The following is a 57,671-nucleotide window of genomic DNA, read 5'->3' on the forward strand; positions in this document are numbered from 1 at the left end:
GGTCACCAACACTAGATATTATAGAGCCACTTTTGGACACTTTTTTTGAGTTGCATTCTCTGAAAACAGTTGTTATTTTTTGTTTAGAAATAATCGTTCTTTTTCGGTTGCTTCGTTAAATTCACAGATATCATATTATATTACGCTTTCTATTTTCCGATATTCACCTTTTTTTCTAAATATTTTTGGTACTTAAAAGCTTAAATCTTTAAAGATTATGGTACACTGATACTAAGAAATTTGTTGGAAACGAAGGTGAGAAGTTGGTTCACAAGATACATACAATCGAGCATCACAAAATTATTTCTGATTTCCGTCTCTTGTCAGGGCTGACCGTCTCCATTGAAGACTGTGCCCATCTGACGAAAGAGTTCCAAAAATATGGTGTAGAGGATTATTATATTAGTGATTACGAGGGAAACAGTTATTTGACCCGTTACGTTGATTACTTTATAGACGGGATTCCTTGTTGGAAATATAAGAAGAACTACTTGGTTCCGTTGATATTTCGTGATATGCCCGACACGCAAAAAATGTTCCGCGATAGCTATCGTTGGGAAGCTTTTTTTATTCTCTTAGATTGGTACTTGGAATACAATCCTGAAAAAGTGATTGTTGCTTGCAGTAAGAAAAGAAAAAAATTTGAAGTGATCGATACGGCCTTTTTAATCTTCCGTTTATGGGAAATTTGTGACGGCGCGGCATTTCCAATCGCCAACATCACAAATCTATCCGAATTTGAAAAGTGGAATCAAATCTTTCATTTGATTGATACAGGAAAATCCTTTAAGCGCACAAAGGAATTCGATGCAACAAAAGTTGAAGATTTAACGCAACTAGAAGCAGTCATTTCGATTATTAAATTAAAATATCAAACGCTTTTACAAAAGCAAGGCTACCAGTTTTAAAGTGGTGGCCTTTTTTCACGAGAATCTCTGACTAGGCAGTGATGACAAGTGGGCTTTTTTTTAGAAGAGATGGTAAAATAAAGATAAGAATCAGAATTCGTTTGTAGGTGATTAGAATGAAATATTTTATATCAGATACACACTATTTTCACGAGAATCTTTTAGGGGACAACGATTTTGCGCCACGTTTATTCGATTCGGTGGAAGAGATGAATCAGCAAATGATCGATGCGTGGAATGCTGTCGTAAATGAAAAGGATACGGTTTATCATTTGGGAGATGTAGCGATGCATCCGCAATATGAAAGAGGCTTTAGAGATATTTTAAACCAATTGGTTCAATTAAAAGGCAAGATTGTTTTTATCAAGGGAAACCATGATTCTCGCACCTTTTTCCGATATTTAGCTTCCCATGATCCGAAGCTTCCCAATGGAGAAGACAAGTTTGAATTTCATGATGTAGGTGCGATCGTTAAATTTAATCATCATCAGTATTATTTGACTCATTACCCAATGCTTTTAGGGAAGACCTTGAATATTCGAAACCTGCACGGGCACATCCATAACTACAGTATGCCGATTGCAGAAGATATCAATGTGGGTGTCGATGCACCGGAACGTGGATTTCTCAAGACCTCTTTACCTTTTGGTACACCGATTTCTGAAAATTTGATTGATGAGATCGCCGATTATAAAGAAGCAGAGATAAAAAAATTGAAGTAGAAAAAGAAAGGGACAGATTGTCTCTTTCTTTTTTGTATGCTCATTGATCTTATGGCAAAGATTAATGAGCTGTTTCCATAGAAGTTCCTCTATGATAAAGTGGAAGTAAGCGATAACAGAGATGTTTATAAGGAGGCGAAAAAGTGAAAATAAATGAAGTAGTCAAAACAATTCTTTTATATGTGGTGATGATTGGAGCGGTGCTTGCCTTGCGTCACTATGTATTTACACCTGTTGAGGCGATTGGAGATTCCATGAAGCCAACATTGAATGATGGTGAGCGGATGTTTGGTTTAAAGCATGCCAAGATCGAACGTTTTGATGTCGTGACGTTTCCAGCACCGGATGATCCGGGAAGAGAGTACGTTAAGCGGGTGATCGGTTTGCCAGGAGATACGGTTGCTTACAAAAATGATCAGCTTTACATCAATGGGAAGAAGTACGATGAGCCCTATTTGGATGAGTACAAAGGGAAATTAACTGATGGGCAGCTCTTTGTTTTAGGAGATAATCGTCGGATCTCCAAGGATGGCCGAATCATTGGGATGATTAATCAAAAGGACATTCTAACCAATGTTAAATTTGTCTTTTGGCCCATTAACCGAATGGGTACTGTAGAATAAATGAACGCCCTCTTCAATTTTTGAAGAGGGTGTTTTCTGTTACTTACGTGCTTAAATGCTTTGGTAAGCCTGCTTTGTTACAGCGGAATCAGTATTAGTATAATAGTAATCTCTTTTTTTCGTTGTGATTTTTAAGATGGGTTTCGATTGATGATCGATAAAAAGGGTTGCGGATTTTCCGCCGACCTTAAAGCTGCCAATGGCGTAGTTCTCCGTTGCAAGCCCATTGACTTTCATTCCTGTGGGAGGGAGCTGCTCAATTAGGGACACTTTTTCTATATCCTGGAACGAAATTTTTTGTTCACGATAGTACGGACCGTCTAGTAGGACGCTTTCTTGTTTTACTTCATAGGTTAACGGATCAGGATGATAGTCTAGAACATATAAAGGGACCACTACGATCAGCATAGCAGCAATCAATAGAATCGGAATCAATCCGATAAAAATTTTTCCCCCTACACGTGCCAAGTTGATCGTAATATTCAACCCGATGCGATCAGGAATCATTAGCCGTCTGTCATCTGGGTTGTAATAAATGCCATAGCGCCAGTAATAATCATCGCCAGTATAGCGAAAACTGGGTGTTTGTGTCAGCAATTGATCCTGCTTGTTTCGTAACCGGAACAGCCACCAGAAGGTAAGTGCGCAAAAAAGAAAAATCAGTAAAAATTCACTGATCATTAAAACCTCAAAGAAGCGATTACTGAGATTCACCGTCAATAACGGAAGATAGATGACCAGATTTACAAAGAAACTTGTCGTCACCATAAAGGCTGACCAATAGAATTTTGTCAGATCATTGTATTGACGATTAATCGTTTGATCATCTGTTAATGCTCGTACCGGCAATCGACCAATAGCCCACCAACCGACAACAAATAAAGCTAAGGTAAGGCCACAGGTGATGAATAATATCCAAGTTAGACTTTCCATTCCTTGATTATGAAGGACAAACGTCAAAAGAAGCAAGAGTCCAAATGAGACCACAAACCACCAAGGAGAGACAAGTTTTCGATTTTTTTCGATGACTAGTGCTGTGTTTACTTGAATCGGTTGTTCTGTCAGTTGCCAGTTGTTCTCTATAATTAATTGATGCCCCTTGCGGATGTAGCGAATTTGCAGCAAGTAACCAGCAGCGATCGTGATATATAGTAGAACGAAGAATAGCATCATGAAGATCGAATCTTTCATAGGAATAAGCAGACTCAAATCTAAAACAGTCAGTAAGCCAGCTAATTGAAATTGGCGCTTCCGATATTTTTTTCTAAAAGAAAGAACCTTTGGATCGTCAATTTTATCTGCGGGAAATGTATTTTCCACGATGACATAGTTATGCGGTTTAGCCGCTATTGAATTGGTAAAAGCCATGATAAAGTTGCAAAAAATTAATATACCTAAAATAAGAGGGGATAACATCAGGCATCATCCTTTCTGAAGCTCGTTAAAATTCTGTGAACTTTCTCTTGAACCGCTTTTTCGTTAGGCTCAGTTAAGTAAAGTTCTGCCAATAGTAAAGTCAAATTTTCTTCGCTTGTTGCCTTAGAAGTGACAGGCAACGGAGCGACTAAGGTTCCTTTGCGGCGATCAGTGATCAGATAGCCTTCTTCTCGCAGCTGTTGATAACCCTTAGAGACAGTCATCGTATTCACACCAAGCTCATCCGCAAATTGCCGGACGGTCGGCAGCTGCTCATTCGGCTTTAGTTCGCCGCGAGCAATACCGATAATGATCTGTTTTCGTAATTGTAAGTAAATGGGCTCTTCAGAATGGGGATCAATTTCTAAAATCATTTTCTCGTCCTCCTTTGTATTGTTTATATTAATACAAATGATACAAAAAGACAATAAAAATTGAGCCTCAAAGAATTATCTATCGAAAATTTAAGATTTATGTTGTATAATTCGTCATACTGAAAAGTTGCGACCTTCAAATCGTAGAGTTTTCGGAATCTATATTGAAATGATGGTGATACTGTGTCTAACAGCAACACACGAGTCGTCGTAGGAATGAGCGGCGGCGTCGATTCATCAGTTACTGCTTTGTTGTTAAAAGAACAAGGCTATGATGTAGTCGGCATTTTTATGAAAAATTGGGACGACACTGATGAAAACGGTGTTTGTACCGCGACAGAAGATTATAAGGACGTGGCGAAAGTCGCTGCCCAAATCGGGATTCCTTATTATTCTGTCAACTTCGAAAAGGAATATTGGGATCGTGTCTTTGAATATTTCTTGGCGGAATACCGTGCAGGCCGCACACCTAATCCTGATGTGATGTGTAACAAGGAAATCAAATTCAAGGCTTTCTTAGATTACGCGATGGAATTAGGTGCGGATTATGTAGCAACAGGACATTATGCCCAAGTTGAAAAGGACGAAAATGGGGTTGTCCATATGCTGCGTGGTGTGGACAATAATAAAGACCAAACGTATTTCTTAAGCCAATTATCTCAAGAACAATTGGCGAAGACGATGTTTCCACTAGGCGGCATGCAAAAACCAGAAGTTCGCGCAATCGCAGAACGAGCTGGCTTAGCGACTGCCAAGAAAAAGGATTCAACAGGCGTCTGCTTCATCGGTGAAAAGAATTTCAAACAATTTTTAAGCAATTATCTACCTGCTAAAAAAGGGAAGATGGTCACTTTAGATGGCGAAGAAAAAGGAACACATGATGGTTTGATGTACTATACAATTGGTCAGCGCCAAGGTCTTGGTATCGGCGGCGGTGGAAAAACCAACGATCCATGGTTTGTCGTAGGAAAGGATCTATCTACGAACACCTTATATGTCGGTCAAGGCTTCCATCATGAAGCACTATATGCTACTAGCCTAGATGCTAGTGAAATTCACTTCACCACTAACGAAGACCAACCAAAAGAATTCAAATGTACAGCGAAGTTCCGATATCGTCAGCAAGACGTACCGGTAACAGTTCGTTTATTGGAAGACGACCGCGCAGAAGTGATCTTTGATGATCCTGTTCGTGCGATTACACCAGGACAGGCTGTTGTTTTCTACGATGGTATGGAATGCTTAGGCGGCGGTTTGATTGACCATGCATATCAAGAAACAAAAGAGTTACAATATATTTAAGGTATGATAGAAGAACTGAGGCTGCTCTCTTGTGAGTAACCTCAGTTCTTTGTCTTTCAAACATATTTACAGAAAATTCTTGAAAATTAGAATGATTCTCTTTACATACTCATATACTTATGGGAATATACTAATTAAATATTTATTATAAAATGAAGAGAGTTGGGTGAGTATATGAATGGTGTCGTTCTTTTAGTTTTTGCTATTATTTGTTTTGTTGCTGCTTATTTTATTTATTCCCGTTGGTTGGAGAAAAAATGGGGGATTGATCCGAAGGCTGTGACACCTGCGGTCGCTCTTGAGGATGGGGATGACTATGTTCCAGAACCGGCATTTGTCGTTTTTAGTCACCAGTTTTCATCCATCACAGGTGCTGGACCAGTAACGGGGCCGATTATTGCCGCGATGTTTGGTTGGCTGCCGGCTTTTTTATGGATTCTCTTTGGCGGGATTTTCTTCGGTGCGGTCCATGACTTTGGGGCATTGTATGCATCCGTGAAGAATGAAGGAAAATCAATTGGTTTAATTATTGAAAAATATATCGGAAAAGTTGGTAAGAAGCTGTTTCTATTATTCTGCTGGTTGTTTGCGCTTTTAGTTATTGCTGCTTTTGGGGATATTGTAGCGACAACGTTTAACGGCATGACACCAGATGTACCGGCAGCTGTTAACACGGCGAATGCTTCTGCTGCTTCGATCTCGATGTTGTTCATCCTCTCGGCAGTATTGGTTGGTTATTTCATGAAAAAGGTTCATTTAGAAGGGATTGCCATGCACGCTTTTGGGATCGTCGTTTTATTGGTGACTCTCGCTATTGGCATCATGTTCCCAATTTTTGCAGACAAGCAAACATGGCTGCTAATTGTTTTTGGTTACTTATTCTTGGCTTCAGTCATGCCGATTTGGTTATTGATGGCCCCTCGTGATTTTCTCAGCACCTATATGCTGTTAGGAATGATCATCGCGGCTGTTCTGGGTCTGTTAGTGGAAGCCCCTATGGTTGAACTGAACGCCTTCAACGGCTTTGCTGTACAGGATGCGACGGGAAATGTGAAATACTTATTCCCGATTTTATTCATTACAGTGGCCTGTGGTGCTGTGTCTGGCTTCCATAGTTTGGTTTCCTCAGGGACTTCATCTAAACAGGTTTCAAATGAAAAACACATGCGCCCAATCAGTTATGGCGCGATGATGTGTGAATGTGTATTGGCGGTAGTTGCTTTGGTGGTTGCGGGCGCAGTCGCTCAAAATGGACAGTTGCCGACTGGAACACCATTCCAGATTTTTTCAGGATCAGTCGCTGGTTTCTTAACGAAATTTGGCTTGCCATTAAATATCGCGCAGGCCTTTATGACCATGTGCGTATCAGCTTTAGCGTTGACTTCGTTAGATTCAGTGGCTCGTATCGGCCGAATGTCTTTACAGGAATTCTTCTATGAAGAAGGAGTGGAGCAAAAAGGCTTGACAAAATTACTTACTAATAAATATGTAGCAACTGTCGTAACATTAGTTGTGGGTTTTGTTTTAGCTCTCGGCGGGTACAACAGTGTTTGGCCATTATTCGGCTCAGCAAACCAATTATTAGCCGCAATGGTTATGATTGCTGTAGCAGTCTATATGAAGACATCGAAGAAATCAGGTGTCATGTTCTATATTCCGATGGGGATCATATTGGCGGTGACCTTCACAGCATTAGGAATGTCTATTTACGGATTAGTAGTGAAGCTAATGAATGCGACACAATATTTAGTAGTGATTCCGGCAGTTCCAAAAGCAGGACAGTTCGTATTCCTGTCGGATGGCTTGCAGCTAGTCTTTGCCTTTCTATTATTAGGCTTAGGATTGATGGTAGCTACCAAATGTTTACGCTCTTTATTTAATGTAGAGGTTAAAAGCTCTGAAGAAGTTATCGCAGATTAAAAGAAAATTTCAATAGAAAAAAAGTCATCGTCGAAACTCGACGATGACTTTTTTTATGCAAGGCTTTGAGCAAAATGTGCCATTGCAACTTTTACTTCGTTTAGTTTCTCTGGTTTGATCAAAGGGAAAAGCTTTTCCTGGAGCTTTTTGAAGTCTTCAAGACTTAGTGCCTCTGTTTCTTGATCTGCGAAACTCTTTACTAAGATTTCCTTTGCCTCGTCTTCTTTTCCTTCAATCGTACTGTTTAGGAAAAAGTCTAAAAACTTTAATTGGCCTTCAAGCATGTTGTTCACTTCTTTCATTAGAATCACTTATCAGTATAAAAAACTAACGAAAAAGTTGCCATTAATATGTCTTGGGTATTAGTGCGTGTGCTGTGTTTGATGATATTTTTCAGCGATTTCCTTCGTGTTGCGATGAACCAATAGGTAATTGGTCAAAACAAGAGCGGAGGTTGAAATGAAGACTCCACGGTATCCAAAGATTGATGAAACGCTTGAACCGATCATCGGGCCAACCACATTTCCGGCCGCTTGAAAGGACTGATTATAGCTGAAAATTCTCCCGGCTGCTTCTTGGGGTGAGTACTTCGTAATTAATGCTTGAACGGCGGGTAAGAGACACGCATCAGAGATCCCGACTAAGAAACGTAAAAAGGCTAATTGCCAAACATTCGTAACGATGGACATCGGCAAAAAGACCAACATCGCAAAAATCAAGCCAATGCCTAAAACTTTTTCGCTGCCGATCTTATCCCCTAGCCGACCGAAACGAGGAGCTGCGATCAAGGTGGCAATTCCAGGGATTGAAGCGATGATTCCGCTGACTAAAGTAACATTGCCATGATTATGCATTAATTGTCGAATATACAAACTGATAATCGGGCTGATGGAGTTATTCGACGCTTGAATGATCAAGGTAGTGACAAACATGCCAATGACGACATGTGGATACTTCAAGCTGTGAAAAATTTCCTTCGCAGGCATCATATCTTTCTTCTCGATCGGAGTAAATTCTTCGTGAACGAATAGAACACTGAGCAAAAAGACAAGAAATAGAATACTGCCGGTAATGAAAAAAGTTAAACGATAACCAAAAACCGAAGCTGTGACCCCACCAACTAGTGGGCCAAGTAAGTTCCCAGTTACTGCACCGGTCGCTAACGTTCCAAGTACCTGACCGCTCTTTTCGCGAGGAGTTCCCGTAGCAACTAAGGCCGTTGCGTTGCTGATATAGCCGGAAAAGACACCTTGAAGTAAACGCAAGCCGATCAGCTGATAGACGTTACTGACAGTTCCCATTAAACTAATGACGATCGCCATACCAAGGGATGCACGTAATAGCATCAGCTTTCGACCCTTTTGATCGGCTAAGCGTCCCCATAAAGGAGAAACTATTGCAGTAATCAAGAAGGTGGATGAAAAAGTAATCCCGCTCCAGAAATTTAACTGTTGGTTACTATAATGGCCTAATGAATCTATGTATAAGGACATAAAAGGCATGACCAGACTAAAACCAATGCCGGCCATAAAAGTACCGAACCATAAAACGATCAGATTCTTTTGCCAAGTGGGACGAGGTTGAAATAATTTACTTTTGATTTTACTCAAATTAAAAAGGCCTTCTTTCAAAACTATGAAATTTTCAAAAAACATTTTCATTATAACTCTCTTAAGGACCATGTAAAATCCTGTCGCTTTGTGTTACGATAGAATTAAGAAAAAAGCAATATTTTTCTGCAAAATTTTTACAGTTATCTATTTTTTTCTTGAACTTGTTTCAGCCGGAAACATTTTTCTTGAATTTTTATTTCATGATACTTATGATTGAGGTGGAAAGAAGGGTAGCGGGATGTATCAAGTAATAACCATGTACGGTGATAACGAACCTTGGTGGTTCTTTGAAGAATGGCAAGAAGATATTCAAGAAACCGCGGCTTTTGAAGATTTTGACGCGGCAGTAGCATATTATGAACATCGTTGGAGCGAACTCCAAAAGACCAATACATATAGTAATGCAAAGCATAATTTTTTGAGTGCATTTTGGAAAGAGCAGGACGAACGCTGGTGTGAAGAGTGTGATGATTATTTACAGCAGTACTGGGGGCTTGCACTATTAAAAGATGAGCAGCCATTAACGGTTGATAGCAGAAAGGAACTTTATGAAACAGCTAATTATAGCGGAAAAGCCAAGTGTTGCAAGAGACTTGAGCAAGGTGCTTAACGCCAATCAAAAAAATAAAAACTATTTTGAAGGACCCAATGTTGTTGTGACTTGGGCCCTTGGTCATTTATTGGGCCTAAAAATGCCAGAGGATTTGAATAAAGAATGGCAAAGCTGGCAGATGGAAACTTTACCGATGATTCCTAAATACATTGGGATCAAACCTTTACCTAAAACGCGTGGACAACTAAAATCCATTCAGCAGCTGGCAAAACGTAAAGATATTTCAGAAGCGGTGATCGCAACAGACGCGGGGCGTGAAGGAGAACTAGTTGCACGTTGGATTTTAGAATATGTACGGTTCGAAAAACCAGTGAAGCGCCTATGGATTTCGTCACAGACGAATAAAGCGATCAAGGATGGCTTTAAAAACCTGAAGCCCGCAGAAGAGTATGATAATTTGTATCACTCTGCATTAGCGCGGGCAAAAGCAGACTGGCTAGTTGGGTTAAATGTTACCCGCGCATTGACAGTTAAATATGAAGACAGCCTATCCGCTGGTCGAGTACAAACACCGACGCTTGCGATGGTTCGTCAGCAGGAAAAGAAAATCGAGAAATTCCGTCCACAAAATTATTTTGTGATTTCTTTAGAGGTCGAAGGACAAAAAGCTAAGCTTAATCAAAAGAATCCATATGGAATCACAGAACGCGAAACAGCCGAAAAATTAGTCAAAGAGCTGTCTAAGCAAAAAGGAACTGTGACAGATATTACGGAAAAAGAAAAGACAGAGCCGGCACCGCTACCTTATGATTTAACGGAAATCCAACGGGAAGCGAATGCTCGTTATCAATTTTCAGCCAAAAAGACATTGTCCTTGGTTCAAAGCTTGTACGAAACTCATAAAATCGTGACGTATCCGCGAACAGACAGTAAATACCTAACCAATGATATGAAGGCTACGATGAAAGAACGCTTGCAAGCAATCATTGATTTTGCACCAGAAGTAAAAACGTATATCAAAAATGGGGCACAAGTAAAACAAAAACGTGTGTTTCAAGATAGTAAAGTGACGGATCACCATGCATTGATCCCGACGGAGCAACGTCCGCGTTTCGAAAAGCTTTCAACGGATGAACAGCGTATCTATAACATGATCGTAACCCGTTTCTTGGGCTTATTCGCTGATGCACATAAAGAGAGCCAACAAAAAGTAACGGTAACCTTCCAAAAGGAAACCTTTACCTTCCGTCAAAATAAAGTTCTAGTAGCTGGATGGAAACCAGCAGAAGAAGCAAAAAAATCCATTCAATGGTCTGAAGGAATGAAGATCGTACCGAACTTTACGATCGAAAAGGTTTTAACCACACCGCCTAAACCATTGAATGAGGGCACACTGCTGGCTCAAATGGAAAAGTATAGCTTAGGGACACCAGCGACTCGCGCGGAGATCATCGAAAAGTTGATTAAATCTGAGTTGATGGAACGAACGACTAGTGGTTTGATGGTTTCACCAAAAGGCAAGCAATTACTAGAGCTTGTTAATCCTTCATTAGTGACGCCAGAGCTGACTGAAAAATGGGAGAAGCAGTTAGAGGCAATCGCCAACGGCAAGTATAGTAGTAAGCAATTCTTGCAGGAGATTGAATCAGATACAAAGAAACTTGTCAGTGAAGTAAAACACAGCGACAAAAAGTATCAAGATTTCTCGATTACTGCCAAAAAATGTCCAGAGTGCGGTTCGCCACTGCGAGAAAAAAATACTCGTGACGGAAAAATCTATATTTGTACGAACCCAGAGTGTAGTTACCGCCGCCGGAAAGATCCAAAAGTCTCGAACCATCGCTGCCCTCAATGTCACCGCAAAATGGAAATCATTGATGGAAAAAATGGCTCGTATTTCCGTTGCAAATATGACGGGACGACAGAAAAAATGTTAGATAAGAAAGAACGCTCGAAAAAAATGACGAAGCATGAAGAGCGCCGCTTACTGAAAAAAGTGAACGAACAGGAAGAACCACAGGAAAGTCCATTAGCTGCGGCACTGAAAGCAGCGATGGAAAATAAAGATTAGCCAAAAATAACTCAAACATTTTTATCGGCTCTCCTTTTATAAGTCACGGTTATAAAAAGTGACTTATAGAAGGAGAGTTTTGTATACATTTGATTATTTTCAATGTAAAATAAATCAGCGGTATTTTGAATAAGTAGAGACTAGAAATTCAAAAAGAAAAGGGTTACAATATAAATGGTTTATACCATTTTCGGGAGGGATTTTTTTGAAATCTAGAAAAGATGAAGTGTTAGACGCATTAAGAGCAAATCCTAACGAACAGACGGCACAAGAACTGGCGGAGCAGCTAGGCGTTGACCGCACCAATGTCAGTCGTTACTTAAATGAACTGACGAAAGATGGAAAAGTAAAAAAAATTGACGGTCGCCCAGTAAAATTTCAGCTAACGACAGTTTCGACTGAAGGACATATTAACTTTGACAATTTGATTGGTCGTGAGGATTCGTTAAAAAGTCAAATTCAAAAATCTAAAGCGGCTATTTTATATCCTCCACGCGGATTACATACGATTATTTTTGGCGAGACGGGAACTGGAAAGACGATGTTTGCAGAATGTATGTATCGTTTTGCGGTCTCCGCCAAAGTGTTAGACGAAAGTGCCCCCTTTGTTACTTTCAACTGTGCAGATTACGCACAAAACCCTCAGCTCCTATATGGACACATATTTGGTGTGAAACGGGGAGCATTTACAGGTGCAGAAGAAACACGGGTTGGGTTGATGGAACAGGCAGATGGAGGGATTTTGTTCTTAGATGAGATCCATCTTCTGCCGCCAGAAGGACAAGAAATGCTTTTCACCTTCATTGACAAAGGGACTTTTCGATCTTTAGGTGATGGACAAGAGAAACAAGCATCTGTTCAGATTATAGGGGCAACGACCGAGACCAGCTCTATGTTCCTATCAACATTTAATCGTCGAATTCCAATGCAGATAGAGCTGCCTTCTCTGGCGGAACGCTCTTTAGATGAACGCTTAGCTATCATCAAAGAATTTCTACAGCAAGAGGCGAATCGATTGATGCAGGAAATCGCGATTGATAAGCGAAGTCTATTAGCGTTTCTTCTATATAATGCAGAAGGAAATATTGGTCAGTTAAAACGTGATTTAAAATTAGTCTGTGCCAAAGCTTTTCTTCATCATCAAACCAATAGCGATTCAGAAAAACTGATGATTGTGGAAGAGGACCTGCCTCTAGTTGTACAAAAAGGGTTACTACGAATGAACGAGGTTCAGGACAAGCTGACGCCATTCATGGATAAGAGAAATCTTTACTTAACCTTAAAGCCAGGTACGGAGGAAGTTGTTTGGGGACAAGACCCTAACAAGGATATGGAGGTTTACCATTCGATCACGTACAAGTTGGAGAAACTTGGACGGGAAAACCTATCAGAAATTGATCTAGAAGAATTGATTTCCGATGATGTGGATCAATACTTTGAGACTTATGTTGAAGAGCTTTCTCACAGCAATGCTTATCGTGAAATCATTTCTGATGACCTTTGGAAGCTGGTCAATGAGCTTTACGATTTTGCTTCGATTCAAATGAATCGGGAATATGATGAGAAGGTTCGGTTTGCTTTTGCGCTGCATATCAATTCAACGATTGAACGAATTCGTGGGAATCAATTTATTTCACATCCTAATTTGAATGATATTCGTCGAAACTATTCAAAAGAATTTCAAGTGGCGATTGAATTATCTAATCGCATTGAAGAAGCCTACAATATCATGATTCCATTAGACGAGATCGGCTTTATCACGATGTTTCTTACTATGGATAATCAAGAGGAACAGCAAATCGATGAACGACAAGTCGCTGTGCTCGTTGTGATGCATGGCAAGTCGACAGCCTCGAGTATGTTAGAGACGGTGCAGGAACTTCTTGGAACAACGAATGGCATCGCCTTTAATATGCCACTGACGTTAAATACTGAAAAAATGTATGCTCAAATTAAAAATTACATCCAGAAGAAACGGGAAGAGTTCTCAGAAGGAATCATTCTTTTGACAGATATGGGCTCCCCAAATAATTTCGGCAACCTGATTTTCCATGAAATGGGGATTCGGACACGAGTGATTTCAATGGCAAGTACCATGTTAGTATTGGAAAGCTTGCGCTTAGCAACGTTAGGGCGTTCGTTAGAAGAAATCTATACGAGTGTTATCTCCATGTTCCAAACAATGGTACGTCTAGAAGAACCAACTCAGAAGGATGAAAAGAAAGTTATTATCGTAGCCTGCTTTACCGGAGAAGGTGTTTCGAAACGATTAAATGAAGTCGTCTCACAAATCGTTAACTTGGAAGAATTTGAGATTATTCAAATGCAGTCTTTGGAGCGAGAAAGCTTTAAGCATCGTATCGACCAGCTGATTACACATAAAGACATTGTAGCGATTGTAGGCACTATGGAAATTCATTATCAAAAAATTCCTTTTATCCCAGCCATGAACTTATTCAAGCGGGATAAAATTCTAGAATTTCAAGATTTATTAGGCAGCACAATCACGCTCCCAGAAATGGTGGATTCATTAACTAAAAACTTTTCACCTGAGATAGATGTAAAGACGTTGTTCCTGTTAATCGACGATGTTTTACAGTTAATTCGTAAAGATCAGGAGCTTATTATCGAGAATACAGCGATGCAGGCACTAAGTGTACACATCGCGTTCTTAGTAGATAAAATAAAAAAAGGGGAAGAGCGTCCTGTCTTTGAGGATGTCAAATGTTTCCACCAGCAGTATCGTAGCCGCTTTAATCAAACTGCGGCCAATCTATCCCTGATTGAAAAACAATTTGAGGTTCGCTTTACCGAAGACGACATCGCTTACATTGTAAAGACCCTCGAAGATAATCGAATCGAACTAGGATTGCACAGTGTGTAATCCTAGTTTTTTTGTGTGTAAAATGAAAACCTTATCACGACGCCTTCTGTGCGGCGAAAAAGTTGGCACGCATCTTGCTTTATATAAAGTGAACAATTAAAAACTAAGGAGTGTTTTACATGAAAAGAATTATGTTAGTTTGTGCGGCAGGAATGAGCACTAGTTTATTAGTAACTAAAATGGAAAAAGCAGCAGCTGATCAAGGATTAGAATCTGATATCTTCGCAGTTTCAGCTTCAGAAGCAGATGCAAAATTAGAAGATGCCAGCAAACCAGTCGATGTTTTGCTATTAGGTCCTCAAGTTCGTTTTATGAAAGGTCAATTTGAAACAAAATTAGCAGACAAAGGAATTCCTGTCGATGTTATCGATATGAAAGATTACGGCATGATGAACGGCGAAGCTGTTTTAAATACTGCACTTAATCTTATGAAATAAGAAGTAGAAGGGGAGCTAAGCAAATGAGCGATACAATGAGTCAAGAACAATTAGAAGCAGTAATGGGTCTAATCATTAATGCTGGTAACGCAAAGAGTGATGCAATGGAAGCGATTCAAGCAGCTAAAGATGGCGACTTCACTTTGGCTCAAGAAAAACTTGCAGCAGCAGACCAAGCGTTAGTTGAAGCACATCATTCTCAAACAGGGCTGTTGACAGAAGAAGCTAGCGGTAATCCAATGACCGTGACATTGTTAGCGGTTCATAGTCAGGACCACCTGATGACTGGCATTACTTTCAATGATATGGCAAAAGAAGTAGTGGATATTTACAAACGTTTAGGGAACGAATAGAGGAAGTGATCCTGTGAAATTAGCTCGTGATCAGGAATCGTTGAAAGCGATCACAGGTTTAATTGAATACGCTTTTAGAAAGCAGCAGCCAATCATCAACGACCCACTCTTTTTATCACGGTATGAACATGCTGATGCCTATGGTGTTTACCAAGAGAGTGAGTTAACGAATTTAGTGATGGCGAATCATTTTGAGATTCAGCTTTTTCAACAGAGAGTCAAAATGGCCGGCGTTGGTTATGTGGCCAGTTATCCAGAGTATCGAGGCAAAGGCGGCATCAGCGGTATCATGTCCGAACTTTTGTCTGATCTTTACCAACAGGGTGTTGCAGTGTCACAACTGGCTCCTTTTTCCGAAGATTTTTATCGTCAATTCGGTTATGAGCCTACTAGCCGCAGAAAAACCTATCGCATTCCAGCACTGGCCTTTAATTATTTGACAAGTGAAAGAAGGGGGAATGTTAAACGTGGAACCTGGCAACAGATGAAGTCAGTGATCCAATCGATTTATCAGCGCTTATTAAACCAGCAGCAAGTCGGAACGGTTGTCCGTGAAGGCTGGTGGTGGGAACGTCTAAATGACTACTATCCTCACCGCTTCTATGCTGTAGCTTATGATGACGCTGAAGAAGCGAAAGGATACATTATTTATCGTATGCAAGGCAACACATTAGTAGTAGACGAGCTTGCTTATGAAACGGAACTAGCTCTGCGAAAATTGTTAACGTACTTAAAATCCCATGTCTCATCATTTGAAGAATTTCTTTATCACGCACCAGTTCATGAGATTATTGAAAAATGTTTTCGTGAACAAGAATATTTTACGATTACTTTAGAACCTTACATGATGAGTCGAATTATTGACATCAAGCAATTATTACCGAAAATTCCGATTTGCCAAAAAGAAATTATTATTGAAGTAACTGAAGATAAAGAGTGTCCTTGGAATGTTGGTAGCTGGCTAGTCAGTCAGGGGAATTGTAAAAAAGTACAACAAGCAGGTACCATCAAAGCTTCGATTCATGGGTGGAGTGAATTATTATTGGGAGAATTGACTTTAGCTGAGGGAATTTTTCTTGGCAAGGTCACCGCTTCAAAAGCGTTTGAAGGGGAAATTTTTCCAAAAGGTCGACAAAGTTTTTACGATTACTTTTAAAATAGGGGGAACACAAAAATGGATGGATTTATTAATTTTATGGAGAAACACTTTATCCCGCATGCGTCAAAAATCGGGAACCAGCGTCATTTAATCGCAATCCGTGATGCATTTACAGTAACAATGCCGTTAATGATTTTAGGTGCGTTAGCAGTAATGCTTAACAACTTGCCAATTGATGCTTTCCAGAACTTTATGAATGGTATCTTTGGCGGTGAAGCTTGGAAAGGCTTCGGCGGAGCAGTATGGAACGGAACCTTTGGTGTTCTTTCAGTCTTCATTGCATTCTTAGTCGCTTATAATTTAGCGCATCACTATGGTAAAGATCCAATCGGTACAGGGGTTGTATCTGTCGCTTCTTTCTTCACTTTAGGTGCAGCGACTAGCGGAATGAACTCATCAGGTTTGTTCGTAGCATTGATCGTAGGTATTGCTGTTGCAGAAATCTTCACACGTCTAGTTGGTAATGAAAAATTGGTTGTTAAAATGCCAGACGGCGTTCCGCCAGCAGTTGCCCGCTCATTTGCTTCTTTATTCCCAGCAATGATTACTGTATCAATCTTCGGTTTGATCGCTGCAGTTATTGCCGGATTTGGTGTTGAAGATATGTTTGCTGAATTCTATGCATTGGTTCAAGAACCTTTCATGGGCTTGGCTAACTCATATGGTTCTGCATTATTAATTGCTTTCATTACACCATTCCTATGGTTCTTTGGATTACACGGTGCCAACATGATTGATCCGTTCATGCAAGCAATCAACGCGCCTGCAATCGAAGCAAACAATGCAGCACTTTCAGCTGGTAAAGCAGCTCCTTACATCGTAAACAAACCATTTATCGATTCATTCGTTAACATGGGTGGTACTGGTGTAACAATCGGTTTGATTATCGCAATTTATCTAGTTGGACGTAAGAACAAACCATTTATGGTAGTAAACAACTTGGCCGCAGCTCCTGGTATTTTCAATATCAATGAACCATTGATGTTCGGACTACCATTAGTATTGAATCCGATCATGTTCATTCCATTTATTTTGACACCAATGGTCTGCGTTACAACAGCTTATTTTGCAACGAGTCTTGGATGGGTACCAGCAGCAACAGTTATGCCACCATGGGTAACACCGCCAATCATCGGTGGATTCTTAGCAACACAAAGCTTCTCAGGTGCCATTTTAGCAGCAGTAAACTTGGTTATCTCAATCGTTATGTACGTACCATTTGTTTCATTAGCAACAAGACAAGAGCTTAAAAAAGTAGCTGAAGCATAAGGTTTATCTGGGGGTTATGGATCGCTTGATCCCTAACCCCTTTTGTATTAAAAATTTAAAGATCTAATATGAGGAGATTTACAATGAAAACTTTTCCAAAGAATTTTTGGTGGGGCGCGGCAACTTCTGGCCCACAAAGCGAAGGACGTTTTAATAAAAAGCATGCCAATGTCTTCGATTACCATTTTGAAATCGAGCCGGAGAAATTCCATAATCAGGTAGGACCGGATGTTGCATCAAATTTTTACAACAGTTACAAAGAAGACATCCAAATGATGCGTTCAATCGGTATGAATAGTTTACGGACAAGTATCCAGTGGAGTCGCTTGATCGATGATTTGGAAACAAACACGGTCAATCAGGATGCTGTAGATTTCTATAATAATGTGATCGATACAATGTTGGCTGAAGGCATGACTCCTGTAATGAATCTGCATCATTTTGATTTACCAGTGGAATTATATGATAAATATGGCGGCTGGGAATCGAAAAAGGTTGTAGAATTGTATGTTGGATTTGCTGAAAAATGCTTTGAATTATTTGGCGATCGTGTAAAATTCTGGGCAACTCATAATGAGCCAATGGTAGTTGTAGAAGGGGAATACCTATTCCAATTCCATTACCCAAATATTGTTGATGGAAAAAAAGCAGTACAAGTAGCTTATAACTTGAACTTAGCTTCGGCTAAAGCGATTCAAGCTTTCCGTAAGTTAGCCATCAAAGATGCAAAAATTGGTACCATTTTGAATCTGACACCGACTTATGCAGCTTCTGACTCACCAGAAGACCAAGAAGCCGCACGGATCGCGGAACTTTGGAATAACAAAATGTTCTTAGAGCCTGCAGTTTATGGCCATTTTCCTGCCGAGCTGGAAGAGTTATTGACAAAGGACAAGGTTTTGTGGGAAACAACAGAGGAAGAAAAAGAAATCTTAAAGAACAACACGGTCGATTTCTTGGGAGTAAACTTCTATCATCCAAATCGTGTGAAGGCACCCGATGTAGCTCCAAATTCTGTTGGCGAATGGATGCCAGATCGATATTATGACGCTTATGATATGCCAGGCCGTCGTGTGAATTTAGATCGTGGCTGGGAAATTTATCCGAAAGCTTTATATGATATTGCAGTGAATATCAAAGAAAACTACAAAAATATCCCTTGGTATGTCTCTGAAAATGGTATGGGCGTCTCAAATGAGGAACGCTTCAAGAATGAAGGCGGAATGATCGAAGACGATTATCGAATCGATTTTGTGCAAGAACATTTGGAGTGGCTGCATAAGGGTATTGAAGAAGGTTCAAACTGCTTTGGTTACCATATGTGGACACCAATTGACTGCTGGTCTTGGTTAAACTCGTATAAGAATCGTTATGGATTTATTTCAAATAATATCCATACTCAAATCAAAACGGTGAAGAAGTCAGGCTACTGGTTTAAGCAAGTGACTGAACGAAATGGCTTAGCAGAGTAACTCAAAGAGGAGGAAAATAAGTGAAACGTGAATTAGGTATTTCGGTTTATCCCGATCATAGTGATCCGCAGGCGGATCGTGACTATATCAAAAAAGCTGCAGCACTCGGATATACTAGAATCTTTATGAGTATGCTGGAGGTAACTGAAGGCAAAGAAAAAGTCAGCGAAAAGTTTGGCAGTATCATCCATTACGCGAAGGAATTGGGCTTTGAAACAGTCTTAGATATTGCGCCTTCTATTTTTGATGATTTAGGGATTTCCTATGATGATTTAAGCTTCTTTGCAGAGCTTGGTGCCGAAGGAATTCGTTTGGATGAGGGCTTTGATGGAAACAAAGAAGCCATGCTGAGCTATAATCCAGAAGGTCTGGCGATCGAGTTGAACATGAGTAACAATGTCGCTTATCTTGATAACATCCTGTCCTATGAAGCAAATGAACCATTTATTTACGGCTGTCACAATTTTTATCCGCAAGAAGGTTCTGCGTTACCTTATGACTTCTTTATCAGTTGCAGTAAACGGTTCAAAGGCCATGGTATTAAGACTGCGGCCTTTATTACCAGTCACGATGCGGAATATGGCCCATGGGATGTTAATGATGGTCTACCAACGCTAGAAATGCATCGTCATTTGCCGATTGATTTGCAAGCACGCCATATGTTTGCGACGGGGCTGATTGATACAGTCATTATCGGAAATGCTTATGCTTCTGATGAAGAATTAGAAAAAGTAGCGGCAGTTGATCGTTATAAATTGAGCTTAGGAATCGAATTCGTACCTGAGACAACTGAAATCGAACGTAAAATTGTTGCCGATCCGAAACATTTTCGCCGTGGAGATATCACTGCAACGACAGTTCGTTCAACAATGGTTCGAGTGAAATACGCTGACGTTGCAAATCCTGTTCACGACAATACGCAAGAATTTCAAGTTGGTGATGTTGTCGTAGGAAATGATGCGTTTGGAAAATACAAAAATGAGCTGCAGATCGTTTTGGAACCTCATAGTGACCCGCGAAAAAATTTAGTTGGCAGAATCCCACAAGAAGAGCTGATTATGCTGGATTTCTTGAAGCCTTGGGCAAAATTCCAGTTCGTTTCTAAAAACTAAGTTTGAACGTTATGATAAAAAGATGAAGGTTCTTTATTGACAAACCCGATAAAGGCGTGTAAAGTATGACTCAACTTAATCAAACGACAATGAAAAGAAGAGTAGCAGTTCATTTGTTCTCAGAGAGTCTCTGGTTGGTGAGAAGAGACAGCAATGATTTGTGAACCACATCTTTGAGTCGATCAGCTGAAATAAAGTAGGTTGATCCGGGTGAGCCCGTTAGCGCAGAGGTCAGATTGACCAGTTGAGATCGTTCGTTGTGAGACGACGATGAAAAAAGGTGGAACCACGTAATTACGTCCTTTAGCCCTAGCGGCTAAAGGACTTTTTTATTTCATCGAACTGGAAACTGACCTGTTGAGGTGCTTTTCGTGAGAAAAGGACAAAGATGAGGTGGAACCACGTATACGACGTCCTCTGGTAGAGATACCAGAGGGCTTTTTTTGCGAGTTACGCTTTTCGCAGTTTATTTAGAAGGCGGATACTATTCGATGTATCTGAATAAATTATTGAATGGGCTGTTTAGCGGAATCGTATGCGTACGACGATAAAATCTTTTTCTGTTTTTTGGAAAAAGATTTCCTTAACTGGAGCTAGCTGGAATTATTAAGAGGTTAGTAGAAATGATATGCGTGGTGAACAATTCCCTTAATTGGGGTTAGATGCCACTCAAAAACAAAGAGCTATCTGTTACGAGCAGTTTCCACCTTAATAAAAAGACGAAGTCACGATTAAGAAACCTCGAAGGGCCGTACACTTTTCGAGAACATGGAGGGATATTGGGATGAATTATTTGATCGAAGTTATGCCGCAATTACTGCAAGGGGCATTGATCACACTGAAATTATTTGCTTATACGATATTGGGCTCACTGCCGCTAGGAATTTTACTCTCATTTGGTTTAGCGAGCCATTTTAAACCATTACAATGGATCTTACGTTTTTACGTTTGGATCATGCGAGGGACGCCTCTGCTATTGCAATTGATATTTGTTTTCTATGGGTTACCGCTCGTTGGAATTATTTTTGATCGTTTTGAAGCGGCACTCTTCGCCTTTGTATTGAATTATGCAGCGTATTATGCGGAAATCTTCCGCGGTGGGATTCAATCAATTCCGTTAGGTCAATACGAAGCGTCAAAAGTGATTGGACTAACCCCCGTTCAAACAATCACACGAATCATCATTCCGCAGGTTGTAAAAATTGTTTTACCCTCTGTTGGGAATGAAGTCATCAATTTAGTAAAAGATACTTCACTAGTTTACATTTTAGGTTTATCTGATGTTATGCGTGCTGGTAAAATCGCGATGGAACGTGATACGACCTTGTTGCCGCTCTTCGGAGTCGCCATCATATACTTGGCGTTGACGGGAATTACGTCAGTTATCTTGAAACAATTAGAAAATCGTTTGAACTATTATCGTTAGGCAGGTGGAAAAAATGATTGAATTAAAAAAAGTAAATAAATCGTTTGGCAACAAAAAAGTTATTGATAATTTGGATTTAGTTATTCCCGACGGTCAAATCTTAGCAATCGTTGGACCATCTGGTGGTGGTAAGACGACGTTACTGAGAACCTTAGCTGGATTAGAAACGTCAGATAGCGGGACGTTTTTATTAGATGGAAAACCGTTTGATCCAACGTCTTCGAAAGAACAGGAACAAGTCGTCGGTGTGGTTTTCCAAGATTTTCAATTGTTTCCACATTTGAGTGTATTGGATAATATCACGATTGGTCCACGTTTAGTCCTAAAGCAAGACAAAGAAACCTATACAAATAAAGCGAGACACTTAGCGAGTTTGTTAGGAATTGAAGAGCTGCTGGATAACTATCCGTATCAGTTGTCAGGTGGTCAGAAGCAGCGGCTGGCTATTGCTCGAGCCATGGCAATGAATCCTAAAGTATTGGCTTACGATGAACCAACGAGTGCTTTAGATCCTGCCTTGCGCCAACAAGTAGCTAGTCTGATTTTAGAGCTAAAGGCAGATGGAGTGACCCAAATCGTGGTTACCCATGATTTAGTTTTCGCTGAGGAAATTGGTGATCAGTTATTGAAGGTTGAACCTATCAAATAAAAAAAGATATAGGAGGAGTAAGTATGAAAATGAAAAAAATTATTTTAGGAATGGTGGCTGTTTTAACATTGGTGACGTTAACTGCTTGTGGGAAAAAAGAGGCTAGCAGTACCGATAGCTGGAAGACGATTGAAGAGGACAAAAAAGTAACGATCGGTTTAGATGATACCTTTGTTCCGATGGGGTTCAAAGATGAGGATGGAGAAATCGTTGGATTTGATGTTGATTTAGCTAAAGCAGTCTTCAAAGAATACGGGATCAAAGCCGATTTCCAACCAATCGATTGGTCAATGAAGGAAAGCGAATTAGAAAATGGGACAATTGATTTGATTTGGAATGGTTACACAGTAACTAAATCACGGGAAAAGAAAGTTCTTTTCACTGATCCTTATGCACAAAATGAACAAGTGCTAGTAACGAAAAAAGACAGCGGCATCACGAATGCTGAAGGCATGAAGGGGAAAATTCTTGGGGCACAGGAAGGATCTTCCGGTTATGAAGCCTTCAATAATGAAACAAAAACCTTAAAGGATATTGTAAAGGATAATGATGCTACTTTATATGCCAGCTTCAATGAGGCGATGATCGATTTGGAAAATGGTCGGATTGATGGTCTGTTGATTGATAAGGTTTACGCAGATTACTTCTTGAAGCAAGCAGGTAAACTAGATGCATACAACATTTCAAGCGTTGGCTTCAAAAACGAGAATTTCGCAGTGGGGGCTCGCAAGGGTGATAAGGAATTAGTTGATAAAATCAATGAAGCCTTCAAAGAATTGCAAGATAACGGCAAATATGCTGAAATCTCGAAGAAATGGTTTGGCGAAGAACTTTCATTGCCAAAAGAATAATTTGCTGTTCTTATCCCTAAAAAATTTAAACTTTAATTAACCAAAAAGAAAAGGCGAGCAAAACTTTTGTTCGCCTTCTTTTTTTTGTATAATGGTACAGAATGGAAAGAGGGATAGCATGGCGCAAAAGAAGCGTACAAAGAAAAAAAGAAAAACAAAAAAACAAAAACAGCTGCAAGAACAGCGCCTGATTATAGGCATTGGGCTTTTATTTATTTTATTTGCCGTCTTTTCCTTATTTAAGCTAGGCTTTTTAGGAAACTTGATTGCTAACGTATTGCGTTTAATTGGTGGAAATACTTATCAATTTCTTGCGATACTTTTAGGGTTATATGGCGGATTATTGGTTGCGAAGAATACAAAACTGCGATTGACCAAGCCGCGACGCTGGATTGGGATTGGTGTTTTCTATCTAGGGATTCTGCTGATTATCCACGCTCGTTTATTTGCAAATGTGCAAAGCAAAGACCCCAATATTTTGAAGATCACATGGGATTTATTGATGACGGACTTCTTAGGAAACCAAATTACTCAAAATGTCGGCGGTGGCATGCTTGGTGGCGTGCTCTATAGCTTGACCCACTTTTTAGTATCTCAGGTTGGCAGCTATTTGATTGCCGCGTTACTGTTGATTCTAGGTGTCTTCTTGTTCAGCCAGTTGGAATTCAACCAAGTGATCGACTATTTATCAAATTTTGTGGAAACAATGCAAGAGAAATTCACTGAGTCAGATGAGAAAAAAGCGATAAAAACGGCTAAAAAGGAAGAACGACAGGCGCAAAAGGCTCAGGCTAAGGTAGAAAAGCAGGCAGCTGAAAAAGCCAAAAAAGAAGCTGAACGGGCGGAGCGCGAGAAGAACAAGGTACGTTCAATGACACCAGGGGAACAATTAGCGAAAGAAAGCCAAGAGCACTTAGTCAATGAACCAGAACAGATGACTTTAGTTCCAATCGAAGGCTTCCAGGAAAACCTAGAGCCGACTGTTCCTCCAGCACCAATGAAAAAAGAATCCTTCGATGAAGAGGACATTGAAGATCCAGGAGATTTGGAATTTGAGATCAATGCGGAACCAGAGGATCACGATTATCAGTTGCCACCTTCAACCTTGTTAGACTCGATTCCTGCTGCAGATCAAAGCGATGAATATAAAAAAATCGAGCAAAATATCAAAGTGCTGGAAAAAACCTTTAATAGCTTTGGTGTAGATGCAAAAGTGGTTAAAGCAAGCCTAGGACCATCGGTTACCAAATTTGAAGTTCAACCAGCAGTCGGTGTGAAGGTCAGCAAGATCGTGAATTTAACAGATGATATTGCCTTGGCCCTAGCGGCGAAAGACGTGCGAATGGAAGCACCGATTCCTGGGAAATCATTGATTGGGATCGAAGTACCTAACAGTACTATCAGCATGGTTTCCTTCCGAGACATCATTGAGGCGCAGCCGAATCATCCAGATAAGCTGCTAGAAGTGCCTTTAGGTCGAGATATTTCTGGGATGGTGCAAACAGCGGATCTATCAAAAATGCCTCACTTACTAGTCGCAGGGTCAACCGGAAGTGGGAAATCTGTCTCCATTAACGGAATTATCACCAGCATCTTGATGCGGGCAAAACCAAATGAAGTAAAACTAATGATGATCGACCCGAAAATGGTTGAATTGAATGTCTATAACGGTATTCCCCATTTGTTGACTCCGGTTGTTACGAACCCACGAAAAGCAGCACAGGCTCTGCAAAAAGTGGTTCAGGAAATGGAAGAACGCTATGAAAAATTTGCGGCCACCGGTGTTCGTAATATCTCTGGATTCAATGAACTAGTCATTCAAAAGAATTTAGAAGATGGACAAAATCGCCCGATCTTGCCCTTCATCGTTGTAATCGTTGATGAGTTGGCTGACTTGATGATGGTTGCTAGTAACGAAGTAGAAGATGCCATTACACGTCTGGCACAAATGGCCCGTGCGGCTGGGATTCATATGATCTTAGCCACACAACGACCAAGTGTCGATGTTATTACTGGGATCATCAAAGCGAATGTTCCTTCGCGAATCGCGTTTGCCGTTTCCAGCGGGACAGATTCACGGACAATTATCGACAGCAATGGTGCTGAAAAACTCTTAGGGCGCGGGGATATGCTGTTCTTGCCTATGGGTGAAAACAAACCAATCCGTGTTCAAGGTGCATTTATTTCAGACCATGAGGTAGAACGTGTAGTGGAATTTGTTTCCGATCAGCAAGAGGCTCATTACGAAGAAAAAATGATGCCGACAGAGGAAACCACCTCGTCACCATCAGAAACACCGCAGGATGAATTATATGAAGAAGCGAAGGCCTTAGTGGTGGATATGCAAACGGCTAGTATTTCATTGCTGCAGCGACGTTTCCGTATTGGATACAATCGAGCAGCTCGAATCGTTGATGAGCTAGAAGAACACGGGGTAATCGGACCTTCAACAGGTAGTAAACCACGTGAGGTGCTCTTGCAAAAGGCTGAGGAAGAACCAGAAAATCCATTAGATGAATAGGAAAGCTTTGCCAAATTATTTTTGGCAAAGCTTTTTTTGTATTTTACGGTTGCACATATGTGCATAACGGAAACCAATTTGGACCAAATCTGTCTGTTTATTTTTCCGACTTTCATTATAGGCAGAATTTGTAAAAAGCTTGATAGTATAGGGTTTAAAGTGGAAATATAAAGAAATATTTAGACTTGAAATTGATGGAAAGAATAAATTTCAACATTAATGTGTAACTTTTATGTGTTATACAATAGAAAAACCCTGTGCTATCTTTTTGTTAGATTGATAAGCGCTTACAATTGGAGGAATAAAAATGAAAGGGTTGAATCCACGGCAAAAAAAATTAATCCATTTACTTGTACAGAATGAGCAATATCTGCCGGTGTCTTTTTATTCAGAGAAGTTGGAAAAATCAAACCGAACTATTTATTCTGATTTGGAAAAGATTCAAGCTTTGTTATCAAAGGAACAGCTTTTCTTAGAAAAGAAACCACGGCTTGGTATTCATTTAAGAGGTACAGTCGAAGCGAAACTGCACTTTTTAGAACAAATTACCGGAGCCAGTCAAGAAGCTGTGGTTGAATCGCAGGAACGTCAATGGCAGATTGTGAAACAACTATTGATCGAGGAAAAGACTGTGACGCAGCAGAAGCTCGCAAGACAGTTTCATGTGAGCCCGAGCTCAATTGTTAGCGATTTGGAGAAAATTACTGAAAAGTATCGTTTGGTGTTGTCATCTTCAAAGCGTGGTACGAAAATCATCGGGAATGAGGAAGAAATCCAGAATGGTCTCTTTCGTTTTTGCGAAGATTATTTGGAGGCTCATGGCATTGATTCGGATCAGCTTTTTGATGAAGCAACGCAATACGTATTATTTCAGTTGCTCCCACAACAATTAGTCAAAGTTTTATTGGAACAAGTAAGGAAGTGGAGAAGTCAAACAGATTTCTGTATTCCAGAACAGTATGTAAAATCGCTCGTTATTCGACTACTTGTCTTTTGTTTTCGGTTGAGTAAAGGGAAACATATCGAGGAAAAAGAGTTTCTATTTGATCAAATAAAATTGATTGATACGTTTTTGATGGCAAATGAGTTATTAGAAAAGGTTGCGGAAGTCATAACGGTTGATTTCGACGAAGACGATGTTTCCTATGTGAATCGTCAGTTAGTCGGGTACGGAGTCAAGCCAAATACGAAAGAACAGAAGCGTTATGAGAAATATGCAAGCACGATCCAAGCGATTTTAAAAAATATGAGTGAAATGATGCAAATTGATTTCTTAGCAGACACGCAACTATCTGAACGATTTGCCAGTCATTTTGTTCCGATGGTCTATCGATTAAAAATGGGGATCGTGATTACGAATCCATTGGTCGAAGAAATCAGGAATCAGTATGGAATTACTTTCAGTGCAACGTGGTATGCGTTGGCAAATGTGGAAGAAAAATTGGGTGTCCAATTTAATGATGAGGAAGTCGCTTTAGTAGCAATGTATTTTCAAGTTTCATTGGAAAAAAGTCAAAATGGTAAAAAGATTTTAATCGTTTGTCCAAACGGTATCGGCACTTCCGAATTGATTTTTAATAAAATTAAACGAATCTTACCGGCACAGGATACGGCTGAAGTTACAACAGTAGATAAACTTTATAAGAAAAATTTGAGCAATGTTGATCTGGTCATTTCTTCCATTAAGTTAGAAAAGATAAATAAACCAATTATTACGGTTTCTACCTTAGTTACCCAAGAAGATATTAAAAATATCACAGCATTTTACGCACATTTATTTTATTCAGAAGATGCAGAGGAAGCCGAGGAAATCAAATTACCTATTTTGAAGAAGGTAATTGACTTGGAGTATATTTACACACAGAAAAAATTTTCAGATAAGGAAGTTTGTTTACATTGGTTGATTGATCGTTTAGAGAAGAAGCAGATAGTCACAAGGGCTTTTCGCAGAGAAGTCTTTGACCGTGAGGCAATTGGTGAAACGGCACTAGCAACAGGTGTAGCAATTCCTCATGCGTCTCCTCAAAATGTTCTGCAAACGAAAATTGCCGTCGTCACTCTTGAACAGCCGATTATTTGGGACCAGCGAAAAGTACACTATGTATTTTTAATGTGTATTGCAAAAAATGACCGTAAGCTTGTTCGTGGTGTAATTACTGATATTCATAAAATCGTCCAATCAGAGAAACAGTTGACAAATTTTTTGGCAGAAAGAAATGCAAAAGAGATTTATAACAATATTATCAGGAGGTAAAACATGCAAGTAATTAACGAAGAATTAGTTGATTTAGCAGTTGATGCGGACTCAAAAATGAGTGCCATCAGTATTCTAGCAGATCGAATTAATCAGGCAGGACGACTACATAATCATGCCGGATACATTGAAAGTGTCGTGGAACGAGAAAATTTAACGACAACAGGTATCGGCTTTGGGATCGCGATTCCTCATGGAAAAAGTCCCCATGTCAAAGAGACAACCGTAGCCTTCGGACGCTTGAACAATAAAATCGATTGGCAAAGTCTTGATGGTGAAAGTGTTGGATTAGTCTTTTTATTGGCAGTTCCAGAAGAATGTCAAGGGGATCAGCATTTGAAAATAATCGCTGGATTATCAAGAAAATTAGTTCATCAAGAGTTTCGTGACACTTTAAAACAGGCTTCAAGTGATCGCGAAATCGTCGAACTGCTTAATGACAGCTTGGCAGGCGTCTTAGTATAAAAGTTAATACAAACAAATTTAAATGATATAAAGGAGCGAAAACTATGAAATTAGTTGCTGTAACTGCTTGTCCATCAGGCGTAGCCCACACTTACCTTGCTGCAGAAAGCTTAGAGGTAGCGGCGAAAAAGAACAACGTTGAAATTCATGTCGAAACACAGGGATCGATCGGAATCGAAGATGAATTATCAATGGATCAGATCCAAAGTGCGGATGCGGTGATTTTGACCAATAACATCGGAATTAAAAACGAAGAACGCTTCAAAGGAAAACCAGTAGTCCGTGTGAGTGCAGGTGATTGCATCAACAAAGGAGAAGCGATTGTCAAAAAACTCCAACAAAAATTAGCAAAATAGGAGGAACTGGAATGATAGAACTATTAAAAAATACGAGAAAAAATTTGATGACGGGCGTCTCCTACATGATTCCATTCGTTGTAGCTGGTGGAATTTTATTGGCGCTGAGCGTGCTGCTTTCTGGAAATGCTTCTGTGCCAGATAAAGGCTGGTTAGCCGACATCGCGAATATTGGTATTACAGGACTTGGCATGATGGTACCAATTTTATCTGGCTATATTGCCTTTTCAATGGTAGATCGTCCAGGGTTGGCACCGGGGGTTATTGGCGGATTGATCGCTAGAAATATTGGAGCGGGTTTTTTAGGCGGGATTTTATCAGGGATCATTGCAGGGGTTGTGGTTTTTTACCTGAAGAAAATTAAATTGCCATCTAGTTTGCGTTCATTAGGTCCGATTTTTATTATTCCATTATTTGGCACATTGATCGTTGGTATTTTGATGTATTGGGTGATTGGTCAGCCAATCGCCACATTGATGACGGCATTAACTAAATGGTTGGAATCCATGGGGACTGGAAATTTGGTAGTCTTAGGATTAATTTTAGGAGCAATGATTGCTTCCGATATGGGCGGTCCAATCAATAAGGTAGCGTTTAGCTTTGGTTCTGCAATGGTAGGCACGATCAATCCTGCAACTGGTTTGCCTAGTGAAACCGCGTTAACGATCATGGCAGGAATTGGAGCGGCGATCTGCATTCCACCGCTTGCCATGGGATTAGCGACAATAGTTGCACCTAAGAAATTTACAGTAGAGGAAAGAAATTCAGGTAAAGCGGCGATCGTTATGGGAATGGTGGGTATTTCAGAAGGAGCGATCCCCTTCGCTGCAGCAGATCCCCTACGCTGCATTCCAGCAAATATGATCGGTAGTGCTATTGGAGCGGCTATAGTGATGGTTCTAGGTGCAGGTAATCCAGCGCCATGGGGCGGATGGATAGTTGCGCCAGTTGCACAAAATCCCTTCGTCTATATTCTCGGAACAGTGATTGGTTCTGTCATTACAGCAGGAATCGTTATTGCTTTGAAGAAGCCAATTGTTGATGAATCAATGAAAACAGACAATATTGATGATGACTTTGATTTGGATATTGAAATTATGTAATAAAAAAGATGTGCCGACAAATGCTCGGCGCATCTTTTTTAAACCAAAATCAATTTTGCATACGCACGGATCATTCGTTCGTAATCTAATGGGAGCTCTTTATTTGAGATAACGATATCGACTTCAGACCAAGGAGAAACTTGAACGAGGGAGGTCTTTTCAAACTTTGTGTGATCAAGCAGAACGATTGTTTTAGTAGATTTTTTTAGCATTCGCCGCTTGGCTTCGGCATCAATCAGTGAAGAGGTGCAAAAACCTTTACGATTTTTAACCCCGCTGGAGCCGAAAAAACACAGATCGAACTGAATATCCGGGTAGATCTCACTACCACTATTGCGAAAAGCCATATCATCAGGAGAGTATTCACCGCCGAAACAAAAAAGTTTATGGTGACCGTTGGCTAACTGAGTAATGGCGGCTAAAGAGCTAGTGAAAATTTGCTTCTCTTCTAAAGAAAGCATTTTTTTAGCGAGTAGAGCCAAGGTACTGCCTTGGTCTAAACCAATCGTGTAATCTTCTGAAGTAATACAACTCATAGCCGCTTGCGTGAGTTTGTTTTTTTCAGGAAACTGTGTCGTTCGCTGGAAAACGGGAGCCAGTTCTTTTTCAAAAATCAATCTAGCCTTTCCATGTTTTTTTTCTAAAACGCCTTCCGCAGCTAAATAGGCTAAATCCTTTCGGATGGTTTCATCGGAAACTTGAAATTTTCTCACTAATTCACGAACTTTGATCTCTTTTTGCTGATATAAAAGTTCAGTGATTTGTTTGCGACGTTTTGCGATTTCAGCAGCTTTCATTCATCAATCCTCCCGTTTTTCATTTACGGTAGCATGAGAATCCAACAAAAACAATCCAAAACTTGGGAAAAATTGAACAAATCCAACTTTTTTCTCGTATTTCAAAGAAGTCTATGGTTTGAAGTAAAAAAACTTTCTATACTAATGAAAAATAGAAGTAAAAAAAGGAGTGAAAAACTTGGGAACGGGAGTTATTAATCATGAAAAAAATATTGCCAATGTAGTAGTGAAAGGGAACCCACGTATTCAAATGATGAAGGATCATCTCTTCAAAGAGAAACGCCAAATTTCCTTAGAACGTGCGCTACTTTACACAGAAAGCTATCGTCAGACGGAAGGTGAACCCACAATTATTCGTCGGGCAAAAGCGGTCGCTCATATCCTTGAAAAGGTGGAAATTAGTATTCGTGAAGGAGAATTGCTTGTGGGAAATCGGACGGTTCGTCCACGGTCAGGAATTCTTTCACCCGAGATGGATCCTTATTGGATTATGCAGGAAATTGATACGATCGCTTCACGTCCACAAGATCAATTTGAATTCACTGAGGCAGATAAAAAAATCTATCGGGAAGAGCTATATCCTTATTGGGAAAAACGTTCGATGAAGGATTTTATCAATGGTGAACTGACAGATGAAGTGAAAATGGCACTGAAAGATGAAGTTTTCAAGCTGAACCAAACGGATAAGGGGCAAGGTCATATCATTATGGATTTCTCAGGAATTTTATCGCGAGGGATTGGGAGTTATCTTGTTTTGTTAGAAAATAAAATCAGCGAAGAACCAGATAATTATTTCTATCAGGCAGGTAAAATCGTATTTACAGCGATGAGAGATCATTTTATCCGCTATGCAGAATTGGCAGAAGAGAGCAGTAGAAGTGAAAAAGACCAGCAACGATGTCGGGAACTGCGAACAATCGCTGAAATGTGTCGCAAACTAAGTATTGAAAAGCCCTCTTCTTTTTACGAAGCGCTGCAATTATTATGGATGACCAGTATTGTAGGCCAATATGAATCAAATGCTTCATCCCTTTCTTTGGGGAGAATGGATCAATATTTGTATCCTTTTTATCAAATGTCACTGCAAACAGGAGTGGATGAAAAATTTCTCTATGAAGTTCTGGGAGACTTTTATATTAAAACCAATGATGTCGTACTTCTACGTTCAGAGAGCAGTGCCAAATGTTTTGCTGGATTTCCAACAGGCTATACGGTTGTTTTAGGTGGACTAGATGAATTAGGACATACTTCGGTAAACCCGCTATCTTTTGTAATGTTGGAGCTTTATCATGAAATCTTGTTGCCTCAGCCAAACTTATCGGTACGTATGAACGAATTAATTCCCAGACGTTTTTTGCTTAAAACTGTCGAGACGATTCGGTTGGGGACAGGCATTCCACAATTATTTAACGATGAGGTTTGTGTTCCAGCCTTTTTGAGCAAAGGAGTGTCCCTTGATGATGCTCGGGATTACGCGACGGTGGGCTGTGTAGAGACTTCAATTCCTGGGAAAACTTATGGACTGCACGATATCGCACTGTTTAACTTACTAAGGATTATGGAATTGAGTATGTATGAGCTGAGAGCGGACACTGAATTAACCTACGAGCAGCTAGTTGAGACAATTGAGAAGAAAATTGATTATTATGTTGAACTAGTAGTCAAGGGCTCAAACATTGTTGACTTAGGTCACCGCCATTATGCGCCGACACCCTTTTTATCTGTGTTGATCGATGATTGTTTAGCAAAGGGCAAAGACGTTACAGAAGGCGGCGCACGTTATAATTTCTCAGGAGTGCAAGGCATCGGCGAGGCTAATCTAAGTGACTCTCTCTATGTTATCAAAAAAATGGTTTTTGAAAAGAAAGAGATGAGCTTTAGTCAGTTAGTAGAGGCGTTAGAAGCAAACTTTTCAGGCGAGTATGCTGACTTGCAAACACATGTGATTCAAGACTTTGAAAAATTCGGCAATGATGATGAAGAGCTAGATATTATTGCAGCAAAGTTGTTTCGTCATTATGCTAAAGAGTTAGAAAAATACGAAAATGTAAGAGGCGGTAAATTTATCCCGGGTGCTTATACAGTATCTGCTCATATACCATTAGGAGAAGCAGTCGGTGCGACACCTGACGGACGTAAAGCACAGGAACAATTAGCTGACGGCGGTTTATCACCGATGGTTGGAAGAGATCATTTAGGGCCTACCGCGGTATTAAAATCAGTCAGCAAGCTAGATAATTATTTGACCGTCAATGGCAGCTTGTTGAATTTGAAGTTTCAGCCAAACACTTTGAAGGGACAGCAGGGGTTAAACAAATTTGCGGACTTCTTAATGGCGTTTACTAAATTAAAAATTCAACATGTTCAATTCAATGTTCAATCAAAAGAAACCTTGCTGGAGGCACAAAAGCAGCCAGAAAAGTATTCAGGTTTATTGGTTCGTGTCGCAGGCTACAGTGCTTTTTTCGTAGATTTGAACAAACAAATTCAGGATGACATTATCGCGCGTGTCGAACATCAATTGTAGGATGAGGGATAGAAATGGATCAAGGCTTAGTTTTTAATATTCAACGTTATTCTGTACATGATGGCGGCGGGATTCGTACATTGATTTTCTTAAAGGGCTGTCCATTGCGCTGTCCTTGGTGTTCCAATCCTGAGTCACAAAAAAATGTAGAGCCTGCTAGCTGGAAGAAAAATGGCAAAACAGAACAAATTGGGCAATGGCGTTCAATCGACGACTTGCTAGATGAAGTACTGAAGGATGAGATTTTTTACCGCACGTCTGGCGGCGGTGTAACCTTATCTGGTGGGGAAGTTTTAATGCAAGCTGATTTTTCCGAAAAATTTTTACGGGAGTTGAGAGACCTTGGTATTCATACGGCCATCGAAACAACTGGGTGTTTTCCAGTTGAACGACTAAAGAAGATTGCTCCTGTAGTTGATCAAGTACTATTCGACTTGAAGATTATGGACCATTGCGAAGCAAAAAAAGTTATCGGATTGGATTCTAGAATCGTAGAAGAAAATTTTGACTATCTTTTAACACAAACGCAGCTCCAAGTAATTCCGAGAATTCCATTAATCCCTTCATACACGACGAATAAGAGCAATATTCAGCAGTTAATTAGATTTTTGACTGCACGAAAGGTAACAGAAGTACATTTGTTGCCATTTCATCAATATGGTAGCAGTAAATATGAGTATCTTGGTTGGGAATATCACATGAAAGAGGCTCAGACCTTGACTCAGACAGAAGTTGATACGATTAAGGAACTATTTGAACGTGAGGGGATTGCTGCAAATATTGACGGATTGGAATGAGAGGTTAACTACCTCTCTTTTTTTCTGGAACACCGTAGTTTGTGAATTCTTTTCTTTTTTCCAAAGTTGATTGTTTTCTCCTTGTGAATCGGTTATAGTATGTAGCGAATGTCGCCATTTTTCGAATGTTACGAAAAGCGGAAGACGTACGAAGAGAAATTTTTTGAAATTTCTGATCTTGTTAGTGAGCTTGCTTGTACTTTAATAATGAGCGAGCGCTTCGGTAGAATGTAGTAGGAGGTAACACCTTGGAAAAACCCTCAATTTATGGTTTAAGAAGAGAAGAATTGGTCGAATGGTTTTTAGAACATGGAGAGAAGAAATTCCGTGCCACACAGGTATGGGAATGGCTATATCGCAGCCGTGTAACTGAATTTGCGGAGATGAGCAACCTATCGAAAAAAACGATTGCTCTGTTAGAAGAAAATTTTATTATCAATCCATTAAAGCAATTAGTTGTGCAGGAAGCCAGCGATGGAACGGTCAAGTATTTATTTGAATTACCTGATCATTTGATGATCGAAACTGTTTTGATGCGTCAAGAATACGGATTGTCTGTCTGTGTTACGACTCAAGTGGGCTGCAATATCGGTTGTACCTTCTGTGCTTCGGGATTATTAAAGAAGCAGCGTGATTTGACTGCGGGAGAAATCGTTGCCCAGATTATGTTAGTACAGCATTATTTTGATGAACGCAGAGAAGAGGAACGTGTTTCCCATGTCGTGGTTATGGGGATCGGCGAGCCATTTGATAATTATAAAAATGTCATGGACTTTCTAAATGTGATTAATGATGATAAGGGGATGGCAATCGGTGCACGCCACATCACGGTTTCCACAAGTGGTTTGGTTCCTAAGATCAAGAAGTTCGCAGAAAATGGCTTACAGGTGAACTTGGCAATCTCACTGCATGCGCCTAATAACGAGGTTCGTTCATCAATCATGCGAATCAATCGTAGTTTCCCCATCGAAAAATTGATGGAAGCCGTTGACTATTATATAGAAGAAACAAATCGTCGAGTCACCTTTGAATACATCATGCTTTCTGGAGTAAACGATCGACCAGATCACGCACAGGAATTGGCAGATCTGATGAAGAACAAGAAAAAATTAGTTTATGTGAACCTGATTCCTTATAATCCAGTCAGTGAACATGACCAATATTCACGTAGCAGTAAAGCAGATGTTTTACGCTTTTACGATGTTTTGAAAAAGAATGGAATCAATTGTGTGATTCGTAAGGAACATGGAACAGACATTGACGCAGCTTGCGGACAATTACGCAGTAAACAAATGAAAAAAGCAACAGCGAAATAAACAGTTTACTTCCTCATTTTTAGTGAGGAAGTTTTTTTAATTAATCATGAAATAGCTAGAATGTCTATGATACACTGAAAAGAAAGGGTATTCAAGGAGAATAAAATGGATAAAGCAGCAGACATTCAAGCAATTTTAGCTCATCGTTATGATCAAGGATGGGATTATTGGACGACAGAGGATAGGCGATTAGGCAAAGGGGCTCCGTTTTCTTGTTTAGAATCAGTGGAATACCTATTGGAGTTAGGGATGGATCCGCAGGAAGAAATTCTGCAGCAGGTAGCAGAACTTATATGGGATAGTTGGCGCGAACCTGGTGAATTTAAACTTTATCCAAAAGGCGCCGTTTTCCCCTGTCAAACGATCCCGGCAGCGACTCTTTTGGTTCGTTTGGGACACGAGGATGATCCGCGAATGAAGCAAACACAAGAGCATTTGCTCTCGACTCGATACGAAGCCGGCGGCTGGTGGTGCAAAAAATTTTATTTTGGACGAGGACCAGAGACAGAGTTTTCTAATCCATTACCAACACTAAATGCATTAGAGCTCTTTCGTCGGACAAAATTCATTGAAGAAGCGGAACTCGATGATGCGGTAGAGTTTTTGTTGCACCATTGGGAGACAAAAGCTCCAATTGGTCCTTGCCACTATGGAATCGGAACCTTATTTATGCAGGTAGAGTATCCGTTTCGTGGATATGATCTCTTTTATTATCTCTATGTACTGTCCTTTTATGAAAAGGCCCGACAGGATGTACGTTTCAAAGAAGCATTTGAAGCACTGAAGGAAAAAACGAAGGATGGACAAATCATTGTGGAACGAGTTGTTCCTAAATTACGAAAATTGAATTTTTGTAAAAAAGACCAAACGAGTGATCTGGCAACGGAACGCTATCAAGAAATTTTGGATAATTTAGCAATATAGCTCTTTTTGCGTATCTTTTTAGTAAATAGGGAGGTCAGAATGAAATTAATCGAGATTAAAAGAGAATACGGACTCAATCAAAATACGTTTTATGGCTGGTTAAAGGAAAATTAAATGATTGTAAAGGAACTAACAGGTTACATGGTAGGACCAAATGCGCTAGAAGGAATGGAGACTAGTACAAATCGGCGGGTCACCGAAGATGGCGAGATCTTGATTACGACACAAGTCATCGTTGACAATCAAAGAATTCCAGAGCTTTTAGAGCGCTATGAGTCATCAGGGTTACCGAGAAGATATTCTCCTCAAAAAAAGGAGCGAGGACAGAATTCAAACGATGAGTTAGAAAAGCGAGTGGCAATTCTTGAAAAGCAGGTATATATCGTCACTGAACAATTAGCAACACTCATTAAGCAAAACAGTCGGAAACACGAATAATGTGTTTCCGACTGTTTTTTTCTTTAGGCTGTGATTGTTCCTACAGGGAAAACTCTTCTGAAAACTTTGCGAACAAGTGGACCTGCGATTAGTATTTGAAATGGTAGAGCCATAACAAGATTTTTCAAAATGTTCGTTCCCCAAATAATGAATAGCAAATGCCATTCGTGGGTTTGGCTTAGTACCTCAAGCGTACCATATAGTGACATAAAAAAGACCATCGGCAAAACCATGCAGCTGGAAATGGTTAAAATTTTACGTAAAGGGCTAGCAAAGGTTGGTAGAAGTTTAAAGGCTATTTTTTTTGCAGGACCCGAAACGACAAACCAATCCAACAGTAAAGCACAGCAATAACCTAGCGGCAAGCCGAGCCATGCTGATTTAAGAACTTCGAAAGTGAAGGCTCCTGAATGCAAATAAATATTGTACAAGCTCATCCAGAACACCATCACAAAACACATCATAATTGTATAAACAAAACTTTCCCTTTTATTACTTGGCATAAAAATCCTCCTATTAATTTGAATACAGCAACTTTTATAGAAAGAAAACGTTTTTCGATAACCTGAACAAAGATATTAGTGGAAGCTATATATCAAACGGAACTTTAAATAAAATGTAGCAAAGAATGTATTCGTTTCATTATTTGATTGTCTGCGAAAGGCAGAACTCACAAAAAAGCGGCCATCGTATAACTCGCTACGATGACCACTTTGGGAATCTTCACTGCGTTATGGAAAGACGTTTTTTGCTTTTTCCATTATATACACAGTTTTCAATTTCATGTAAGTAAAAATTTTATTTTTTTTCACCAATCTCGTCTTTTAAACGGTAAATCTTTGAAGGACGGCCAATTCCGACAGGGCGTTCACCAATTTCATCAAAATATTGCAGCATTGCTTTTTTGAAATTAGAATGATCTACTGTTTTGAAATCAACCCCTAAAAATTTCGCAAACACCTTGCGTGCTTCAGTGATGGTGAATTCATCTCCTAAAACTTGTAGAATTAGTGGTTCATGATCCATTTTATTCACCACTCGGTTAAAGGCTTTACGAATGATTTCATTGTGGTCAAAAGCTAAGGTGTCTTTACCAATGGATTTTCCAGTCTCTAAGTCAATTTCAATAGAAATATTATCCTCACTAGTTAAGTAGATCGTTTCTCCATGACGTTCCATGTTAAACCAGCGGGCATCTTGCGTGTCATCTCCAGCAGTCGGAGGAACTTGTCCGATAAAAGCCAAATAACTAACGGTAATAACCCAACCACGAGGGTCACGATTCGGTGAACTGAAGGTGTGGAGCTGTTCGACATTTTTTCTGCCAATTACCAAGCCCGTTTCTTCAGCTGTTTCACGGCGGACACTATCATTAGTCGATTCATTGCGTTCGACGAAGCCGCCAGGCAATGCCCAAGAATTACGATAGGGGTTTCCACGACGTTGAATCAGTAATATTTTCAGCTGATCCTCTTCCTTGTTATAGCCCATAATGACAATGTCAACGGTGACAGAAGGCTTGTCATATTCGGGATGATCTTGTTCTTTATACCAAGCGACGAATTCAGCTTCATCCGCTTCGTGTTCATAATAATCTTTTTCTGCTTCTTTAGAGGCAAATTTTTTCATGCGTTGTTCACCCATCCTCTTACTATAAGTATTCGCTACTTTATTGTAGCATGAATAACTAAAAAAGGGGAACTCCGCTTGGAATTCCCCTTTTGCTTTATACGAATTATTTTGTTGACTCAGTTGTAGCCTTTTTGCTTGAACTATTTGTTGTTAAGAAGTCAGATAAAATATTTTCGAATGAATCATCTTTGATCTTCACGTTGGCTTTCTTCAATTCTTTTGCGATAACCTCAGAAGAGAAGGTTTGGTCAGCAATTTTTGTATCTTCAGCAATTTGTTTCAATTCTTTTTTGTATTTATCCATGTCATTGCCCTTAGAAGAGTTTTTCTCCATTTTGACAATGTAGTAGCTTGATTGGTAAGTAGATGAATCCATCGCAGTAATTACATCAGAAACTTCGCCATTCTTCAATTTGAAGGCTGCTTCTTTGACTTCAGATGGAACGGTCGATGATTGTGAATCAAATTTGATTTCTCCACCATCTTCTTTTGTTGTTGAATCTTGTGATTTTTCTTTTGCGATTTTAGCAAAATCGCCTTTGTCATCTAGTTGTTTCTTGATTTCTTTTGCTTCATCTTCACTGCTTGCCAAAATAATACGTGCAGTTACTTCTGGATGGAATGAATCCCAAGCAGATTTTAGATCCTTATCTGTGATCTTCACGTGAGATTTCAAACCTTCTTGGAAAGCTAGTGATTGTTTCAAATACTCTTTATAAGATTTTTTTGTATAGCCAGCAGATTTCAATTGGCTTTCGAAACTGTCGCCTAATTGTTTTGCTTGCTTATCGTATTCTTTATCGATTTGCTTATCGGTTACTTTGTCACCATAAGCATTTTCGAAAACCTTGTAGATGATCATATTGCGAACTAAACTTTGGTTTGTTTGTTCTTTTTTCGCTTCATTATAGAAATCTTCGACGGTAATTTTTCCGCCTTTCATTGTTGCGATGTCTTGATTAGAACTTCCTGAACAAGCCCCCAGTACAACTACGCTAAGTAAGCCAGCAGTGGCTAAAAGAATCTTTTTTTTCATTTCTTTGCTACAACTCCTAAAATTTAATTTACATACGTTTGTTATTCCTTTTCAACTATAACACACCTAAAAATGTAAAGGAAAGGGGGGTAAAAATAGTTTCCGAGAAAATTCATAATAAAGACATAATTACTTAAGTGAACCAACTTAATCCTTACTATTATTCAATCGGACGTTCTAAAGAGAAGCGCCCTTTTTTTATGACTGTTGTTTCTTCTACTTGAGGCAATGCTTGATTGATTTTTTCTATTTGAGCCTGAATTTGTTGAATGCGAGGCTCTGCTTGGAAGCGAAACTCTTCAATATCTTTCTCAACCCCTGATTTAAAGGCAGGGACCAGCGTATCAAATGTTCCTTTTAGAGTCACCAGTGACTCTCTAAAATCGGTCAAATTATCATTAAGTTCGTCTGTTAATTCAACAAGTTCTCGAGTATTCGTAATTAGTTTCTCTCTTGTTTCTTCCCCTTTTCGAGGAGCTAACAGAAGACCGCCTAGTGTCCCAAGACCGGCACCAAATAGAATTCCTTTAAAAAAGCTCATTTATTTCACCTGCTCCTTGATCTTATCAGCGATCGCTTGCATTTCTTCGGGAGACTGCTGCTCCGCATGATTACCGAAGTGAATGGAAAAGTCATCGTTTTTACTATAACGAGGAACTAAGTGCACGTGAGAATGGAAGACTGATTGATAAGCTAATTCTTTATTATTATTTAGGATGTTTAGTCCTTCCATCTCAGGAAAAGCTTTCTCAATGGCACGAGCAATTTTAGGAATCCGTGCAAAAACCTCTGCGGCTAATGTCTCATCATACTCAAAAATATCAGTAACGTGTTGTTTTGGAACAACAAGAGTATGGCCCATTGTCGCTTGTGAGATGTCTAAAAAGGCATAAACTTTTTCATCCTCATAAATTTTGTAGCTAGGGATTTCTTGGTCGATGATTTTACAAAAAATACAATTTTCCATTGCAAACATCCTTTCTGATCAATTATGATTTTTATTTTATGTCGACGCTGTTGAAAAGAAATTCAACAACAGCCGTAAATTCTTCTTTTACTTTACCATAACTTGTTATACTTGTGCTGGAAAAGGTCAGGAGAACATTAAATATTTGTAGGATTCTGCTATAATATTAACTAAGAAATTGGAGGGAAAAAGATGAGCTTAGAAATTCAGCATGTTACGGGCGGCTACGGCCACTTGCCTGTTTTAAAAGATATTAATTTTGAAGTCCAAAATGGAGAAATGATCGGCTTGATTGGCTTGAATGGTGCGGGGAAATCCACTACGATCAAGAACATCATCGGTTTATTGACACCGCAAAAAGGAACTATTACGGTAGATAATTTGACGTTACAACAGGATCCAGAGAATTATCGAAAAAAAATCGGCTACATTCCTGAAACACCTTCATTATATGAAGAGTTGACTCTACGAGAACATATTGAAGTGACGGCGATGGCTTATGGTATTCCTAAAGAAGAAGCGATGCAAAGAGCAGAGACGCTACTGAAGACTTTTCGTTTAGAAAATCGGCTTGAGTGGTTTCCTGTAAATTTTTCTAAAGGAATGAAGCAAAAGGTCATGGTTCTGTGTGCATTCTTGATTCAACCAAGTCTGTACATTATTGATGAACCCTTCTTAGGGTTAGATCCTTTAGCGATCAACGCTTTGTTGGAACTGATGGTGACGATGAAGGAGCAAGGAGCGGCTATCTTGATGTCCACGCATATTTTGGCGACGGCTGAAAAGTATTGTGATCGTTTCGTCGTATTACATGAAGGGGAAGTACGAGCGCAGGGGACTCTGCAGGAGCTGCAAACAGAATTTGAGTTACCTGGCTCTTCTTTAGATGAAATCTATATCGCACTGACAAAGGAGAAAGAACATGCATGATTTTTTTCTATTAAGGCGACAACGCCATCAGAAAAAAATGATGAAATATATGCGTTACGTGTTAAATGATCATTTTGTCTTGGTGTGCTTGTTTTTAGTTGGCGGTCTAGCCTTTTACTATTCGAATTTATTAAAACAATTGCCGTCAGATTTCCCATGGAGTTTGCCGATTGTTGCTGTTGCGTGGTGGTTTATTTTACCATTTGGGAAATTAGCCACACTGGTGGAGCCTGCGGATATGACCTTTTTATTACCTAAGGAAAAAGAAATGGGTAGTTATCTGAGTCGCGGAGTGCGTCACTCGCTAGCATTTCCATTTGCTGTTGAGCTGCTTGTTTGTGGTGCCTTACTACCATTAGTGGTTCTAGCTAAGCAAATCAGCTTCATAAATTTTTTCTTCTATTTATTCATGTTGTGGGGATTGAAATATTCTCATCTAAGATTACAACGACTAGCTTGTTATCAGAAAACCTATGAGCAAGCACGGCGATTATTCCTATTATGGTTTATTGCCAGTGGTGTGATAATTTTTGTTAGTCTTTATGTTACCGCCTGGGTTGGCACAGTGCTTGCTTTTGTTTTGACGTTTTGCTTCTTATCATTAACTCAAGAAAAAGAGCGTCTACTGGACTGGAGTAAAATGATTGACCGTGAAAATGCGCGGTTGCATCGTATTTATCAATTCATTAACTTGTTTACCGATGTGCCGGAGGTCGAAGCAAAAGTCCATCGTCGTAAATACTTGGATTTTCTATTAGCTAGAATCTCTTCCAAACAGGAAAATACGTATTTGTATTTATTTGCCAGAGGTGCTTTACGTGGTGCGGAGTTCGGAGGCTTATTTTTCCGCTTGCTGATTGTTGGCAGTGTGTTATTGTTCTCATTAAATGACTTTCGCTTTATAATCGGTATCAGCGCATTGTTTATCTATTTGATTGGGTTCCAAATGATTCCCTTGTACAATCAATTTGATTACATTAGTGCGGTCCAGCTTTATCCAGTACAAATGAAATATAAAAAAACTGCTTTGCAGAGATTAATGGTGATGTTGCTGTTTGGCGCAGCGCTTCTCTTCGCTTTGTGTAGTTTGGTTCACTTGTCAGTTGTTGAAAGTTTGGTTTTACTTGTGTTGCTTTTGATTGAGATCGGATTATTTGCATGGTTGTATCTCCCGGTAAGAATAAAGAAAATGGAGGCTTAGTGGATGAAAGTATTATGGAATGAAAAAATTGTCGATGAATCAGAAGTTAAAATTGATTTGGAAGATCGTGGTTATCAATTTGGCGATGGTATTTATGAAGTGATTCGTATTTATGATGGCTATATGTACATGGAAAAGGAACACTTGGATCGTCTATGGGTCAGTGCGGAGAAAATTAGAATGACTCTTCCATTTACTAGAGAAGAATTAAGCCAACGGTTGCATCGTTTAGCCAAAGAGGTTGGACTGGACAATGCCCGTGTATATTTTCAAGTGACTCGCGGGACTGCGAAGCCACGTTTGCATGATTTTCCAGATCCAAAAGAGGTTCAGCCTGTTTTAATGGCGGATATTCAACCAGCTTCACGTCCGGCTGCAAAGCAAAATATTGGTATTCGTGCGGGAATCGTTGAAGATAAGCGCTGGTTGCATTGTGATATTAAATCAATCAGTTTATTAGGAAATATTCTTGCTTTAGATGAAGCACAGCAAAAAGGGTATGACGAAGCCGTCTTGGTTCGTGATGGCAACGTGACAGAGGCCTCCGCATCGAATCTATGGATGGTAAAGGACGGTATCATCTATACACACCCTGACAGCAATTTGATTTTACCAGGAATTGCAAAAATGAAAATTCGCGAGCTGACTAAAGCGTTAGGGATTGAGCTTAGAGAAGAAACGTTTACTGAAAAGGAATTGCTGGCCGCTGACGAATGCTTTAAAACTAGTTCAGTAGCGGAAGTAATGCCGATTGTTGAGATCAATGATCATAAAATTGGTGACGGAATGCCAGGGAAAGTTACGAAAAAAGTTCTTGATGCCTATATTGAAGCGGTGAACTTAGCGGTTCAAGCACATCGCGATGAAAAATAATCAAAGAAGAACATACATGCCCTTGACGAAGTGCCTTTCCCCGACTAAAATAGTAAATACGTTTAAAATGCTAGGGGAGGGCCTTGGGAATGGAGTTTCAGTTAGATAGTGACTGGCGTGTGCAGCCGATCAAAGGTGATACGGGAAAAACGTATATCGGCTATCGAGACGAAGATCGCGTCTTCATTAAACGAAATACCACTCCGATGTTGGCTGCTTTATCCCGTGAAGGAATCGCACCCAAGCTTGTGTGGATCAAGCGGACAGGGAATGGGGATACGTTAACTGCACAAGAGTGGCTAGATGGGCGAATCCTCGAACCAGAAGAAATTCCTCGTCGTAATGACGTGGTGGATGTTTTGTACCATCTTCATCATTCACCTTCATTGAAAGTCATGCTGAAGAAAATGGGTGGACGTCAAGTGTCGCCGCAACAGCTTCTAGCGGATTATGAAGCAAATTTGCCAACCATGATTGAGCAAAATAGCTTTATTGAGTTAGTCTATGATTATTTAAAGAAAAATATTCCAACGTATGCCAAAAAGAATTACACCGTTGTTCATGGCGATGTAAATCATCGAAATTGGATAGTATGTTCGAATTATTTATATTTAGTTGATTGGGATTCAGTCATGTTTGCTGATCCGGCACTGGATGTTGGAACGATTTTAGGTAATTATGTGCCGTTGTCTAGCTGGAGTAAGTGGCTTGTACGATATGGTATTCGGCCAACGGATGAGAACATGGAGCGGGTTTATTGGTATGGTCTGATGAGTTTGCTTTTAGAAATCGCTCGTCAATACAAGCGCAAAGAATACCATCATATGAATCAATCGATTTTACAATTAAAACGAATTTTTGCAGGAAGCTGAACATTTCGTTCAGCCTTCTTTTTTGCCAGTTATGCTTTTCGCAGTTTCATTAGATTTGACCACTAGGATAAAAAATTTATTCTTTATAATGGACAGGTAGTTTAGCATAATGGTATGCGAAGTGAGAAAAAACTCATTTTTCTGTTCTTTAGAAAAATGAATACGAAATTAGAACTAGCTATGAGTTCTGCTTTTCGCAGTTATACAAAAGAGAAGTTACTGAGTGCATGAAATAGAGTGAATTATTTGGAGGAAAACAATGCGGGTAAGAAATCGTCCAGGCGCTGCTGAAATGTTGGCAGCTCGTCCTGAATATGTAGTACAAGATCCAGAAGGCTGGAAGGGTCGCTGGTCCGAACGTTTTGGTAACGACCATCCGATTCATATTGAAATTGGGATGGGAAAAGGTCAGTTCATTACTGGAATGGCTGCTGCTCATCCAGAAATCAATTATATTGGAATAGAGATGCAAGTTAGTGTTATTTCCCTTGCGTTGGACAAACTAGTTGAGGCAGAGCTTCCTAATTTGCAATTATTGCATGTCGATGGGTCCGAGTTGACCAATTACTTTGCAGATAGTGAAGTTGATCAAATCTACTTAAATTTTTCTGATCCTTGGCCGAAGAAGAAACATGAGAAGCGCCGTCTAACGTCCCCTAGTTTTCTAGCTGTAGATGAAACGATTTTGCGGCCTGCCGGGGAAATACACTTCAAAACTGATAACCAAGGTTTATTTGAATATTCCTTAAGCAGTTTTTCAAAATATGGGATGACGCTTGAGCAAGTCTGGTTGGATCTACATGAGAGCTCATATGAAGGAAATATTATGACTGAATACGAAGAAAAATTTTCTAACAAAGGGCAGCGTATTTATCGAGTAGAGGCACGCTTTCAAGACAAAACAAAATAAGAATTTTTGAGAAGGTAAATCAATTTTTTGGTTTATCTTCTTTTTTTGAAGCCAAAAGATTTTTTTACGTATATTATTTTTGAGGTGAAAGGAATGGAGATTGAAAAGCTTTCAGATGATCTGATTCAACATGGCTTCGAACATCAAATGCAAGACTTATATTTATTACCTCAAGGAGAGAAGTACCGCTGCTTCTTTCGGCGAGGACCCTTCTATGAGCGCGAAAACTCAAATCTATCCTATGTTAAAAATGAATTGTGTGTGGATACGGCCTTGCAGCTGATTAATCGGTTTAAGTATCTGGGTCAGATGGACGTCAGCGAAAAAAGAAAAGCGCAATTGGGTGCAATCTCCTATTCCTTGCCTCATGGTGAACAAAGACTGCGACTTTCCACTGTGGGAGACTATTTGCAGCGAGAAAGTTTAGTCGTTCGCTTTTTACACCAATTTGGTCGCAGTTCTGAAGTCTATCATGTGCCAGAACAGCTAGAGGTTATTCGAAAGCATAGCAAAAAAAGAGGTCTTTACTTATTTTGCGGTCCAGTCGGGTCAGGCAAAACAACGTTAATGTACAAACTAGCTAGAGAAATAGATGGACGGGTACTAACAATAGAAGATCCAGTAGAAATAGAAGAGCCTGATTTTTTGCAGTTGCAGGTAAATGAAAAAATTTATCAAAGCTATGAAGAATTGATCAAATTATCGCTGCGCCATCATCCAGACGTCCTAATTATTGGAGAGATACGCGACACGAAAACAATTCAAGGTGCAATTCGAGCAGCTTTGACAGGACATTGTGTTTACGCGACTCTGCATGCTGCCAGCTTGGAATCTGCTCATGCAAGGGTTTTTGAATTGGGAGGCGAAGCAACTCTGCTCAAGGAATGTTTGCAGGGCATTGTTTATCAGGAATTATTGCCATTGGATGAAACAATTGGACTATTGACAAGCTATCGATTCTATCAAGAGGATATTTTATATACATGGGAGGAAGGGCTAAAAGCATGCGGCGCAGGACAAAATTAACTAGAAAACAGCGAATTGATTTTGTTCATTTGTTAGGAGATTTATTGGAAAACGGATTTAGCTTGCAGCAGGCTTTTGACTTTTTCAGCAATGCGAATCTCTTTAGAACGACGATTTTAGAGAGTATTCAGACTGATCTAAACAAAGGGGAAAGTCTGGCAAAGAGCTTTGCACGATTAGACTATTCGAATGACCAGCTTTTACAAATTGAACTGGCCGATTCGCATGGCAACCTGTCTCAGACGCTATTAGGTATTGCAAGCCAGATGAAACTCATGCAGCGTCAACGAGAAAATTTTCTTAAAGCAGTTTCTTATCCCGTTCTTTTACTTCTTTTTTTACTGGTTATTTTGTTAGGAATGCGTTTTTTCCTATTACCGCAATTACTGGCTGGTGGGATGATCAAACCGGATGATTTTTCAGTTCAATTGATTACAGCAGTGCCTTTCATTGGACTAGGAATATTGCTTTTTTTGTTACTATTACTTTTTTGTTGGCATTATTTTGGTAAAAGATATACATACTTAGCTCGGTTTCGTTATCTAGCTAGAATTCCTTTAATTGGAACCCTATTCAGCAACTATTATTCAGCTTATTTCGCCTTAGAGTGGGGAAAATTATTTCAGCAAGGGTTGGAATTGAATCAAATCATTGACTGCTTGTTAGCAATTGATGGCAACTCTTTGATGCAGGAATTGGCTGGTGATTTAAAAGTTCGTCTAGCTCAAGGGAATGCTTTAGCGGAGGAATTACGAAAGTATCCTTTTCTAACCAAGGAATTTAGTCGAATCGTTTTTCAAGGAGAAGCTCGAGGAAACTTAGGAAAAGAATTATTGACATACAGTCAACTAGTTTGGCGCCGTTTTTTCAATCAGCTAGAGTTTATGTGTTCCTGGTTGCAGCCGTTTGTTTTTTTACTTGTCGCATTATTGATTATCAGCTTGTATTTGACGATGCTCTTGCCAATGACAAATTTGGAGGGAATCTTGTGAAGAAAAAAGTTTCTGGCTTTACATTAATAGAAATGCTAGTTGTTCTTTTCGTAATCAGCTTATTGTTGCTGCTTTTTGTACCAAAGCTGATCAATCAAAAAGACAGTGCCACAAAGAAAAGTGATGCGGCTATTGCAAAAGTTGTCGAAACTCAGATTGAGGTTTTTGAGTTGGATCATGGTAGAACACCGAGCAAACAAGAATTAATTGATCAGGGCTATGTTAAGGAGAAGCAATATGAAGCCTATGAACGCAATAAAGAATAGTAGTGAGAGTGGCTTTACACTTTTTGAAACGTTGCTCGTTTTATTCTTGGTTTGCAGTTTTGTTTTATTACCAACAATTGCGCTTAAAAGTTGGCAGTCTCAGTTGGAGAAGAAGTTCTTCTACTACCAATTTGAGAAATCAATTTTACATTTACAACAAGTGGCTATTACTGACCATCGCGGCACTCGAATTGAGCTTCATAAGGACCAACAGAGGATCATATTTTATACGATTCATACAGAGCTGCCGTGGAAACGGCTTAATGTACCGGACGCTATTCAATTAGAAAGTAGGGACACAATCTTTTTCAGTGCAGGAAAAGGAAATATTTCAACAGATCAGCCGGGAAACGGAAATATTCCTAAAGTAGTCTTTTATGATAATGGTCAAATTATCTATCAATTCCAAATGGGAAGTGGTCGTTTTGAAAGGAAATAATGGATATATCTTGTTAGAAAGTCTAATCAGTCTGGCGGTTTTGATCATTATTGTTTCGAGTTATGTAGAAGTAACGGTGAAGATGCAGAAGGACAGCCAACAACGTCTAAGCAGTATCTCAAATTATCGTGATCTTTATAATGAGACTCGACGGTGTCGTTTGCATTCTGTTTCTCCGGTCGAACCGCAGATAGAAGTTTCTTTAGAGCAAGGTCGAGCATCAAACCGGCAAGGAGGCATTCTGATTGTCAAAAAATAGTGGTTTTACCTTGCTTGAAAGTTTAGTCGCTCTATTAATGCTGAGCGGAATTCTTTTGCTGCTCTCAGGTCTAATTCAGCATGCCCATAAAATGGAGCGAGCTATGAGTGGTTATCATCAATTAGAATGGGAAATTTTCTTGATTCAGTTGGATAATGAGTTGAGCGAGGTGAATTATATCGGGACTACGCAGACTGAAATTTCAACTGAAATAGAAGATAAGGGAAGAGTGGTTCCATTGGTCATAAAAAAAGTAAATAGAAGAATTATTAAAAGACAGTCTGGTGGGAATCAGCCATTATTGACGGGAGTGGATCAATTTGTATGCCAAGAAAAAAATCATGGAGTGGATTTTATCGTTACCTTTACTGATGGGAAAAAGAAAGAAGGAACATGGATCTTTGAATAGCCAAGGCGGAATACTGTTATCCGTACTGTTGGCTATTTTTTTGTTTAGTTTTTTATTGATGAATATGGTAACCAGTTATCACCAAACGGTTGATTTGGCATCACGGACTGAGCAATTGTATCAAGCTAAAATTGCCAAGGAACTTTTTTTAGCTGAGTATCCTCAATTAACGTCAAAAAAAGGGACATGGGGGTTTAACAAAGGAGAGATAACTTATCAGAACGAACAAGATCGGGTAAAGATTACAGTGAAAATTAAAAAGAAAACATATCATTTTTATGAAAAAAATAGCACATCAAACTCCTCAGACTGATATAGCACGTGAGCTCATGCGAAAACGAGTGTTTTTATTGTAAAAGATACTTTTATATGGAATTAGAAAATCAATGATAAAAGAAAGAAAGCGATTGATTAATTGGAACATGTCCGCTAAAATAGAACAGGTATCGTGAGTGTTATATTAGTTAGTGAGGTGCAAGATGAATCCAGAGAAAATTGAGACAGCTTTTTCTTTGATGGAAGAAGCGATCATCGCATTGCAGCATTCACTAGGGACTTCTTTTTTTGACGCTTACATCGAAAATACGGAGAACTTAGTTGACAATGCAAAAGTACGTGTGCTTGATCAACAGCCAGACGAAGCTACTGTGAAAAAGGTAGAGGCACTCTATCAGGAATTATTAGCTTTAGAGTTAGAAAAAGAAGATTGGCGGAAATTGACACAATTAGTTTTACTAAAAGGATCGAAAACTGAAAGTCTACAGCCCAATCATCAATTGACGCCTGATAGTATTGGCTTTTTATTTGTCTTTTTGATTGAACAATTGACGTTAAAAAAAGAACAGCCATTAGATATTTTAGATATTGCTGTCGGTATGGGGAATCTATTACTGACAACAGTGATCAATTTGCAAGCGGCTAACTACACTGTCAAAGGAATCGGCGTGGATAACGACGAAACTTTATTGGCAATTGCGGCTTCAGACAGTCTTTTAATGGATGAAGAAATTCAATTATTCCACCAAGATAGTCTGCAAGACTTATTAGTTGATCCAGTTGATTATGTTATTGGCGATTTACCTGTGGGGTATTATCCAAATGATCAGCAGGCTGAAAAATTTGCTACCCATTCTGAGAAGGAGCATAGTTATGCCCACCATCTTTTAATGGAGCAAGGAATGAAGTACGTGAAACCAGACGGCTTTGGTCTATTCTTAGTTCCTAGTAATTTCCTTGAGACTGAGCAGGGACCATTACTGCAAAAATGGTTGAAGGATGATGTGCTGCTGCAGGGAATCATTCAATTGCCGGATGAATTATTTAAGTCTGAACATTCGCGTAAGAGTATTTTACTACTGCAGAAAAAAGGTGAGACTGCTCAGCAGGCGGAAAAAGTTTTGCTGGTTCACTTACCATCCTTAAAAGATCCAGCACAAGTAACAGAATTCTTCAAAAAATTCGAGGACTGGAAGTCTTCTAATTTATAAAACTGCTCAAAAGAGCGGACAGCAATTCAATTATAAAGGAGAGTAAAAATGTCAAAAACAATTGCAATCAATGCAGGTAGTTCAAGTTTGAAATGGCAGCTTTATCAAATGCCTGAGGAATCAGTAATCGCAAAAGGAATCGTTGAACGGATTGGTTTGAACGATTCAATCTTTACAATTAAATATGGCGATGGACAAAAATTTGAACAAATTTTAGATATCAAAGACCATGAAGTTGCGGTTCAAATGTTATTAGATCAATTAATTGAACTTAAAATCATTGCATCATTTGATGAAATCACTGGCGTTGGGCACCGCGTGGTAGCTGGCGGCGAATACTTCAAAGATTCTGTTTTAATCGATGATGATGTTTTAGCCAAAATTGAAGAGTTAAGTGAATTTGCACCACTGCATAATCCAGCAAATGCCATGGGAATCAAAGCTTTCCGTCATATTTTACCAAATGTAACGAGTGTGGCTGTTTTTGATACTTCTTTCCATGCAACAATGCCGGCAACAAATTATTTATATAGTATTCCCAAAGAGTATTATGATAAATACTCTGCTCGTAAATATGGTTTCCACGGAACAAGTCATCGTTACGTTTCCGAACGTGCAGCTGAATTGCTTGGCAAACCTATCGAAGAAACGAAGATCATCACTGCACATATCGGTAATGGCGGATCAGTAACTGCTGTTGAAGGTGGAAAATCAGTGGACACTTCAATGGGCTTCACACCTTTAGCAGGTTTGACAATGGGAACTCGTGCAGGAGATATCGATGCTTCGCTACTTCCATACTTAATGGAAAAAGCAGGAATTAAAGACATCAACGAAATGATTGATGTGTTAAATAAAAAGTCAGGTGTTTTAGGACTAACTGGTATCTCAAGTGATATGCGTGATATCGAGAACGGAGCAGATGAAGGCAATGAAGAAGCTATTCTAGCCTTAGATATTTATTGTGATCGCATCCGTAAGTATATTGCTCAATATATTTCAGTAATGAACGGTGTTGATGCTATTGTCTTCACAGCCGGTGTTGGTGAAAATGCTGATCCTGTTCGCCGCATGGTTTTAGAAAAAATGACTTGGTTCGGCATTGAAATCGATGAAGAAATCAATAAGAGCATCCACGGAAAAGAAGCAGAACTTTCAACAAAGGATTCTCGTGTGAAGGTTTATGTGATTCCAACAGATGAAGAAGTTATGATCGCTCGTGATGTTGAGCGTTTAGGGAAATAGTTTGTTAAGCCTTTGTCTTCTGGAGACAAAGGCTTTTTTAGTCATTGTTGTGTAAGAAATCCGAAGGCATAATTTTGTTGTATTAGAACAAAACTATGCTATTTTTTTATGCTAAACTTTTTTATGAAAGTGAGAGTGACTGTCATGAGTGAGAAAAGAAATATTGAACGTTCTATTCAAGAATATGTTCCCGGGAAACAGGTCACGCTTGCTCATTTGATTCCACATGCCAATCAAGAAGTTTTTGAAAAGCTTGGTCTTGAACATACTGGTGATGCGATTGGTATTTTAACCATTACACCAAGTGAAGCGTCAATTATTGGTGCGGACATTGCTAAAAAATCAGGAAATGTATCGATTGGTTTTATGGATCGTTTTAGCGGAGCAGTCGTGATTATCGGTGAAGTGTCCTCTGTAGAATTTGCCCTAAAGCAGGTAACGAATTCACTCGCAACAATTTTAGATTTTGACGTTGCAGAAATTACTAGGACATAACGGATGAAGCGAGTTATATTTATAGGTGAGACTGGCTCGGGGAAAACAACCCTGATGCAAATTCTTAATGAATGGGAAATCAAATATCATAAAACACAACAGGTCTATTTTACAGATAATGTGATCGATACACCGGGTGAGTTTATGGAAAATCGTTTCTATTACAATGCTTTGGTGAGCTCCGCTGTCGGTGCGGATTGCATTGCTATTGTTCAAAGTATTACGAGTAAACAAAATTATTTTCCACCTTGTTTTTCTTCACGTTTTACAAAACCGATGATTGGAATTATTACGAAAACAGATATAGAGCATAGTCAAGAGGAATTTGATATAGCGCAAAAAAGACTTCGGTTAGCTGGAGCAAAAAAAGTTTTTTCCTTATCTGCAGTTAATCAAGAAGGAATCTCAAGTTTGAAAGAGTTCTTATTAACGAATGGATTTTGACAACGCATACATTCTGAGTTATTATGTAGGCGGATAGAATTGAATAAGAGCATTTGGAACAGGGAACAAGGTGAGAATCCTTGGCAGACCCTTTCTACTGTATTGCGGACGACATCTCAATGAGCCACTTTCGGGAAGGCGAGATGAAGGATGATGCGAAGTCAGGATACCTGCCCACTTGCTGAGATAATTGTATTGGGAGAATTATTTCACCATTAAAAGGGTCAGATCGACGTTTATTTGGTGAGGTGTCTTCCAGACACCTCACCTTTTTTTCGAGTTTCACTTTTTGTAGTTTGTACAGCAAAAAAAGAAATCATTGATTTAGATTAAATTGTGGATAATGATGCTAGTGGAATCGCATGCGTAACGAAATAAGCTCATTTTTCCGGTTTTTGAAAAATGAATATCCTTAGGATTGTTTTCTTCAGTCCAATCCCTTTACACTGCGAAAAGCAGAACTCGCAAAAAAACAGCCGTAATTCGGCCGTTTATCAGGAGTTATTTGATTTTTCGATAATTGACGGGTGTCATACCAACAAGTTCTTTGAATATTTTACAGAAGTAGCTAGTCTGAGAATAGCCGATATTTTGAGAAATAGACTTTATACTCAAGTTGGATTGAGTCAAAAGAACTTTCGCTTGTTCAATTCGTTGCTGATTTAAATAGGTGATAAAGCTGACGCCAATTTCTTTTTTGAATAAACGGCTGAAATAAAATTGGCTTAAGTAAACATGATTAGCCACATCTTCAAGCGTTAAGTTGGTGGTTAAATTGGTATCAATATAAGAAATCGCCTTGCGAATCTCATCATTTTTCGAATTGATTGTATTTTTTGTCTCTTTTTTGTTTGAATGAAAGTTAAACTTGATTTGTTCACGTGGGTCAGTGTCGTTAAAGTGGTAGTCGCCAATTGTTTTGAGCAGAGCAGCCGCAGATTCAATTTGAGTCGTATTAACAGTCTTGATTTTTTTCTAGCTTGACGTAATTCTGGGGAAGATTCCCAGTGAGTAACGATCGGGTGGATGCGAGTAAAGGAGTTCTCAGTGTCATCGTTCATCTCTACTTGACCAAATAATGCGAATCCAATCAATTGATTATTGCGAATAATAGGTAATGAGATATCTGTAAGTCCAGCATGGCAACGATAAATACAAGGGTTACCATTTTTTGAGGCTTCAAGGCCTCCAAATGCATCACATTTTTGGCAAAGAGATTTAAACTCTGGCTTCGAACGCATAATCTGACAAAAAGGGGAAAAGTTATACAGGTCAGAAGTTTCCTTTCCATGTATATCAACGAGGACCGAGCCAAAATCTGCTGCTAGAGCGAAATCTTGGATTGTTTTGGAAAGTTGCAAGGAACTTTGCGAATTCAATGTACTGATATTTTCCATGTAAGCGCCTCCTAGTCATCTATTATTCTACCAGAACACAAATTCAATTTAAATCGCGATAATACCAATAACATTATTTTGACTAGCAGAAGACAAAATTTTGCTATTTTTTGACCTTAATTGACTTCTTATTAAGGCTTGTTTGGCGTTGTCTTGACATAATGTGATGACAAAATATTAATATTGCGAATAATCGGACTAAAAGATAGGACAAATTTGTTCTATCTTTTTTGTTTATCATAATAAATGTAAGTGCTATCAAAAAATTAGGAGGAATGTTTTATGCAACAGGAAGCGTTAGGAATGATTGAAACTAGGGGGTTGATTGGTGCTATTGAAGCAGCTGACGCGATGGTAAAAGCTGCGAATGTTTCCTTAATTGGAACGGAGAAAATTGGTTCTGGATTAGTCACTGTAATGGTAAGAGGAGATGTAGGTGCGGTAAAAGCAGCAGTGGATGCAGGTGTTTCTGCGGCCGATGCAGTTGGAGAAGTTGTTTCTAATTATGTTATTCCACGTCCACACACTGAAGTTGAAGGCTTGCTCCCTAAATCAGAATAGAAAGGGTGGGATAGCTGATGGCAAACACGGATCAAAAGATCGAAGAGATCATGAAGCGCGTCCTCGCAAAAATGGAAACAGGAAATGAGATGAAAATAACTAACGGAGGAGATCAAAAAATGATTGAAAAGCAATGTGCATTGACTGAATTTGTAGGAGCGACAGAATTTGGAGATACAATTGGGTTAGTAATTGCTAACGTCGATTCCTCTCTTTTAGAAACAATGAAATTAGAAAAAAAATATCGTTCAATCGGAATTGTTGGTGCCCGTACTGGTGCCGGACCTCATATTATGGCTGCTGATGAAGCGGTGAAAGCAACGAATACGGAAGTAATCTTGATTGAAATGCCTCGCGATACAAAAGGTGGCGCCGGTCACGGGTCGATCGTGATTTTTGGCGGTGATGATGTATCAGACGTGAAACGTGCAGTAGAAGTAACGTTGAAGGAAGTAGATACACGTACTTTTGGTGATGTATATGGAAATGAAGCTGGACACATCGAATGTCAATATACTGCTCGTGCTAGCTATGCTTGCAACAAAGTCTTTGGTGCCCCTGTTGGCAAAGCCTTCGGAATTTTAGTAGGAGCTCCCGCTGCTATTGGTGTAGTAATGGCAGATACGGCCTTAAAATCAGCGAATGTTGACGTAGTATCTTATGCGACACCGCAAAATGGGCAAAGCTTCTCCAATGAGGTAACGATGACAATCACAGGCGATTCAGGCGCTGTGCGTCAAGCGATTATCTCAGCTCGGGACATTGGCTGTCAGTTACTTGGAACCATGGGAAGCACGCCTAAAAATGATCAACCATCATACATTTAATAGTGGGAGTGAAAAATAGATGAAATCAAAACGATTTGAAGAACTAGAAAAAAGACCGGTCAATCAAGATGGTTTCGTGGATGAGTGGGTAGAAGAAGGCTTAATCGCGATGCAAAGCCCTAATGACCCTAAACCAAGTATTAAAATCGTCAATGGCGAAGTGGTTGAGCTTGATGGAAAAGAAAAAGCTGACTTTGATTTGATTGATTCATATATTGCTCAATATGGAATTGACTTGACTCGTACCGAAGAAGTGATGGCCATTCCTTCGAAAGAATTAGCGAATAAAATCGTTGATCCAAACATTTCTCGAGAAGAAATCGTTCAATTAACCACAGCGGCAACACCAGGAAAATTGAATGAAGTGGTTGGTTATATGAACGTGGTTGAAATGATGATGGCGGTCCAAAAAATGCGGGCGCGTCGTCGGCCAACAACGCAATCACACGTAACGAATGTGCGGGACAATCCTGTTCAAATCGCTGCAGACGCTGCTGAAGGAGCATTGCGTGGATTTGATGAACAAGAAACAACCGTTGCCGTAGCTCGTTATGCGCCATTCAATGCGGTGGCAATCATGGTTGGTTCGCAAACTGGACGTCCAGGCGTATTAACTCAATGTTCATTGGAGGAAGCAACAGAGCTAGATCTAGGGATGCGTGGGTTCACTGCTTATGCAGAAACGATCTCTGTCTATGGAACTGAACAGGTATTTACTGACGGAGACGATACACCTTGGTCGAAAGGATTTTTGGCTTCCTGTTATGCTTCTCGCGGCTTGAAAATGCGCTTTACTTCTGGAACTGGATCAGAGGTACAAATGGGCTATGCGGAAGGTAAATCGATGCTGTATCTTGAAACCCGTTGTATCTATTTAACAAAAGCAGCAGGTGTTCAAGGCTTACAAAATGGTTCGATTAGCTGTATCGGTGTGCCAGGAGCGGTTCCGTCAGGGATTCGGGCGATTTTAGCTGAAAACTTGATTGCCATGCTGCTTGATTTAGAAGTAGCTTCTGGAAATGACCAAACCTTCTCACACTCTGATATTCGGAGAACGGCTCGCCTATTGATGCAATTCTTACCAGGAACAGATTTCATTTCATCAGGCTACTCGGCAACACCAAACTATGACAACATGTTCGCCGGTTCAAACTTCGATGCTGATGATTTTGATGATTACAATGTCATTCAACGTGACTTGAAGGTCGACGGTGGATTACGTCCAGTCAGTGAAGAAGATGTCGTTGCAGTGCGTAACAAAGCAGCGAGAGCGTTACAAGGCCTCTTTGAAAAACTAGGTTTGCCAACCATCACCGATGAAGAGGTTGAAGCAGCAACCTATGCTCGCGGCTCACAGGATATGCCTGAACGAGACATGGTTCAAGATATCAAGGCGGCACAGGAATTGTTAACGCAAGGGAAAACAGGATTGGATCTTGTTAAAGGATTGTCAGAAAGTGGTTTTGAAGATGTGGCGACGAGCTTGCTTAATCTTTTGAAACAGCGTGTAGCTGGCGACTTCCTTCAAACGTCTTCAATCTTTGATGCAGATTGGAATGTTATCTCTGCGGTGAACGACAAGAATGATTACGCTGGACCAGGAACAGGCTACCGACTAGATGGTTCAGAATGGGAAAAAGTTAAAGCAATTCCTAAAGCAATCAATCCGAAAGACATTTAAGAATGCTCCCGCTACTTTTCACCATACGATCAGTAGAGAGTGAAGGCATCAAACATTAAAGGTTGAAACATCGTGGAATGATATACGGCGAGAAAATGAGACTAATTTTTACGTTAGAAAAAATTAATTCCTTAATATGAAATAGGAGGATTAAAAATGACAGAACTGAATGAAAATCTTTTGCGCTCCATTATCAAAGAAGTGTTGACGGAAATGGAAGCGAGTACTGGAGACCAACCTGTTGCATTTGAACAAACAAAGACAGAGCCTGCAGCATCATCGGATTGGTTTAAATCTGTCGGTGTTGCTCAACCAGGAAATTCTCAGGATGAAGTAGTTATTGCTGTGGCACCGGCATTTGCAGAATCACAAACCACCAACATTCTTGGTGTACCCCACAAAGATATTCTGAAGCAAGTTATTGCTGGGATTGAAGAAGAAGGCTTAAAGGCACGAGTTGTAAAAGTTTATCGAACCTCTGATGTTGCCTTTGCCGGTGTCGAAGGAGATAAGTTGTCAGGCTCAGGTGTCTGTGTTTCTATCCAATCAAAAGGAACAGCGATCATTCACCAAAAAGATTTGCAACCGCTATCAAATCTAGAATTGTTCCCTCAAGCACCGCTGATTACTTTAGAAACCTATCGTGCAATCGGGAAAAATGCTGCAAAATATGCCAAAGGTGAATCACCAAACCCTGTGCCAATGATGAATGACCAAATGGCACGACCTAAATATCAAGCGTTATCAGCTTTGCTCCATATTAAAGAAACAAAGCACGTGGTAATCGGAAAACCAGCAGAAGAAATTTCTGTAACTTTATAGTGAGGTGACTAGAATGAATGAACAATCTATTGAAAGTTTGGTTCGAGGAATCTTAAAAGATATGAATAGCGGTGCAAGTCCTGCCGCACCAGAAAATTCAGTAAATTCTGGGGCAGCGACAGTAGCGGATTACCCAATCGCTAAAAACCATCCAGATTGGATTAAAACGAATACTGGCAAGACACTGGATGATATCACGCTAGAGAACGTATTAAATGGCTCATTAACACCAGATGATCTAAAAATTACTCCTCGCATTTTGAAAGCGCAAGGGGAGATCGCAACCAG

At 39.6% G+C, this 57,671-nt stretch carries 60 protein-coding genes, 1 riboswitch and 1 other annotated feature (1 of these 62 running past the window's edge); of the genes, 48 read left to right on the forward strand and 12 right to left on the reverse strand.

The window, feature by feature from the left end; all coding sequences use genetic code 11:
* Positions 1 to 263: 263 nt before the first annotated feature.
* From RV13_RS06205 to lepB, 3 genes are all read left to right on the forward strand, one after another.
* A complete protein-coding gene (locus RV13_RS06205) occupies positions 264 to 908 on the forward strand; it encodes a hypothetical protein (RefSeq protein ID WP_010746600.1) in 645 nt (214 codons plus the stop codon).
* Positions 909 to 1,024: 116 nt separating this feature from the next.
* Positions 1,025 to 1,630 (forward strand): metallophosphoesterase, encoded by a 606-nt coding sequence (locus RV13_RS06210; RefSeq protein WP_010746599.1) that lies wholly within the window; start codon positions 1,025 to 1,027, stop codon positions 1,628 to 1,630.
* A gap of 143 nt (positions 1,631 to 1,773) precedes the next feature.
* Positions 1,774 to 2,253: a signal peptidase I gene (gene lepB / locus RV13_RS06215; protein WP_010746598.1), complete on the forward strand. Its 480-nt coding sequence runs from the start codon at positions 1,774 to 1,776 to the stop codon at positions 2,251 to 2,253.
* 51 nt (positions 2,254 to 2,304) lie between these two features.
* On the opposite strand, the gene RV13_RS06220 is transcribed toward lepB, so the two are convergent.
* Entirely contained in the window at positions 2,305 to 3,669 is a 1,365-nt protein-coding gene (locus RV13_RS06220) for a PH domain-containing protein (RefSeq protein WP_010746597.1), read from the reverse strand.
* Complete coding sequence (locus RV13_RS06225) at positions 3,669 to 4,043, reverse strand: GntR family transcriptional regulator (protein ID WP_010746596.1); 375 nt, start codon at positions 4,041 to 4,043, stop codon at positions 3,669 to 3,671. The genes RV13_RS06220 and RV13_RS06225 overlap by 1 nt, the downstream gene beginning before the upstream one ends.
* A gap of 183 nt (positions 4,044 to 4,226) precedes the next feature.
* Between RV13_RS06225 and mnmA the strand changes: the two genes are divergently transcribed.
* Together mnmA and RV13_RS06235 are read left to right on the forward strand one after the other, a co-directional pair.
* A complete protein-coding gene (gene mnmA / locus RV13_RS06230; RefSeq protein ID WP_028021107.1) occupies positions 4,227 to 5,345 on the forward strand; it encodes a tRNA 2-thiouridine(34) synthase MnmA in 1,119 nt (372 codons plus the stop codon).
* Between the two features lie 174 nt (positions 5,346 to 5,519).
* A complete protein-coding gene (locus tag RV13_RS06235; RefSeq protein WP_060789622.1) occupies positions 5,520 to 7,265 on the forward strand; it encodes a carbon starvation CstA family protein in 1,746 nt (581 codons plus the stop codon).
* 53 nt (positions 7,266 to 7,318) lie between these two features.
* Here the strand turns inward: RV13_RS06235 and RV13_RS06240 are convergent, their stop codons facing one another.
* Entirely contained in the window at positions 7,319 to 7,549 is a 231-nt protein-coding gene (locus RV13_RS06240; protein ID WP_010746593.1) for a hypothetical protein, read from the reverse strand.
* Positions 7,550 to 7,627: 78 nt separating this feature from the next.
* Positions 7,628 to 8,875 (reverse strand): multidrug efflux MFS transporter, encoded by a 1,248-nt coding sequence (locus RV13_RS06245; protein ID WP_028021108.1) that lies wholly within the window; start codon positions 8,873 to 8,875, stop codon positions 7,628 to 7,630.
* 241 nt (positions 8,876 to 9,116) lie between these two features.
* Between RV13_RS06245 and RV13_RS06250 the strand changes: the two genes are divergently transcribed.
* From RV13_RS06250 to RV13_RS06330, 17 genes are all read left to right on the forward strand, one after another.
* Positions 9,117 to 9,488 (forward strand): DUF1033 family protein, encoded by a 372-nt coding sequence (locus RV13_RS06250; RefSeq protein ID WP_010746591.1) that lies wholly within the window; start codon positions 9,117 to 9,119, stop codon positions 9,486 to 9,488.
* Entirely contained in the window at positions 9,427 to 11,502 is a 2,076-nt protein-coding gene (locus tag RV13_RS06255; protein ID WP_010746590.1) for a DNA topoisomerase III, read from the forward strand. Before RV13_RS06250 ends, RV13_RS06255 begins: the two co-directional genes overlap by 62 nt.
* A 205-nt stretch (positions 11,503 to 11,707) precedes the next feature.
* Complete coding sequence (locus RV13_RS06260; protein ID WP_060789623.1) at positions 11,708 to 14,386, forward strand: sigma-54-dependent transcriptional regulator; 2,679 nt, start codon at positions 11,708 to 11,710, stop codon at positions 14,384 to 14,386.
* Positions 14,387 to 14,505: 119 nt separating this feature from the next.
* Positions 14,506 to 14,823: a PTS sugar transporter subunit IIB gene (locus RV13_RS06265; RefSeq protein WP_010746588.1), complete on the forward strand. Its 318-nt coding sequence runs from the start codon at positions 14,506 to 14,508 to the stop codon at positions 14,821 to 14,823.
* A gap of 23 nt (positions 14,824 to 14,846) precedes the next feature.
* Entirely contained in the window at positions 14,847 to 15,176 is a 330-nt protein-coding gene (locus tag RV13_RS06270; RefSeq protein ID WP_010746587.1) for a PTS lactose/cellobiose transporter subunit IIA, read from the forward strand.
* Positions 15,177 to 15,189: 13 nt separating this feature from the next.
* Positions 15,190 to 16,332: a GNAT family N-acetyltransferase gene (locus RV13_RS06275; RefSeq protein WP_010746586.1), complete on the forward strand. Its 1,143-nt coding sequence runs from the start codon at positions 15,190 to 15,192 to the stop codon at positions 16,330 to 16,332.
* Between the two features lie 18 nt (positions 16,333 to 16,350).
* Positions 16,351 to 17,604 (forward strand): PTS sugar transporter subunit IIC, encoded by a 1,254-nt coding sequence (locus tag RV13_RS06280; protein ID WP_010746585.1) that lies wholly within the window; start codon positions 16,351 to 16,353, stop codon positions 17,602 to 17,604.
* A gap of 83 nt (positions 17,605 to 17,687) precedes the next feature.
* Entirely contained in the window at positions 17,688 to 19,076 is a 1,389-nt protein-coding gene (locus RV13_RS06285) for a glycoside hydrolase family 1 protein (RefSeq protein ID WP_028021109.1), read from the forward strand.
* Between the two features lie 20 nt (positions 19,077 to 19,096).
* Positions 19,097 to 20,188, forward strand: coding sequence for a DUF871 domain-containing protein (locus RV13_RS06290; RefSeq protein ID WP_010746583.1), 1,092 nt, complete (start codon positions 19,097 to 19,099; stop codon positions 20,186 to 20,188).
* A gap of 80 nt (positions 20,189 to 20,268) precedes the next feature.
* Positions 20,269 to 20,495: a binding site (T-box leader), on the forward strand.
* Positions 20,496 to 20,972: 477 nt separating this feature from the next.
* Positions 20,973 to 21,614 carry an amino acid ABC transporter permease gene (locus RV13_RS06295; protein WP_010746582.1) on the forward strand — a complete coding sequence of 214 codons (642 nt, stop codon included), beginning with the start codon at positions 20,973 to 20,975 and terminating at the stop codon, positions 21,612 to 21,614.
* 13 nt (positions 21,615 to 21,627) lie between these two features.
* On the forward strand, positions 21,628 to 22,263 hold the full coding sequence (locus tag RV13_RS06300) for an amino acid ABC transporter ATP-binding protein (RefSeq protein ID WP_010746581.1): 636 nt from the start codon (positions 21,628 to 21,630) through the stop codon (positions 22,261 to 22,263).
* 23 nt (positions 22,264 to 22,286) lie between these two features.
* Positions 22,287 to 23,114: an amino acid ABC transporter substrate-binding protein gene (locus RV13_RS06305; protein WP_010746580.1), complete on the forward strand. Its 828-nt coding sequence runs from the start codon at positions 22,287 to 22,289 to the stop codon at positions 23,112 to 23,114.
* A gap of 118 nt (positions 23,115 to 23,232) precedes the next feature.
* Positions 23,233 to 25,635: a DNA translocase FtsK gene (locus RV13_RS06310; RefSeq protein ID WP_010746579.1), complete on the forward strand. Its 2,403-nt coding sequence runs from the start codon at positions 23,233 to 23,235 to the stop codon at positions 25,633 to 25,635.
* Positions 25,636 to 25,942: 307 nt separating this feature from the next.
* Positions 25,943 to 27,889, forward strand: a complete 1,947-nt coding sequence (locus tag RV13_RS06315; RefSeq protein ID WP_010746578.1) for a BglG family transcription antiterminator — start codon at positions 25,943 to 25,945, stop codon at positions 27,887 to 27,889.
* 3 nt (positions 27,890 to 27,892) lie between these two features.
* Positions 27,893 to 28,354, forward strand: coding sequence for a PTS sugar transporter subunit IIA (locus RV13_RS06320; RefSeq protein WP_010746577.1), 462 nt, complete (start codon positions 27,893 to 27,895; stop codon positions 28,352 to 28,354).
* 44 nt (positions 28,355 to 28,398) lie between these two features.
* Positions 28,399 to 28,710 carry a PTS fructose-like transporter subunit IIB gene (locus RV13_RS06325; protein ID WP_010746576.1) on the forward strand — a complete coding sequence of 104 codons (312 nt, stop codon included), beginning with the start codon at positions 28,399 to 28,401 and terminating at the stop codon, positions 28,708 to 28,710.
* Positions 28,711 to 28,721: 11 nt separating this feature from the next.
* Entirely contained in the window at positions 28,722 to 29,813 is a 1,092-nt protein-coding gene (locus tag RV13_RS06330; RefSeq protein ID WP_010746575.1) for a PTS fructose transporter subunit EIIC, read from the forward strand.
* 38 nt (positions 29,814 to 29,851) lie between these two features.
* Here the strand turns inward: RV13_RS06330 and RV13_RS06335 are convergent, their stop codons facing one another.
* Positions 29,852 to 30,610 (reverse strand): DeoR/GlpR family DNA-binding transcription regulator, encoded by a 759-nt coding sequence (locus RV13_RS06335; RefSeq protein WP_010746574.1) that lies wholly within the window; start codon positions 30,608 to 30,610, stop codon positions 29,852 to 29,854.
* A gap of 178 nt (positions 30,611 to 30,788) precedes the next feature.
* On the opposite strand from RV13_RS06335, the gene RV13_RS06340 reads away from it, so the two are divergent.
* The 5 genes from RV13_RS06340 to RV13_RS06360 all read left to right on the forward strand — a co-directional run bounded on the left by RV13_RS06340 (position 30,789) and on the right by RV13_RS06360 (position 36,612).
* Positions 30,789 to 33,137 (forward strand): formate C-acetyltransferase, encoded by a 2,349-nt coding sequence (locus tag RV13_RS06340; protein ID WP_010746573.1) that lies wholly within the window; start codon positions 30,789 to 30,791, stop codon positions 33,135 to 33,137.
* 14 nt (positions 33,138 to 33,151) lie between these two features.
* Positions 33,152 to 33,934, forward strand: coding sequence for a glycyl-radical enzyme activating protein (locus tag RV13_RS06345; RefSeq protein ID WP_010746572.1), 783 nt, complete (start codon positions 33,152 to 33,154; stop codon positions 33,932 to 33,934).
* Between the two features lie 248 nt (positions 33,935 to 34,182).
* Positions 34,183 to 35,250: a dual-specificity RNA methyltransferase RlmN gene (rlmN, locus tag RV13_RS06350; RefSeq protein WP_010746571.1), complete on the forward strand. Its 1,068-nt coding sequence runs from the start codon at positions 34,183 to 34,185 to the stop codon at positions 35,248 to 35,250.
* A 105-nt stretch (positions 35,251 to 35,355) separates the two neighbouring features.
* The gene (locus RV13_RS06355) at positions 35,356 to 36,174 is read left to right on the forward strand and encodes a hypothetical protein (protein ID WP_010746570.1); all 819 of its coding nucleotides are present in this window, start codon (positions 35,356 to 35,358) and stop codon (positions 36,172 to 36,174) included.
* Positions 36,175 to 36,288: 114 nt separating this feature from the next.
* A complete protein-coding gene (locus tag RV13_RS06360) occupies positions 36,289 to 36,612 on the forward strand; it encodes a hypothetical protein (RefSeq protein WP_010746569.1) in 324 nt (107 codons plus the stop codon).
* Positions 36,613 to 36,635: 23 nt separating this feature from the next.
* On the opposite strand, the gene RV13_RS06365 is transcribed toward RV13_RS06360, so the two are convergent.
* The 5 genes from RV13_RS06365 to RV13_RS06385 all read right to left on the reverse strand — a co-directional run bounded on the left by RV13_RS06365 (position 36,636) and on the right by RV13_RS06385 (position 40,247).
* On the reverse strand, positions 36,636 to 37,115 hold the full coding sequence (locus RV13_RS06365) for a DUF2798 domain-containing protein (RefSeq protein WP_010746568.1): 480 nt from the start codon (positions 37,113 to 37,115) through the stop codon (positions 36,636 to 36,638).
* A gap of 295 nt (positions 37,116 to 37,410) precedes the next feature.
* Positions 37,411 to 38,241 (reverse strand): NUDIX hydrolase, encoded by an 831-nt coding sequence (locus tag RV13_RS06370; protein WP_010746567.1) that lies wholly within the window; start codon positions 38,239 to 38,241, stop codon positions 37,411 to 37,413.
* Between the two features lie 106 nt (positions 38,242 to 38,347).
* Entirely contained in the window at positions 38,348 to 39,280 is a 933-nt protein-coding gene (locus tag RV13_RS06375) for a peptidylprolyl isomerase (protein WP_010746566.1), read from the reverse strand.
* 160 nt (positions 39,281 to 39,440) lie between these two features.
* Positions 39,441 to 39,821, reverse strand: coding sequence for a YtxH domain-containing protein (locus tag RV13_RS06380; protein ID WP_010746565.1), 381 nt, complete (start codon positions 39,819 to 39,821; stop codon positions 39,441 to 39,443).
* Positions 39,822 to 40,247 carry an HIT family protein gene (locus tag RV13_RS06385; protein ID WP_010746564.1) on the reverse strand — a complete coding sequence of 142 codons (426 nt, stop codon included), beginning with the start codon at positions 40,245 to 40,247 and terminating at the stop codon, positions 39,822 to 39,824. It lies immediately after the preceding gene.
* A 192-nt stretch (positions 40,248 to 40,439) separates the two neighbouring features.
* On the opposite strand from RV13_RS06385, the gene RV13_RS06390 reads away from it, so the two are divergent.
* The 16 genes from RV13_RS06390 to RV13_RS06465 all read left to right on the forward strand — a co-directional run bounded on the left by RV13_RS06390 (position 40,440) and on the right by RV13_RS06465 (position 52,095).
* Positions 40,440 to 41,177 (forward strand): ABC transporter ATP-binding protein, encoded by a 738-nt coding sequence (locus RV13_RS06390; RefSeq protein WP_010746563.1) that lies wholly within the window; start codon positions 40,440 to 40,442, stop codon positions 41,175 to 41,177.
* Entirely contained in the window at positions 41,170 to 42,378 is a 1,209-nt protein-coding gene (locus RV13_RS06395) for an ABC transporter permease (RefSeq protein WP_010746562.1), read from the forward strand. Before RV13_RS06390 ends, RV13_RS06395 begins: the two co-directional genes overlap by 8 nt.
* A gap of 3 nt (positions 42,379 to 42,381) precedes the next feature.
* Positions 42,382 to 43,251 (forward strand): D-amino-acid transaminase, encoded by an 870-nt coding sequence (gene dat, locus RV13_RS06400; protein ID WP_010746561.1) that lies wholly within the window; start codon positions 42,382 to 42,384, stop codon positions 43,249 to 43,251.
* Between the two features lie 89 nt (positions 43,252 to 43,340).
* Complete coding sequence (locus RV13_RS06405) at positions 43,341 to 44,123, forward strand: phosphotransferase family protein (protein WP_010746560.1); 783 nt, start codon at positions 43,341 to 43,343, stop codon at positions 44,121 to 44,123.
* A gap of 259 nt (positions 44,124 to 44,382) precedes the next feature.
* Positions 44,383 to 45,033 carry a tRNA (guanosine(46)-N7)-methyltransferase TrmB gene (gene trmB / locus RV13_RS06410; RefSeq protein ID WP_010746559.1) on the forward strand — a complete coding sequence of 217 codons (651 nt, stop codon included), beginning with the start codon at positions 44,383 to 44,385 and terminating at the stop codon, positions 45,031 to 45,033.
* 93 nt (positions 45,034 to 45,126) lie between these two features.
* A complete protein-coding gene (gene comGA, locus RV13_RS06415; RefSeq protein WP_028021113.1) occupies positions 45,127 to 46,059 on the forward strand; it encodes a competence type IV pilus ATPase ComGA in 933 nt (310 codons plus the stop codon).
* Positions 46,038 to 47,051, forward strand: a complete 1,014-nt coding sequence (gene comGB / locus RV13_RS06420) for a competence type IV pilus assembly protein ComGB (protein ID WP_028021114.1) — start codon at positions 46,038 to 46,040, stop codon at positions 47,049 to 47,051. The genes comGA and comGB overlap by 22 nt, the downstream gene beginning before the upstream one ends.
* On the forward strand, positions 47,048 to 47,317 hold the full coding sequence (comGC, locus tag RV13_RS06425) for a competence type IV pilus major pilin ComGC (RefSeq protein WP_010746556.1): 270 nt from the start codon (positions 47,048 to 47,050) through the stop codon (positions 47,315 to 47,317). Before comGB ends, comGC begins: the two co-directional genes overlap by 4 nt.
* On the forward strand, positions 47,289 to 47,756 hold the full coding sequence (comGD, locus tag RV13_RS06430) for a competence type IV pilus minor pilin ComGD (RefSeq protein ID WP_010746555.1): 468 nt from the start codon (positions 47,289 to 47,291) through the stop codon (positions 47,754 to 47,756). The genes comGC and comGD overlap by 29 nt, the downstream gene beginning before the upstream one ends.
* Complete coding sequence (gene comGE / locus RV13_RS06435; RefSeq protein WP_231371722.1) at positions 47,734 to 48,015, forward strand: competence type IV pilus minor pilin ComGE; 282 nt, start codon at positions 47,734 to 47,736, stop codon at positions 48,013 to 48,015. Before comGD ends, comGE begins: the two co-directional genes overlap by 23 nt.
* The gene (gene comGF, locus RV13_RS06440) at positions 48,002 to 48,424 is read left to right on the forward strand and encodes a competence type IV pilus minor pilin ComGF (protein ID WP_010746553.1); all 423 of its coding nucleotides are present in this window, start codon (positions 48,002 to 48,004) and stop codon (positions 48,422 to 48,424) included. Before comGE ends, comGF begins: the two co-directional genes overlap by 14 nt.
* Complete coding sequence (gene comGG, locus RV13_RS06445; protein WP_010746552.1) at positions 48,417 to 48,737, forward strand: competence type IV pilus minor pilin ComGG; 321 nt, start codon at positions 48,417 to 48,419, stop codon at positions 48,735 to 48,737. The genes comGF and comGG overlap by 8 nt, the downstream gene beginning before the upstream one ends.
* 166 nt (positions 48,738 to 48,903) lie before the next feature.
* Entirely contained in the window at positions 48,904 to 49,911 is a 1,008-nt protein-coding gene (locus RV13_RS06450) for a class I SAM-dependent methyltransferase (protein ID WP_010746551.1), read from the forward strand.
* Positions 49,912 to 49,959: 48 nt separating this feature from the next.
* Entirely contained in the window at positions 49,960 to 51,156 is a 1,197-nt protein-coding gene (locus RV13_RS06455) for an acetate kinase (RefSeq protein WP_010746550.1), read from the forward strand.
* Between the two features lie 144 nt (positions 51,157 to 51,300).
* A complete protein-coding gene (locus RV13_RS06460) occupies positions 51,301 to 51,651 on the forward strand; it encodes a BMC domain-containing protein (RefSeq protein WP_010746549.1) in 351 nt (116 codons plus the stop codon).
* A 3-nt stretch (positions 51,652 to 51,654) separates the two neighbouring features.
* Positions 51,655 to 52,095 carry a EutP/PduV family microcompartment system protein gene (locus RV13_RS06465; protein WP_010746548.1) on the forward strand — a complete coding sequence of 147 codons (441 nt, stop codon included), beginning with the start codon at positions 51,655 to 51,657 and terminating at the stop codon, positions 52,093 to 52,095.
* A 10-nt stretch (positions 52,096 to 52,105) separates the two neighbouring features.
* Positions 52,106 to 52,287, forward strand: a riboswitch (cobalamin riboswitch).
* Positions 52,288 to 52,596: 309 nt separating this feature from the next.
* Here the strand turns inward: RV13_RS06465 and RV13_RS21315 are convergent.
* Both RV13_RS21315 and RV13_RS06470 read right to left on the reverse strand, forming a co-directional pair.
* Entirely contained in the window at positions 52,597 to 52,842 is a 246-nt protein-coding gene (locus RV13_RS21315; RefSeq protein WP_231371721.1) for a helix-turn-helix transcriptional regulator, read from the reverse strand.
* Positions 52,843 to 52,865: 23 nt separating this feature from the next.
* The gene (locus tag RV13_RS06470; RefSeq protein WP_010746547.1) at positions 52,866 to 53,492 is read right to left on the reverse strand and encodes a PocR ligand-binding domain-containing protein; all 627 of its coding nucleotides are present in this window, start codon (positions 53,490 to 53,492) and stop codon (positions 52,866 to 52,868) included.
* Between the two features lie 282 nt (positions 53,493 to 53,774).
* Between RV13_RS06470 and RV13_RS06475 the strand changes: the two genes are divergently transcribed.
* The 5 genes from RV13_RS06475 to RV13_RS06495 form a co-directional block, all read left to right on the forward strand.
* Positions 53,775 to 54,053, forward strand: coding sequence for a BMC domain-containing protein (locus RV13_RS06475; RefSeq protein WP_010746546.1), 279 nt, complete (start codon positions 53,775 to 53,777; stop codon positions 54,051 to 54,053).
* Between the two features lie 17 nt (positions 54,054 to 54,070).
* Positions 54,071 to 54,880, forward strand: coding sequence for a propanediol utilization microcompartment protein PduB (gene pduB, locus RV13_RS06480; protein ID WP_010746545.1), 810 nt, complete (start codon positions 54,071 to 54,073; stop codon positions 54,878 to 54,880).
* Positions 54,881 to 54,899: 19 nt separating this feature from the next.
* Positions 54,900 to 56,561, forward strand: coding sequence for a propanediol/glycerol family dehydratase large subunit (locus RV13_RS06485; protein ID WP_010746544.1), 1,662 nt, complete (start codon positions 54,900 to 54,902; stop codon positions 56,559 to 56,561).
* 156 nt (positions 56,562 to 56,717) lie between these two features.
* Positions 56,718 to 57,383: a propanediol/glycerol family dehydratase medium subunit gene (locus tag RV13_RS06490; protein WP_010746543.1), complete on the forward strand. Its 666-nt coding sequence runs from the start codon at positions 56,718 to 56,720 to the stop codon at positions 57,381 to 57,383.
* Between the two features lie 13 nt (positions 57,384 to 57,396).
* Positions 57,397 to 57,671, forward strand: partial view of a diol dehydratase small subunit gene (locus RV13_RS06495; protein WP_010746542.1) — the 5' portion only. It continues 238 nt past the right edge of the window; 275 of the gene's 513 nt are visible here — the first part of the coding sequence; the start codon lies at positions 57,397 to 57,399; its stop codon lies off the right edge, out of view.

This window comes from Enterococcus raffinosus, from assembly GCF_001886185.1.
GTDB classification, from domain to species: Bacteria; Bacillota; Bacilli; order Lactobacillales; family Enterococcaceae; genus Enterococcus_A; species Enterococcus_A raffinosus.

Bases quoted from the DNA above. Each gene is read 5' to 3' on its own strand.
- RV13_RS06210 (WP_010746599.1), top strand. From the start codon at position 1,025: ATGAAATATTTTATATCAGATACACACTATTTTCACGAGAATCTTTTA.
- RV13_RS06220 (WP_010746597.1), bottom strand. From the start codon at position 3,669: ATGTTATCCCCTCTTATTTTAGGTATATTAATTTTTTGCAACTTTATC.
- RV13_RS06225 (WP_010746596.1), bottom strand. From the start codon at position 4,043: ATGATTTTAGAAATTGATCCCCATTCTGAAGAGCCCATTTACTTACAA.
- RV13_RS06235 (WP_060789622.1), top strand. From the start codon at position 5,520: ATGAATGGTGTCGTTCTTTTAGTTTTTGCTATTATTTGTTTTGTTGCT.
- RV13_RS06240 (WP_010746593.1), bottom strand. From the start codon at position 7,549: ATGCTTGAAGGCCAATTAAAGTTTTTAGACTTTTTCCTAAACAGTACG.
- RV13_RS06250 (WP_010746591.1), top strand. From the start codon at position 9,117: ATGTATCAAGTAATAACCATGTACGGTGATAACGAACCTTGGTGGTTC.
- RV13_RS06255 (WP_010746590.1), top strand. From the start codon at position 9,427: ATGAAACAGCTAATTATAGCGGAAAAGCCAAGTGTTGCAAGAGACTTG.
- RV13_RS06265 (WP_010746588.1), top strand. From the start codon at position 14,506: ATGAAAAGAATTATGTTAGTTTGTGCGGCAGGAATGAGCACTAGTTTA.
- RV13_RS06270 (WP_010746587.1), top strand. From the start codon at position 14,847: ATGAGCGATACAATGAGTCAAGAACAATTAGAAGCAGTAATGGGTCTA.
- RV13_RS06280 (WP_010746585.1), top strand. From the start codon at position 16,351: ATGGATGGATTTATTAATTTTATGGAGAAACACTTTATCCCGCATGCG.
- RV13_RS06285 (WP_028021109.1), top strand. From the start codon at position 17,688: ATGAAAACTTTTCCAAAGAATTTTTGGTGGGGCGCGGCAACTTCTGGC.
- RV13_RS06295 (WP_010746582.1), top strand. From the start codon at position 20,973: ATGAATTATTTGATCGAAGTTATGCCGCAATTACTGCAAGGGGCATTG.
- RV13_RS06300 (WP_010746581.1), top strand. From the start codon at position 21,628: ATGATTGAATTAAAAAAAGTAAATAAATCGTTTGGCAACAAAAAAGTT.
- RV13_RS06305 (WP_010746580.1), top strand. From the start codon at position 22,287: ATGAAAATGAAAAAAATTATTTTAGGAATGGTGGCTGTTTTAACATTG.
- RV13_RS06310 (WP_010746579.1), top strand. From the start codon at position 23,233: ATGGCGCAAAAGAAGCGTACAAAGAAAAAAAGAAAAACAAAAAAACAA.
- RV13_RS06315 (WP_010746578.1), top strand. From the start codon at position 25,943: ATGAAAGGGTTGAATCCACGGCAAAAAAAATTAATCCATTTACTTGTA.
- RV13_RS06320 (WP_010746577.1), top strand. From the start codon at position 27,893: ATGCAAGTAATTAACGAAGAATTAGTTGATTTAGCAGTTGATGCGGAC.
- RV13_RS06325 (WP_010746576.1), top strand. From the start codon at position 28,399: ATGAAATTAGTTGCTGTAACTGCTTGTCCATCAGGCGTAGCCCACACT.
- RV13_RS06330 (WP_010746575.1), top strand. From the start codon at position 28,722: ATGATAGAACTATTAAAAAATACGAGAAAAAATTTGATGACGGGCGTC.
- RV13_RS06335 (WP_010746574.1), bottom strand. From the start codon at position 30,610: ATGAAAGCTGCTGAAATCGCAAAACGTCGCAAACAAATCACTGAACTT.
- RV13_RS06345 (WP_010746572.1), top strand. From the start codon at position 33,152: ATGGATCAAGGCTTAGTTTTTAATATTCAACGTTATTCTGTACATGAT.
- RV13_RS06355 (WP_010746570.1), top strand. From the start codon at position 35,356: ATGGATAAAGCAGCAGACATTCAAGCAATTTTAGCTCATCGTTATGAT.
- RV13_RS06360 (WP_010746569.1), top strand. From the start codon at position 36,289: ATGATTGTAAAGGAACTAACAGGTTACATGGTAGGACCAAATGCGCTA.
- RV13_RS06365 (WP_010746568.1), bottom strand. From the start codon at position 37,115: ATGCCAAGTAATAAAAGGGAAAGTTTTGTTTATACAATTATGATGTGT.
- RV13_RS06370 (WP_010746567.1), bottom strand. From the start codon at position 38,241: ATGAAAAAATTTGCCTCTAAAGAAGCAGAAAAAGATTATTATGAACAC.
- RV13_RS06375 (WP_010746566.1), bottom strand. From the start codon at position 39,280: ATGAAAAAAAAGATTCTTTTAGCCACTGCTGGCTTACTTAGCGTAGTT.
- RV13_RS06380 (WP_010746565.1), bottom strand. From the start codon at position 39,821: ATGAGCTTTTTTAAAGGAATTCTATTTGGTGCCGGTCTTGGGACACTA.
- RV13_RS06385 (WP_010746564.1), bottom strand. From the start codon at position 40,247: ATGGAAAATTGTATTTTTTGTAAAATCATCGACCAAGAAATCCCTAGC.
- RV13_RS06390 (WP_010746563.1), top strand. From the start codon at position 40,440: ATGAGCTTAGAAATTCAGCATGTTACGGGCGGCTACGGCCACTTGCCT.
- RV13_RS06395 (WP_010746562.1), top strand. From the start codon at position 41,170: ATGCATGATTTTTTTCTATTAAGGCGACAACGCCATCAGAAAAAAATG.
- dat (WP_010746561.1), top strand. From the start codon at position 42,382: ATGAAAGTATTATGGAATGAAAAAATTGTCGATGAATCAGAAGTTAAA.
- RV13_RS06405 (WP_010746560.1), top strand. From the start codon at position 43,341: ATGGAGTTTCAGTTAGATAGTGACTGGCGTGTGCAGCCGATCAAAGGT.
- trmB (WP_010746559.1), top strand. From the start codon at position 44,383: ATGCGGGTAAGAAATCGTCCAGGCGCTGCTGAAATGTTGGCAGCTCGT.
- comGA (WP_028021113.1), top strand. From the start codon at position 45,127: ATGGAGATTGAAAAGCTTTCAGATGATCTGATTCAACATGGCTTCGAA.
- comGB (WP_028021114.1), top strand. From the start codon at position 46,038: ATGCGGCGCAGGACAAAATTAACTAGAAAACAGCGAATTGATTTTGTT.
- comGD (WP_010746555.1), top strand. From the start codon at position 47,289: ATGAAGCCTATGAACGCAATAAAGAATAGTAGTGAGAGTGGCTTTACA.
- RV13_RS06450 (WP_010746551.1), top strand. From the start codon at position 48,904: ATGAATCCAGAGAAAATTGAGACAGCTTTTTCTTTGATGGAAGAAGCG.
- RV13_RS06455 (WP_010746550.1), top strand. From the start codon at position 49,960: ATGTCAAAAACAATTGCAATCAATGCAGGTAGTTCAAGTTTGAAATGG.
- RV13_RS06460 (WP_010746549.1), top strand. From the start codon at position 51,301: ATGAGTGAGAAAAGAAATATTGAACGTTCTATTCAAGAATATGTTCCC.
- RV13_RS06465 (WP_010746548.1), top strand. From the start codon at position 51,655: ATGAAGCGAGTTATATTTATAGGTGAGACTGGCTCGGGGAAAACAACC.
- RV13_RS06470 (WP_010746547.1), bottom strand. From the start codon at position 53,492: ATGGAAAATATCAGTACATTGAATTCGCAAAGTTCCTTGCAACTTTCC.
- RV13_RS06475 (WP_010746546.1), top strand. From the start codon at position 53,775: ATGCAACAGGAAGCGTTAGGAATGATTGAAACTAGGGGGTTGATTGGT.
- pduB (WP_010746545.1), top strand. From the start codon at position 54,071: ATGGCAAACACGGATCAAAAGATCGAAGAGATCATGAAGCGCGTCCTC.
- RV13_RS06485 (WP_010746544.1), top strand. From the start codon at position 54,900: ATGAAATCAAAACGATTTGAAGAACTAGAAAAAAGACCGGTCAATCAA.
- RV13_RS06490 (WP_010746543.1), top strand. From the start codon at position 56,718: ATGACAGAACTGAATGAAAATCTTTTGCGCTCCATTATCAAAGAAGTG.